Origin of the sequence: Nitrincola tibetensis, from assembly GCF_003284585.1 — a bacterium.
GTDB lineage: Bacteria > Pseudomonadota > Gammaproteobacteria > Pseudomonadales > Balneatricaceae > Nitrincola > Nitrincola tibetensis.
Genome location: NZ_QKRX01000008.1, coordinates 1 through 57,671 on the forward strand (window position 1 = coordinate 1; position 57,671 = coordinate 57,671).

The 57,671-nt window shown below is 43.8% G+C and carries 53 protein-coding genes, 1 tRNA gene and 1 CRISPR repeat array (1 of these 55 running past the window's edge); of the genes, 38 read left to right on the forward strand and 16 right to left on the reverse strand.

Annotated features, from left to right (window positions below):
• Position 1: 1 nt before the first annotated feature.
• A tRNA-Glu gene (locus tag DN062_RS11305) sits at positions 2 to 77 on the forward strand.
• 268 nt (positions 78 to 345) lie between these two features.
• On the opposite strand, the gene DN062_RS11310 is transcribed toward DN062_RS11305, so the two are convergent.
• Both DN062_RS11310 and DN062_RS11315 read right to left on the reverse strand, forming a co-directional pair.
• Positions 346 to 2,025: a methyl-accepting chemotaxis protein gene (locus DN062_RS11310; RefSeq protein ID WP_112159443.1), complete on the reverse strand. Its 1,680-nt coding sequence runs from the start codon at positions 2,023 to 2,025 to the stop codon at positions 346 to 348.
• 152 nt (positions 2,026 to 2,177) lie between these two features.
• Positions 2,178 to 2,876: a dienelactone hydrolase family protein gene (locus DN062_RS11315; protein ID WP_112159444.1), complete on the reverse strand. Its 699-nt coding sequence runs from the start codon at positions 2,874 to 2,876 to the stop codon at positions 2,178 to 2,180.
• Between the two features lie 308 nt (positions 2,877 to 3,184).
• Between DN062_RS11315 and DN062_RS11320 the strand changes: the two genes are divergently transcribed.
• From DN062_RS11320 to DN062_RS11395, 16 genes are all read left to right on the forward strand, one after another.
• Positions 3,185 to 4,003: an alpha/beta fold hydrolase gene (locus DN062_RS11320; protein ID WP_112159445.1), complete on the forward strand. Its 819-nt coding sequence runs from the start codon at positions 3,185 to 3,187 to the stop codon at positions 4,001 to 4,003.
• Between the two features lie 4 nt (positions 4,004 to 4,007).
• Positions 4,008 to 4,292 (forward strand): extradiol ring-cleavage dioxygenase, encoded by a 285-nt coding sequence (locus DN062_RS11325; RefSeq protein ID WP_112159446.1) that lies wholly within the window; start codon positions 4,008 to 4,010, stop codon positions 4,290 to 4,292.
• 4 nt (positions 4,293 to 4,296) lie between these two features.
• Positions 4,297 to 5,139: a DODA-type extradiol aromatic ring-opening family dioxygenase gene (locus DN062_RS11330; RefSeq protein ID WP_112159447.1), complete on the forward strand. Its 843-nt coding sequence runs from the start codon at positions 4,297 to 4,299 to the stop codon at positions 5,137 to 5,139.
• Between the two features lie 8 nt (positions 5,140 to 5,147).
• Positions 5,148 to 5,486, forward strand: coding sequence for a non-heme iron oxygenase ferredoxin subunit (locus DN062_RS11335; RefSeq protein WP_112159448.1), 339 nt, complete (start codon positions 5,148 to 5,150; stop codon positions 5,484 to 5,486).
• 11 nt (positions 5,487 to 5,497) lie between these two features.
• Positions 5,498 to 6,844 carry an aromatic ring-hydroxylating oxygenase subunit alpha gene (locus DN062_RS11340; protein WP_112159449.1) on the forward strand — a complete coding sequence of 449 codons (1,347 nt, stop codon included), beginning with the start codon at positions 5,498 to 5,500 and terminating at the stop codon, positions 6,842 to 6,844.
• A complete protein-coding gene (locus DN062_RS11345) occupies positions 6,844 to 7,383 on the forward strand; it encodes a 3-phenylpropionate/cinnamic acid dioxygenase subunit beta (RefSeq protein ID WP_112159450.1) in 540 nt (179 codons plus the stop codon). Before DN062_RS11340 ends, DN062_RS11345 begins: the two co-directional genes overlap by 1 nt.
• Before the next feature lie 7 nt (positions 7,384 to 7,390).
• Positions 7,391 to 8,173: a 3-(cis-5,6-dihydroxycyclohexa-1,3-dien-1-yl)propanoate dehydrogenase gene (gene hcaB / locus DN062_RS11350; protein ID WP_112159451.1), complete on the forward strand. Its 783-nt coding sequence runs from the start codon at positions 7,391 to 7,393 to the stop codon at positions 8,171 to 8,173.
• A 12-nt stretch (positions 8,174 to 8,185) separates the two neighbouring features.
• Complete coding sequence (locus DN062_RS11355; RefSeq protein ID WP_112159452.1) at positions 8,186 to 9,130, forward strand: NAD(P)H-dependent flavin oxidoreductase; 945 nt, start codon at positions 8,186 to 8,188, stop codon at positions 9,128 to 9,130.
• Positions 9,123 to 9,902 (forward strand): 2-keto-4-pentenoate hydratase, encoded by a 780-nt coding sequence (locus DN062_RS11360; RefSeq protein ID WP_112159453.1) that lies wholly within the window; start codon positions 9,123 to 9,125, stop codon positions 9,900 to 9,902. The genes DN062_RS11355 and DN062_RS11360 overlap by 8 nt, the downstream gene beginning before the upstream one ends.
• A gap of 32 nt (positions 9,903 to 9,934) precedes the next feature.
• Positions 9,935 to 11,764, forward strand: coding sequence for a feruloyl-CoA synthase (locus tag DN062_RS11365; protein ID WP_112159454.1), 1,830 nt, complete (start codon positions 9,935 to 9,937; stop codon positions 11,762 to 11,764).
• Between the two features lie 15 nt (positions 11,765 to 11,779).
• Entirely contained in the window at positions 11,780 to 12,691 is a 912-nt protein-coding gene (locus DN062_RS11370) for an acetaldehyde dehydrogenase (acetylating) (protein ID WP_112159455.1), read from the forward strand.
• A gap of 13 nt (positions 12,692 to 12,704) precedes the next feature.
• Positions 12,705 to 13,730, forward strand: a complete 1,026-nt coding sequence (gene dmpG / locus DN062_RS11375) for a 4-hydroxy-2-oxovalerate aldolase (protein ID WP_112159456.1) — start codon at positions 12,705 to 12,707, stop codon at positions 13,728 to 13,730.
• Between the two features lie 2 nt (positions 13,731 to 13,732).
• Positions 13,733 to 14,725, forward strand: coding sequence for an FAD-binding oxidoreductase (locus DN062_RS11380; RefSeq protein ID WP_112159457.1), 993 nt, complete (start codon positions 13,733 to 13,735; stop codon positions 14,723 to 14,725).
• Between the two features lie 225 nt (positions 14,726 to 14,950).
• Positions 14,951 to 15,988 (forward strand): TRAP transporter substrate-binding protein, encoded by a 1,038-nt coding sequence (locus DN062_RS11385; protein WP_112159594.1) that lies wholly within the window; start codon positions 14,951 to 14,953, stop codon positions 15,986 to 15,988.
• A 54-nt stretch (positions 15,989 to 16,042) separates the two neighbouring features.
• Entirely contained in the window at positions 16,043 to 16,522 is a 480-nt protein-coding gene (locus DN062_RS11390) for a TRAP transporter small permease (protein ID WP_112159458.1), read from the forward strand.
• Positions 16,523 to 16,550: 28 nt separating this feature from the next.
• Positions 16,551 to 17,837, forward strand: a complete 1,287-nt coding sequence (locus DN062_RS11395; RefSeq protein WP_112159459.1) for a TRAP transporter large permease — start codon at positions 16,551 to 16,553, stop codon at positions 17,835 to 17,837.
• A 92-nt stretch (positions 17,838 to 17,929) separates the two neighbouring features.
• Here DN062_RS11395 and DN062_RS11400 read toward each other — a convergent pair whose 3' ends face one another.
• Positions 17,930 to 18,529 (reverse strand): TetR/AcrR family transcriptional regulator, encoded by a 600-nt coding sequence (locus tag DN062_RS11400; protein WP_036506957.1) that lies wholly within the window; start codon positions 18,527 to 18,529, stop codon positions 17,930 to 17,932.
• A gap of 352 nt (positions 18,530 to 18,881) precedes the next feature.
• On the opposite strand from DN062_RS11400, the gene DN062_RS11405 reads away from it, so the two are divergent.
• From DN062_RS11405 to cas6, 7 genes are all read left to right on the forward strand, one after another.
• The gene (locus DN062_RS11405) at positions 18,882 to 19,940 is read left to right on the forward strand and encodes a porin (protein WP_162301291.1); all 1,059 of its coding nucleotides are present in this window, start codon (positions 18,882 to 18,884) and stop codon (positions 19,938 to 19,940) included.
• A 348-nt stretch (positions 19,941 to 20,288) separates the two neighbouring features.
• On the forward strand, positions 20,289 to 22,943 hold the full coding sequence (gene cas10, locus DN062_RS11410) for a type III-A CRISPR-associated protein Cas10/Csm1 (RefSeq protein ID WP_112159461.1): 2,655 nt from the start codon (positions 20,289 to 20,291) through the stop codon (positions 22,941 to 22,943).
• A gap of 15 nt (positions 22,944 to 22,958) precedes the next feature.
• Positions 22,959 to 23,378, forward strand: a complete 420-nt coding sequence (gene csm2 / locus DN062_RS11415; protein WP_112159462.1) for a type III-A CRISPR-associated protein Csm2 — start codon at positions 22,959 to 22,961, stop codon at positions 23,376 to 23,378.
• A 37-nt stretch (positions 23,379 to 23,415) separates the two neighbouring features.
• The gene (gene csm3 / locus DN062_RS11420) at positions 23,416 to 24,129 is read left to right on the forward strand and encodes a type III-A CRISPR-associated RAMP protein Csm3 (protein ID WP_112159463.1); all 714 of its coding nucleotides are present in this window, start codon (positions 23,416 to 23,418) and stop codon (positions 24,127 to 24,129) included.
• A gap of 12 nt (positions 24,130 to 24,141) precedes the next feature.
• Entirely contained in the window at positions 24,142 to 25,134 is a 993-nt protein-coding gene (csm4, locus tag DN062_RS11425; protein ID WP_112159464.1) for a type III-A CRISPR-associated RAMP protein Csm4, read from the forward strand.
• 2 nt (positions 25,135 to 25,136) lie between these two features.
• A complete protein-coding gene (gene csm5 / locus DN062_RS11430; RefSeq protein ID WP_112159465.1) occupies positions 25,137 to 26,816 on the forward strand; it encodes a type III-A CRISPR-associated RAMP protein Csm5 in 1,680 nt (559 codons plus the stop codon).
• A gap of 140 nt (positions 26,817 to 26,956) precedes the next feature.
• Positions 26,957 to 27,760 carry a CRISPR system precrRNA processing endoribonuclease RAMP protein Cas6 gene (gene cas6, locus DN062_RS11435; RefSeq protein WP_205126718.1) on the forward strand — a complete coding sequence of 268 codons (804 nt, stop codon included), beginning with the start codon at positions 26,957 to 26,959 and terminating at the stop codon, positions 27,758 to 27,760.
• A gap of 130 nt (positions 27,761 to 27,890) precedes the next feature.
• Positions 27,891 to 33,789: direct repeats of the CRISPR family, unit length 36 nt; unit sequence GTACTAAATGAGCCCTGATAAATAAGGGATTAAGAC.
• A 207-nt stretch (positions 33,790 to 33,996) separates the two neighbouring features.
• Here cas6 and DN062_RS11440 read toward each other — a convergent pair.
• Positions 33,997 to 36,129: a CRISPR-associated ring nuclease gene (locus tag DN062_RS11440; RefSeq protein WP_112159467.1), complete on the reverse strand. Its 2,133-nt coding sequence runs from the start codon at positions 36,127 to 36,129 to the stop codon at positions 33,997 to 33,999.
• Between the two features lie 121 nt (positions 36,130 to 36,250).
• On the opposite strand from DN062_RS11440, the gene DN062_RS11445 reads away from it, so the two are divergent.
• Positions 36,251 to 37,438 carry a Card1-like endonuclease domain-containing protein gene (locus DN062_RS11445; RefSeq protein ID WP_162301292.1) on the forward strand — a complete coding sequence of 396 codons (1,188 nt, stop codon included), beginning with the start codon at positions 36,251 to 36,253 and terminating at the stop codon, positions 37,436 to 37,438.
• An 8-nt stretch (positions 37,439 to 37,446) separates the two neighbouring features.
• Here DN062_RS11445 and cas2 (DN062_RS11450) read toward each other — a convergent pair whose 3' ends face one another.
• The 4 genes from cas2 (DN062_RS11450) to cas2 (DN062_RS11465) are packed head-to-tail and all read right to left on the reverse strand — an operon-like array spanning position 37,447 to position 39,856.
• Positions 37,447 to 37,737: a CRISPR-associated endonuclease Cas2 gene (gene cas2 / locus DN062_RS11450; RefSeq protein ID WP_162301293.1), complete on the reverse strand. Its 291-nt coding sequence runs from the start codon at positions 37,735 to 37,737 to the stop codon at positions 37,447 to 37,449.
• Positions 37,706 to 38,524 (reverse strand): CRISPR-associated endonuclease Cas1, encoded by an 819-nt coding sequence (locus tag DN062_RS11455; protein WP_112159470.1) that lies wholly within the window; start codon positions 38,522 to 38,524, stop codon positions 37,706 to 37,708. The genes cas2 (DN062_RS11450) and DN062_RS11455 overlap by 32 nt, the downstream gene beginning before the upstream one ends.
• A 13-nt stretch (positions 38,525 to 38,537) precedes the next feature.
• Positions 38,538 to 39,560 (reverse strand): CRISPR-associated endonuclease Cas1, encoded by a 1,023-nt coding sequence (cas1, locus tag DN062_RS11460; RefSeq protein ID WP_112159471.1) that lies wholly within the window; start codon positions 39,558 to 39,560, stop codon positions 38,538 to 38,540.
• A gap of 14 nt (positions 39,561 to 39,574) precedes the next feature.
• Positions 39,575 to 39,856, reverse strand: a complete 282-nt coding sequence (gene cas2 / locus DN062_RS11465) for a CRISPR-associated endonuclease Cas2 (RefSeq protein WP_112159472.1) — start codon at positions 39,854 to 39,856, stop codon at positions 39,575 to 39,577.
• Positions 39,857 to 40,000: 144 nt separating this feature from the next.
• Here cas2 (DN062_RS11465) and csm6 point away from each other — a divergent pair, with 144 nt between their 5' ends.
• Complete coding sequence (gene csm6, locus DN062_RS11470) at positions 40,001 to 41,281, forward strand: CRISPR-associated ring nuclease Csm6 (protein ID WP_112159473.1); 1,281 nt, start codon at positions 40,001 to 40,003, stop codon at positions 41,279 to 41,281.
• 4 nt (positions 41,282 to 41,285) lie between these two features.
• Here csm6 and DN062_RS11475 read toward each other — a convergent pair whose 3' ends face one another.
• Positions 41,286 to 42,242 (reverse strand): LysR family transcriptional regulator, encoded by a 957-nt coding sequence (locus DN062_RS11475; protein ID WP_112159474.1) that lies wholly within the window; start codon positions 42,240 to 42,242, stop codon positions 41,286 to 41,288.
• Between the two features lie 117 nt (positions 42,243 to 42,359).
• On the opposite strand from DN062_RS11475, the gene DN062_RS11480 reads away from it, so the two are divergent.
• From DN062_RS11480 to DN062_RS11505, 6 genes are all read left to right on the forward strand, one after another.
• Positions 42,360 to 43,298 (forward strand): sodium-dependent bicarbonate transport family permease, encoded by a 939-nt coding sequence (locus DN062_RS11480; RefSeq protein ID WP_112159475.1) that lies wholly within the window; start codon positions 42,360 to 42,362, stop codon positions 43,296 to 43,298.
• Positions 43,299 to 43,376: 78 nt separating this feature from the next.
• Positions 43,377 to 44,312, forward strand: a complete 936-nt coding sequence (locus tag DN062_RS11485; RefSeq protein WP_112159476.1) for an ABC transporter ATP-binding protein — start codon at positions 43,377 to 43,379, stop codon at positions 44,310 to 44,312.
• Entirely contained in the window at positions 44,309 to 45,082 is a 774-nt protein-coding gene (locus DN062_RS11490) for an ABC transporter permease (RefSeq protein WP_112159477.1), read from the forward strand. Before DN062_RS11485 ends, DN062_RS11490 begins: the two co-directional genes overlap by 4 nt.
• Positions 45,082 to 45,906: an NADPH-dependent 7-cyano-7-deazaguanine reductase QueF gene (gene queF, locus DN062_RS11495; RefSeq protein WP_112159478.1), complete on the forward strand. Its 825-nt coding sequence runs from the start codon at positions 45,082 to 45,084 to the stop codon at positions 45,904 to 45,906. The genes DN062_RS11490 and queF overlap by 1 nt, the downstream gene beginning before the upstream one ends.
• A 14-nt stretch (positions 45,907 to 45,920) precedes the next feature.
• Positions 45,921 to 46,481: a nitroreductase family protein gene (locus DN062_RS11500; protein ID WP_112159479.1), complete on the forward strand. Its 561-nt coding sequence runs from the start codon at positions 45,921 to 45,923 to the stop codon at positions 46,479 to 46,481.
• A complete protein-coding gene (locus DN062_RS11505) occupies positions 46,478 to 46,933 on the forward strand; it encodes a YiiD C-terminal domain-containing protein (RefSeq protein ID WP_112159480.1) in 456 nt (151 codons plus the stop codon). The genes DN062_RS11500 and DN062_RS11505 overlap by 4 nt, the downstream gene beginning before the upstream one ends.
• 12 nt (positions 46,934 to 46,945) lie before the next feature.
• On the opposite strand, the gene DN062_RS11510 is transcribed toward DN062_RS11505, so the two are convergent.
• Entirely contained in the window at positions 46,946 to 47,506 is a 561-nt protein-coding gene (locus tag DN062_RS11510) for a peptidylprolyl isomerase (protein WP_112159481.1), read from the reverse strand.
• Between the two features lie 19 nt (positions 47,507 to 47,525).
• Positions 47,526 to 47,762, reverse strand: a complete 237-nt coding sequence (locus tag DN062_RS11515; protein WP_112159482.1) for a methyl-accepting chemotaxis protein — start codon at positions 47,760 to 47,762, stop codon at positions 47,526 to 47,528.
• Between the two features lie 90 nt (positions 47,763 to 47,852).
• Between DN062_RS11515 and DN062_RS11520 the strand changes: the two genes are divergently transcribed.
• From DN062_RS11520 to DN062_RS11535, 4 genes are all read left to right on the forward strand, one after another.
• On the forward strand, positions 47,853 to 48,557 hold the full coding sequence (locus DN062_RS11520; protein ID WP_112159483.1) for a DUF6134 family protein: 705 nt from the start codon (positions 47,853 to 47,855) through the stop codon (positions 48,555 to 48,557).
• Complete coding sequence (locus DN062_RS11525) at positions 48,554 to 49,342, forward strand: SDR family NAD(P)-dependent oxidoreductase (RefSeq protein WP_112159484.1); 789 nt, start codon at positions 48,554 to 48,556, stop codon at positions 49,340 to 49,342. The genes DN062_RS11520 and DN062_RS11525 overlap by 4 nt, the downstream gene beginning before the upstream one ends.
• Before the next feature lie 263 nt (positions 49,343 to 49,605).
• Positions 49,606 to 50,877, forward strand: coding sequence for a mechanosensitive ion channel family protein (locus DN062_RS11530; protein ID WP_112159485.1), 1,272 nt, complete (start codon positions 49,606 to 49,608; stop codon positions 50,875 to 50,877).
• A gap of 123 nt (positions 50,878 to 51,000) precedes the next feature.
• Complete coding sequence (locus DN062_RS11535; protein WP_112159486.1) at positions 51,001 to 51,438, forward strand: nuclear transport factor 2 family protein; 438 nt, start codon at positions 51,001 to 51,003, stop codon at positions 51,436 to 51,438.
• Here DN062_RS11535 and DN062_RS11540 read toward each other — a convergent pair.
• From DN062_RS11540 to DN062_RS11560, 5 genes are read right to left on the reverse strand one after another with little or no spacing between them, the layout of a single operon-like run.
• Positions 51,425 to 51,943 (reverse strand): DUF3833 domain-containing protein, encoded by a 519-nt coding sequence (locus DN062_RS11540; RefSeq protein WP_239995777.1) that lies wholly within the window; start codon positions 51,941 to 51,943, stop codon positions 51,425 to 51,427. The two genes, DN062_RS11535 and DN062_RS11540, sit on opposite strands and share 14 nt — an antisense overlap.
• 1 nt (position 51,944) lies before the next feature.
• Positions 51,945 to 53,306: an MFS transporter gene (locus tag DN062_RS11545; protein WP_162301294.1), complete on the reverse strand. Its 1,362-nt coding sequence runs from the start codon at positions 53,304 to 53,306 to the stop codon at positions 51,945 to 51,947.
• Entirely contained in the window at positions 53,303 to 54,541 is a 1,239-nt protein-coding gene (locus DN062_RS11550; RefSeq protein WP_112159489.1) for an SAM-dependent methyltransferase, read from the reverse strand. Before DN062_RS11550 ends, DN062_RS11545 begins: the two co-directional genes overlap by 4 nt.
• Positions 54,538 to 55,332: a DUF1365 domain-containing protein gene (locus DN062_RS11555; protein ID WP_112159490.1), complete on the reverse strand. Its 795-nt coding sequence runs from the start codon at positions 55,330 to 55,332 to the stop codon at positions 54,538 to 54,540. Before DN062_RS11555 ends, DN062_RS11550 begins: the two co-directional genes overlap by 4 nt.
• Positions 55,329 to 56,699, reverse strand: a complete 1,371-nt coding sequence (locus tag DN062_RS11560; RefSeq protein WP_112159491.1) for an NAD(P)/FAD-dependent oxidoreductase — start codon at positions 56,697 to 56,699, stop codon at positions 55,329 to 55,331. Before DN062_RS11560 ends, DN062_RS11555 begins: the two co-directional genes overlap by 4 nt.
• 153 nt (positions 56,700 to 56,852) lie before the next feature.
• Here DN062_RS11560 and DN062_RS11565 point away from each other — a divergent pair, with 153 nt between their 5' ends.
• Together DN062_RS11565 and DN062_RS11570 are read left to right on the forward strand one after the other, a co-directional pair.
• On the forward strand, positions 56,853 to 57,458 hold the full coding sequence (locus DN062_RS11565) for a sigma-70 family RNA polymerase sigma factor (RefSeq protein ID WP_112159492.1): 606 nt from the start codon (positions 56,853 to 56,855) through the stop codon (positions 57,456 to 57,458).
• Positions 57,455 to 57,671: the start of a ChrR family anti-sigma-E factor gene (locus DN062_RS11570; protein ID WP_112159493.1), read on the forward strand. The gene runs 434 nt beyond the window's last position; only the first 217 of its 651 coding nucleotides appear in the window; the start codon lies at positions 57,455 to 57,457; its stop codon lies off the right edge, out of view. Before DN062_RS11565 ends, DN062_RS11570 begins: the two co-directional genes overlap by 4 nt.

A 57,671-nucleotide genomic window follows, 5' to 3' on the forward strand; every position in this document is an offset into this window, starting at 1 on the left:
CGTCCCATTCGTCTAGTGGCCTAGGACACCGCCCTTTCACGGCGGTAACAGGGGTTCGAACCCCCTATGGGACGCCATTTACTTGTCTTTAGTTCTAAATACTCATTTATTGCATTCTATCAAATCAAACTTTCAAATAAGCTTGACTTTCATTTTTAATCCTCTGTATATCTTTTACTCCTTTACTCCTTTACTCCTTTATTTATTCCGTATTGCCTTTGTTTGTGCATCGCTCTAACTGTTAATTCGTTAGTTCTGCTTCATATTTCGTTTGTTTGAATTGCTGTGTCGATTGAGGCGATGACGATCACTCCAATCGATCACTATTTTTCCATATGCACTAGGCTAGTTCAGCTTGAACTGCTGGACGCTTTGTTGAAGCTGGGCAGACAGGCTGGCAAGCTCTTGGCTGGCTGCTGTTACTTGCGAAGCAGCAGAAGCTGTTTCCTCAATTGACTGCGAAACATTGTTGATGTTTTGATTGATTTCTTCGGCGACGGACGATTGTTGTTCGGCTGCTGTTGCAATTTGTGCATTCATGCTGTCTATCGTCATGACGGCTGCTGTAATGGCTTGCAAAGCTTCTCCGGCTTGATTTGCTTGAACAACGGTTTGCTCGCCTTGGTGTTTACTTGCTTGCATAAGCGTCGCTGCAGAGCCTGAGCTGTGTTGAAGTTGGCCAATGCGTTTGTGAATATCTTCGGTGGATGATTGAGTGCGGCTGGCCAATGATCTCACCTCATCGGCAACAACCGCAAACCCACGACCCTGATCACCTGCACGTGCGGCTTCAATCGCAGCATTGAGCGCAAGTAGATTGGTTTGTTCAGCAATGGACTGAATCACCTCAAGTACGCTGCCAATTTGTTCACTGTCTTTAACGAGGCCAGCCATGCTCTGCGAGGCTTGCTCGATATTGCTGGCTAGGGTGTTAATGGCACTTACTACATCCGACACAATTTTCATGCCTTTGTCTGCCTCATTGCGGGAGGCATTGGCTGCACTGGCTGCTGCGGTTGCATTTTTAGCAACATCGGAAACGGTGGCTGCCATTTCGTTCATCGCAGTTGCGACTTGGGTCATTTCAGATTGTTGTAGTTGAACTTGTGCATTGGTTTGAGCACTTGAGCTGGAAAGTTCCTCAGCAGCAGCAGTGACGTGTAACGCAGCCTGAGTTATTTCGCTCATTATGCTGCGCAAAGTGATCACCATTGATGCAAAAGCGGCCAGTAGGCTTGTATTATCACCTGCTTTAAGTTGGATTTTAGCGGTTAAGTCGCCAGCTGCAACTCGGCGCACAATGTCATTAACCTCAGAGGGCTCCCCTCCGATTAGGCGCATCACGTAACGAGTAATGGTCAGGCCTGCTATTAGCGAAATGATAAAGCCAAATGCCACGATAATAGAGGTAAGTAAAATTGCGTTCTTGGCGCTGCTGGTTGCATTCTCGACGGTTGTATTGGCGATGCTTAGATTTTGCTCTGATAGATTGTCTAGTAAATCACCAAGCGCCCTTGATGCTGGTAGCATGGCATTATAGGACTCTCTATATTCCAAGTAGGGCGATAAATAGTCACGTTGTGAGTTGGCTAAAACCATGGACTGCATACGAGCTTCTAAAGTTTCATAATGTTGTCGCCAGACACTAATGAGCAATTGCAGTTGATCGAAGTCTTGCTGTTCTTGCTGTGTGGTTTTTGGAATGCGTTCGTATTGGTTCACCAAATGATTGATCTTGTCCCAAGATTTTTGGCGAACCTCAAGGACTTCTTTAAGCGTGGTCTTAGCTTGATCAGAATACACAGTGTATCTCAGTACATCCAATGTTTGAGTGTGAATACGCAGCCGCTCTACATTCAGTTGATTGAGCAAAGCCACTGATTGAAGGCGAACCTCTCCGATATTGGCAATATCTTTGCTCATGCTGAGCTCGGCTCGTATTCCTAAAAAACCCACGACAAGTAGTACGATCGCAACACCAGAGAAGCTAGCTGCCAGTAAAGTGGTTAAGCGTATTTTTGGCATAATGAAACCTTTGTAATTGTTTTATAAATCGATACTTATGCAACCAGCCGATTGTAGCTGAATGACTGGTTGGATTGATCATAGACCAAATGATAAGGGGTTTGCACCTTTATGTGGATGTTTGATTGATCAGATTCGTTTAGAACTCAAACCTATTTTTGTGTATTTAGAAAGCTCACAAGGTAATACCAGCTTTTTCTATCGGCTGATAAGAGATAGGCAACACCTCTCTCTGGAGAGTTCGCATCGGGTATTGCAAAGGAATGCATCGCGTGACCTAAATCCACGAATGTCCAATCGATGTTCATTGTATTTAGGTAGTCCCGTATGTGTGCAATGTCATCTATGGAGACCATAGGATCGGAAGCGCCATTAAGGATTAGCAGAGATTTATTCTGTAAAGAAATTGCAGGTTTGGGGAAGTTTAATAAACCATGTAAGCTAACACCTTGTATCACTTCCTCTACCCATAAAGTGCTCTGAATAGCGCACAAACCACCAAGGCAATACCCCATAACACTGGCGTAGCCTGAATTCTCATCCTGCTGTAAGGCAAACTTAGCAAATGCACGAAGTCTTTTCTGTAGTTGTTCGTAATCGCTCAGTATTTTGTTCATTGCGCGGCGACGATTGTCTAAATCTGATAAATCCGTATCTTGCCCAAATACATCAATAATCCAAACATTCCATCCTAGGTCGGCCATTTTATGAGCCGTTTTTTGTTCAAACTCCGTAATTCCAGCCCAGGTTGGATAGAGCAAAAGGGTTTTTGGGGTCTTTGTGTTTGTTGCGTGTACGTATTGGTGTGAGAATTTTAGGTTGTCGATGGTCTGTGTGATGATTTTCGTCATGGCTTTCTCCTGAAATTAAAGATACAAAAGTGTATCTATATTTTTCTTTTTAGGTAAGCTTTTGTTCTTTTTGTAATCAATGCTAGACCAAGGTCTAGTCTATATCAAGTTTTAAATATTGAATTTCTTCTCCTTGAAATAATTATTTTAATAGTTAAGTATTTGAATTTAAATAATTATTTTTATTTTATTCTAGAGCATTTAGGCCAATAAATCCTCCTATAAAAACTAAGCCATTTCTATTGACAGATCTTGTTAAACAGACCTAGAATAAAAATACACTACTGTATGTTTTTGAGGTTTAAGCAATGCAAGAGTCAGATCGTAAATTTGTACAGGCAGCAGGACACAATACTGCGTACTTTGAAGTGGGTACCGGTCCTGCATTGCTATTACTGCACGGCTCCGGGCCAGGTGTTTCAGGATGGACAAATTGGGCGGGCGTAATGGGTGAGCTCGCGACACGCTATCGAGTGGTTGTCCCTGATATTGCGGGCTTTGGTTTTACCGAGTTTAAAGAAGAGACGCATTACGACATTAAATTCTGGGTCAACCATCTAGTGGAGTTCATGGATGCAGTCGGCATCGACAAGGCCTCTTTGATTGGTAACTCCTTTGGTGGGGCGATGGGGATTGGTCTTGCTCTCTTTAATCCCGAGCGTTTGGATAAATTGGTTTTATTAGGAACACCTGCTGGAACCTTTACTCAAACAAAAGGACTAGCTGGTGCTTGGTTGTACGAGCCATCAGTTGACAATATGCGCGCCTTGATGGAGCTGTTTCCTTACAACAAAGCGCTGATTACAGATGCATTGGTTCAGTCACGATATGAAGCCAGCGCTCGTCCGGGTGCACAAGATGCGTTACGAAAACTCTTGCCTAAACCGAATGAGGAAGGTGATACCCCTGTTAAGGGCTTCCCAGAAAAAGCACTCAAAAATGTTCAAGCACCAACTTTGATTCTTCACGGTCGTGAGGATGGCGTTGTCCCGATGCAATGCGGATTAACACTTCTAGCGAACATACCCAACAGTGATTTGTTTGTGTTTGGACAGTGTGGTCATTGGGTTCAAACAGAGCAGCGTGCAAAGTTTTTGCAGCAAGTTTTTAACTTTATTGGCGAGTGATGTTATGAAACGTGATGTGTTGGAGCGCATTTTGTGGAGCCTTTCAGTGGACCGCTTTTCTAAGTCCAAGTTTAAAGAGGATCCAGAAAAGTACCTTAGTCGATTTCCACTCGCGCCAGAGGATGTGGAAATGATCCTGAGTTTTGATGTGAAAAAAATGCAAGAAATGGGTGTGAACCCAATGCTCACGATGGGGTACTGGATCGAAATGTCTCCTGATCGTCGCATGTCTTCTTATAACAAAAAGCTGGGTTCAGAAGCCCAGTATTCCGCTTCAATTAAAGGGTGATCCCATGGCAGAAATAGTTGGTGGCTTTCTTGTCCCTCATGATCCGGTGATGTTTGTTGCACCCGATGCACCTCCTGCTGAGCAAGCGAAAGCTGTCTGGGATGCATACGAGACCTGTGCAAAGCGCCTTGCCGAACTGGATGCTTCTACCGTCATTATTATTGGTAATGATCATTATATGTTGTTTGGAACAACCTGTTTGCCTCAATACTGTATTGCAACAGGGCATACCGAAGGTCCTTTGGATCAATTGCCCGGTTTAAAGAAAGAAGAGATACCGAATAATGAAGCCTTGGCTCGGTTCATTTCGAACACAGGTAAGGCATCAGGATTTGATTGGGCAGAGGCACGTTCCTTTACAACAGACCATTCTTTTTCAATTCCCTATCAGTTGATCGTAAAGCGCGCGTCTGAAATTAAAGGCCAGACCATTAAAGCGATTCCTATTTATATTGCCAGTGCGGTCGATCCCTTTATCACAAAAGAGCGATGCATTGAGTTAGGACGTCATTTGAACAGTGCAATCACGCAGTTTCCGGATGCTGAGAAAGTGGCCGTTATCGGCAGTGGTGGCATTAGTCATTGGGTAGGGACTAAAGAGTCTGGCCGCGTCAATGAAGCATTTGATCGGCAAGTGATTGAATACTGCTGTTCGATGCAGGTTGACGCGCTTGCCGCTTTAACCGATGACATGGTTTTAGAAAATGGCGGCAACGGTGCCATGGAAATTCGCAACTTTATCTGCGCGATGACCGCAATAGATGCCAAGCGTGGTCATTTAATTGAATACCAGCCAGTGCCGCAATGGGTGACAGGTTTGGGCTTTATAGAATTAAGCGTGGAGTGAGTGCAAACATGGAAAAGGTATATCTATGCAAGCTCTCGGAGTTGGCCGAGAACCAGGTTAAAAAAATCGAGAATAAAGCCCATGGTGATATTGCTGTTTATAACCTCGGTGGTCAGGTTTACGCCACGGCTGATCTCTGTACACATGCCACCGCTTCTTTAGCGGATGGGGATATTGAAGACGACATGATTGTATGTCCCGTTCATTGGGGGCAATTCCATATTCCAACCGGAAAGGCGCAAGGGTTTCCTTGTGAGATAGATCTGCGCACCTATCCCGTTGAAGTCGAAAATGACGAGATTTATGCGTTGGTCGAAGTCGACGTCAATATGATTGCAAAAGGCTGAGGAGCGATTGAATGAGCAATATTATAAAAACCTTAGATGTCACTGAACGCTTAGACAATTTGAAGCAAGTTTGCGATCTGGACGAAGGACGAATTGCTGGCGAAATTTTTTACAGCCAAGCGATTTATGAGCAAGAGTTGGAGAAGATTTTTGCACGATGCTGGCTGTTTGTTGCCCATGAATCTCAATTGGTTAAGACGGGTGATTACATCACGACAACCATGGGTGAGGATGAAGTCATTGTGGTTCGTCAGAAAGATGGGTCAATTAAAGTCTTTTTAAATGCATGCCCTCACCGAGGCAATAAAGTGTGCTTTTCGGAATCTGGATCGACACGGGGGTTTATTTGCAATTACCACGGTTGGTCGTTTGATACCGCAGGGAATCTGGTCGGACAGCACGAATCTGGTATTTATGAGGCCAGCGATTTCGATAAATCGAAATGGGGGCTGCGCGAGGTTGCAAAAGTAGACACTTATAAGGGTCTGGTCTTTGCAACATTTGACCCAGAAAGTCCGAGTTTACAAGAATACCTAGGTCCTATGACTTGGTACTTAGATGCCTTATTTGATAACCAAGAAGGGGGGACTGAATTTGTCGGCGGCTGCATACGTTCCACTTATGAGTGCAACTGGAAAATCGCAGCTGAAAACTTTGTAGGGGATATTCTGCACGCCGGATGGACTCATGACTCAGCGGCAAGAGCGATGCTTGGTGGTTCGGTTGCGAAGGTGAGTGATTTTGATGAGTCCTACTCTGTGAACTGGAATGGCCATGGCTACGAGTTTGCATTGGATACGGTCGGAAATGTCGCGGTTCTAGGGGAAAGTAAGCTTAATCGCTATATTCACACCATTAAACCGTCTGTCGCTGAACGTTTGGGCGATTTCCGCTCCAATATGATTGCGTCGGTTTCCTCTTGCACGATTTTCCCTAACTTTTCTTTCTTGCCGGGTCAGAATACGGTTCGTGTTTGGCAGCCAAGAGGGCCGAATAAAATAGAGTTGTTCACTTGGGTTGTTGTCAATAAATCAGCACCAGACGAAATCAAAGAAATGTGGCGTAAAGGCGCAATGATGACCTTTTCACCAACCGGCGTCTTTGAAATGGACGATGGTGAAAACTGGGAGTACTGCACGAAAACAGCCAAAGGCCGAGTCACTGCTAAGCAAGATTTGTATGTCGGATTGGGCATGGATACCTTCATGGAAGAGACCCGCTTACCGGGCAATGTCTACCAAGGGCAACTCAACGAAGCCAATTCAAGAGCCTTCTATCAGTATTGGTATGATCTCTTAAGTGCTCACACTTGGTCTGAAGTCCCCAACAGAAACAAAGGCAAAGTGGAGGCGGAATAATGTTTACTAAATCAGCAGCGTTAGAGAGTGTATCGCAGGATGTATTTTTTGAAGTGGCGGCTTTCCTGAATAAAGAAGCGCGTCTTCTAGATGAAGAGCGCTTTGAGGAGTGGTTAGGGCTTATCCATGAAGACATTCATTATTGGATGCCGGGTATTGAAAACCGCCGCCGCGAGAATCCATTGAAGCAAGGTTTCTACGATAAAGATCATATGGCGTATTTTGATGATAGCCTGCGTGACTTACAGCGTCGGGTGGCTCGTTTTCGTCAACCCTCTGCTTGGGCAGAGAACCCCGCGACACGCAATGTGCATCATGTTAGCAATGTCGAAGCCTTTGTTGCACAAGCGCCAAATACCTATGAGGTTTACTCAACCTTTACCAGTATTCGCAGCCGTGGATTGGACGAAGAATATGTGATTTATGGGCGTCGTTATGACACCTTGATCAGAACAGAGTCTGGCTTGAAGCTCTTAAAGCGTCTGATCTTGATTCCAAACGCAACGCTCAGTTGTAAAAACATCAATACTTTCTTGTGAGTGAATTATGAGCGCATTGGAATCCAAAGTTGCATTCATCTCCGGGGGCGCTGATGGGATAGGGCTGGCTGTTGTCGAACGCTTTATCCAAGAGGGGGCCTGTGTTGCGGTTTTAGATATGAATCAAGAGAAGCTTGAGTTGCTTCAGGCTCAATATCCGGATCAAATCTGTACCGTTTGTGGGGATGTGACTTCCTATGAAGACAATCAGAAGGCAGTGGAGTTAGCACTGCAGCGTTTTGGTCAGCTGGATACCTTTATTGGCAATGCCGCTATTTTTGATTACTTTGCTTCCTTAAGCCGTATTCAGCCTGAGCAGTTGGCCAGCAGTTTTGACCGGCTTTTTCGAGTCAACGTACTGGGCTATATGAACGGTGTGAAGGCTTCATTAGATGCTTTAAAAGCCAGTCAGGGGAATATCGTGTTGACGGTGTCTAACTCTGGGTTTTACCCAGGAGGTGGCGGTGTTCTTTATGTTACGTCTAAACATGCCGTGGTTGGGTTGATTAAGCAACTGGCCTACGAATTAGCACCGGAAATTCGTGTCAATGGTGTTTCACCTGGTGCTACTGATACTGCAATGAAGTCGGTTGAAGGCGTTTCGCGCAAGTCGCAGCCCCTTAATCATATCGAAGGCTTCCATGAAAAAGCAGCGCAAGCGGTGCCCTTAAAGCGCATCGCAGCACCTGCTGATCATGCATCGCTTTATGTGCTCCTAGCGTCAAATGAACAATCTCCTATGACAACAGGATGTGTCATTCACAGTGATGGTGGCTGGATCGCCCGCTAGAGGAATGTCGAAATGAACGTGATTAAAACAATAAAACTGCCAATGATCGTTGCACCCATGTTTTTGGTATCGTCACCTGAATTGGTCATTGCAAGTTCAGAAAGCGGTCTGATAGGCAGTTTGCCAGCGCCCAATGCTCGTAACCCAGACATACTTGATGGTTGGTTGGCTCAAATTAGTGAGCGTTTGAATCCGCACCGTTTACCTTGGTTGCTCAATATGATTGTGCATTCAACCTATGATCGATTTGATGCAGAAATCGAATTGGTTCGAAAATACCAACCCTCGGTTGTGTCAACCGCTTTAGGATCTCCAGCACGTGTGATGGATGTTGTGAAAAGCTACGGTGGTGAAGTAATCGCTGATGTGATTTCCCCTGCATTGGCTAAAAAAGCCGTGAAAGCGGGAGTGGATGGCTTGATTCTGGTCGTGAGCGGTGCAGGCGGTCATACAGGTAAATACAACCCCTTAGCCTTTATTCAAGAAGTGCGTGAGTTCTGGGATGGTCCGTTAGGGGTTGCTGGCTGTATTTCTCATGGTCGCGATATTTTAGCGATGCAAGTGGCAGGAGCCGATTTTGTTGTGGCTGGGACGCGTTTCATTGCAGCAAAAGAAAGTTTTGCCAGTGATGAATATAAAGCCATGTTGGTTAGCTCTCATATTGAAGACATTATAGAGACGACATCCGTCAGTGGTGTGCCTGCGAATTGGATGAAAGGCAGTCTCGAAATGGCCAACATTAATCCAGCTTCAGCATCTACGGCCAAGATAGATTTCTCCGGCAATATCTCAACCGCGAATAAAGCTTGGAAAGACGTGTGGTCCGCAGGACAAGGTGCGGGGAGTATTGCACAGGTTGAATCGACGGCAAGTATTGTCGAGTCGCTGTGCCATGAATACCGCGCAGCCATGAAAACACTTAACGACCTTTCCAGCGAGTACTTAAAAAATGTCTGATGCTTTATATCACCAATTAGCCACTGAAATTCTTGACGCTCGCGCTCGTGCCGTCGCCGTTTCTCCATTTTCAGCGCGTTACCCTGAGCTTAATGTTGCGGATGCCTATGCGATTCAATCGCGCGTCAATGCACATCATCTCAACGCAGGAAAGCGCCTTGTTGGTTACAAAATAGGCCTCACGTCTAAAGCCGTACAGCAGCAGTTAGGGGTCAATGAGCCTGATTTTGGCGTTTTGTTCTCGGATATGGAGTTATGCGGACAGGATAGGGTTAAAACTCAGGGGCTTATATCCCCGAAAGCAGAAGGCGAAATAGGCTTTGTGTTTAAGCGTGATCTGCTGGAGGTCGATTTAACCTTTGCTGAGCTATTGGCGTCCATCGATTTTTTTGTGCCTGTGATCGAAATCGTCGACTCGGTGGTGAAAGACTGGAAGATTACACTGGTTGATACTGTTGCCGATAATGCCTCTTCCGCCTTGTATATGTTAGGCGCGAAGACCTTCGATCCCCGAAATACAAACTTTGCGGATTTACGTCTAACGATTCATACCGACAATGGTGAGATCGAGGGAGTGGGAGCGGCCTGTCTTGGTAATCCACTTTACGCTGCCTTGTGGTTGGCACGCAAGATGGCCGAACTGGGGACTCCCATCAAAGCCGGCCAACTTGTGTTGTCCGGGGCAATGGCACCTATGGTGGCGATTCATCCTGGAGATGAAATTCGATTTGACTTTAAAGGGTTGGATGTTTTAACACTGGTTGCTGAATAAAACATAAGACAACAATAATAAAGGTTATTGATATGGGTACAACTGTCTATGCTCAGATGCCTACGCCATCTGCGATTAAGCGTGAGTTAGGCGACGGCTCCTTTGTCGTTGAATCTGCAAATCCTCTTCAGTCCTTCGATCGCTGCGTAGGCGATTGGCTTGAAAAATGGGCAAAAAAGCGCCCAGAACAACTCTATATTGCTGAGCGTGCAGGGGATGACTGGCGCTCGCTAAGCTACAAAGAGTTTCGTAATACAGTGCGTTCAATTGCGCAAGGGTTGATTGATCTCAATCTGCCTGCAGGTCGGCCCTTAATGATCATCTCAGGGAACTCAGTTGATCATGCCTTAATGAAAATGGCAGCGATGTACATAGGTATTCCGGTGACATCTGTCTCTGTGGCCTATTCATTAATGTCTAAATCGCATGAGCGTTTGCTTGGAATCGTTGAGCGTCTGAAGCCTGCGGCGGTATTTGCGGAAGATGGAGCTTTATTCCAAGCGGCACTGAATGCGTGTGACGGTATTGCGGTGAAGATTGTATCGCGTGGGCATGACGCCTTGTCAAACGCGATCCTTTTGGAAAGCTTGCTTAAGTTGTCTCCAAGCGATGAAGTTGACACACGCTTTTCAAATGTCACCCCAGACACTCATGCTAAGTATATGTTGACCTCTGGCTCAACAGGGCATCCGAAAGTGGTGGTGAACACTCAGCGTATGATGTGTTCAAACCAGCAGATGATTGCTCAGTGCTGGCCTTTTGTTGAGACACAGGTACCCAGAGTCCTGGACTGGCTGCCTTGGAGCCATACCTTTGGTACCAATCACAACTTTAATTTGGTTTTGCGCAATGGTGGATCGCTCTATATAGATGCGGGCAAGCCAGTGCCGGGTTTAATTGAAACGACGCTTCGTAATTTCAAAGAGATCAAGCCCAATTTGTTTTTCAATGTCCCTAAAGGCTATGAAGCGATTCTCGAGCATTTGCGTCAGGATGATGAGCTCAAAAATATCTTTTTCTCCAGCTTAACCCTGCTGTTTTACGCAGGCGCTGCGTTATCTAAGCCCGTTTGGGATGAGCTTAAGTCGATGTGTGCAGAGACTGGACATGAGGTGTTCTTCACAACGGAGTGGGGGGCGACTGAAACAGCACCCGCCATTACAAATGTGCATTGGTATCTCGACAAGCCTGGCAATATCGGAATTCCGATGCCGGGTATGTCAATGCGATTTGTGCCAAACGGTTCAAAGTTGGAGCTGAGAATCAAGGGCCCAATCGTCTTTACCGAGTACCTCGACGATCCTGATATTACGAAGCAAGCCTTCGATGAGCTTGGTTACTATCGAATAGGCGATGCGGGGCGCTTGGCAAATCCCGAAAACCCATCAGAAGGGATTATTTTTGATGGACGCGTTTCAGAAGACTTTAAATTAAGTACAGGAACCTGGGTCTGTGTGGCGTCGGTTCGGGACTTGGTTCACAAGCACTTTGGGTCAATGGTGTCGGATGTTGTTGTCACGGGGCATGATCGTGATCATATAGGTCTGCTCGCGTTTCCAGGTGAAGCTTTACGTCGTTTAGCTGATGACGCGCAATCCCGTTTAACAGGGACTGAATTGATGTCCTTACCCTCCGTGCGTTCGGCGTTGAAAGACGCGTTGGAAAGCATGGCCAAGCAAGCAAAAGGTTCATCTCAACGCGCTTGCTTATTAAGCCTTCTGGATGCACCACCTTCTATTGATTTGGGCGAAATCACAGATAAAGGAAATTTGAATCAGCGCAAACTCTTAGAAACCCGCTGTGCGGATGTTCAGCGTCTGTACGATGAAAAAGGCCATGAAAGCCTGATTAGTCTTTTGTAAATAAGTGAGTGAAAAATGAGCAATAAACTTAAAGCGGTGATCATAGGTCCAGGAAACATCGGCACGGATCTTCTTATGAAAATGCAGCGTTCAGAATGGGTCGAGCCTGTCTGGATGGTGGGAATAGATCCAGAGTCCGAAGGTCTGAAGCGTGCGAAAGAAATGGGTATTAAAATCTGTGCAGAAGGAGTGGATGGCATCTTGTCGCATATTGTTGAAGACGATATTCGTGTCGCTTTCGATGCCACATCTGCTTATGTACATGCTGAAAATAGTCGCAAATTGAATGAACTTGGCGTAATTATGATCGATTTAACGCCAGCGGCAATTGGTCCGTTTTGCATTCCACCTGTCAACTTGATGGACCATGCCAAAAACCTAGAAATGAATGTCAACATGGTGACCTGTGGCGGTCAAGCGACGATCCCGATGGTGGCCGCTGTTTCAAAGGTTCAGCCCGTTGCTTATGGCGAAATTATCGCGACGGTGTCCTCACGCTCAGTGGGGCCGGGGACGCGTGTCAATATTGATGAGTTTACCCGAACCACGGCAGGGGCCGTTGAAAAAGTGGGCGGCGCTAAACAAGGTAAAGCCATCATTATTATTAACCCGGCTGAGCCACCCTTAATGATGCGGGATACCGTGCATTGTTTAACTGAATCCGAACCGGATCAAAATGCCATTACTGAGTCTGTGCATGCCATGGTTAAAGAGGTACAGAAATATGTACCGGGGTATCGATTGGTCAACGGGCCGGTGTTTGATGGAAATCGCGTGTCCATGTTCATGGAAGTCGAAGGTCTTGGTGATTTCTTACCTAAATATGCAGGCAACCTAGACATTATGACAGCCGCTGCGCTGCGAACAGCTGAAATGTTCGCACAAGAGGCTGCAGAAGGCAGCATTACACTACCGGCTCGTGGTTAACAGGAGAAATGATATGAATTTAGAAGGTAAGCAAGTCACCTTGCACGATATGAGTTTGCGCGACGGTATGCATGCAAAAAGGCACCAAATCAGCCTTGAACAAATGGTCTCTGTTGCGTCTGCGATGGATGCGGCGGGGATGCCTTTGATCGAAGTCACACATGGCGATGGCCTTGGTGGTGCATCGGTTAACTATGGCTTTCCAGCCCATACAGATGAAGCCTATTTAAAGGCCGTTGTGCCACACATGAAGCAGGCTAAAATTTCGGCCTTGCTCTTACCGGGTATCGGTACCGTTGACCACCTCAAAATGGCGCGAGATTGCGGCGTGCACACTATACGTGTTGCGACCCATTGTACCGAAGCCGATGTTTCTCAGCAGCACATTGGCATGGCGGCAAAAATGGGCATGGATACCGTCGGTTTTTTAATGATGGCACACATGATTACACCCGAAAAAGTGCTTGAGCAAGCTAAGTTAATGGTGAGTTACGGTGCAAATTGTATTTATTGCACAGACTCCGCAGGTTACATGCTCCCAGATGAAGTGAGTGCAAAAATTGGCTTGTTGCGGGCAGAGTTACCCACTGAAATAGAAATAGGCTTTCACGGGCATCACAACATGGGCATGGCCATTGCGAACTCCTTGGCAGCGATAGAGGCAGGTGCCGTCCGTATTGATGGCTCGGTTGCAGGTCTTGGTGCGGGAGCAGGGAATACGCCCTTAGAAATTTTAGTTGCCGTTTTAAATCGCATGGGCGCTGAAACAGGCATTGATCTTTATAAGATAATGGATGTGGCTGAAGATTTAGTCGTACCGATGATGGATCAACCGATACGGGTTGATCGTGACTCCTTAACGCTTGGCTATGCCGGCGTGTATAGCTCCTTCTTACTTTTTGCTCAGCGTGCTGAAAAGAAATATGGCGTGAGTGCACGCGATATTCTGGTGGAGCTTGGCCGACGCGGCACCGTCGGTGGGCAAGAAGACATGATTGAAGATTTAGCACTGACCATGGCAAAAGCAAAGCAGGCCTGACGATGACCTATCATGTTGAGATACAGCCGGTTGGAAAACACTTTGAAGCAGACGCATCCGGAAGTGTTTTAGATGCCGCCTTAAAAGCAGGCATTATGCTCAAGCACGGATGCCGGGATGGTCGATGTGGAGACTGCCGCACACCCTTAATCTCAGGGCAAGTTGTCTATCCAGACGGCCTTGAACTGTCCAGTACTGATCAAAATGGGGAAACACTGCTCACGTGCCAAGCACGCGCAACGACAGATCTAGTGATCGATGCACCAGAAGTCACTGAGTTTGAAGGCATTAGCATTCAAAAAGTGATTGGACGCATAATGGGCAAAGATCAAGTTGCAGACGATGTGGTCATTTTAGAGTGTATGCTGGCGCCGGGTACACAATTTAACTACTTGCCAGGGCAGTATGTGGATTTGACACTTGCCACGGGGGTGACGCGAAGCTATTCGATGGCTAAGCGTTCGGCCGATGACGGTCGCATTGAGCTTCACATCCGACGAGTGAACGACGGACAGGCAACGCCTTACATCTTTGATGAGTTACAGGTTAAAAACAGGGTCACGTTGGAAGGTCCGTTTGGTAGTTTTTATTTGAGGGAATCCGATAGCCCTATGATATTGCTGGCAAGTGGGACAGGCTTTGCACCGATTAAAGCCCTGATGGAGCAATTGATTGAGCGAGAGAATACGCGCCCAGTCCATTTGTATTGGGGAGGGCGGCGTTTGCAGGATCTTTACCACAACGAACTTTGTCAGCAATGGCAAGCGGCACATCCTTGGTTCGATTATACGCCTGTGCTATCGGATGAGGTGTCCAGTGACTGGGTAGGACGAAGAGGGTTTGTGCATAGGGCTGTGATGGACGATTGTCAGGATCTTTCAGACTATCAAGTCTATGCCTGTGGCGCACCGATTGTGATTGAATCGGCCAAGAAGGATTTTGTCGAGTCGTGCGGATTGAAGCAGGACTCCTTTTTCGCGGATGCTTTTGTGTGAAAATTTGCCCTTAGGATACATAACTGTTTGTTATCAGATGTGTATTCAGTATTAAAACTAACTTCTGTGTCTTTTTTCGAAAGAAAGTACCGAGATATTAACCATATTTCAATGCTTTGTTAGACAAAAGACCAGTTAACGATGCCGAATCATTATTGTAAAGTACAGTAGTGTATGTTAATTTTTAAAAACAGTAATAATAATAAACATGTGGAGTTGCAGCATATGAATAAGCCAAAAAATAAACTAATCAAATTGGGTGTGGTTCTGTCAGGCATCCTTTTTGCGACAACAAGCATTGCCTCAGATACCGTGACCTTGCGTTACAATCAGTGGTTTCCATCGCAACACTGGTCTCAAGCGGAGGGGTTGTACAAGTATTTTGAAGAAATCGAGCAGGTAACCGAGGGGCGCGTAAAAGTTCAGGCTTCTGCTAAGCCTTTAGCCCCTCCTGCACGTAACTACCAATCGGTTGTCAGTGGTGTTGCCGATATTGCCTGGGGACCGCATGGCTACAACCCTGGCGCCTTTCCATTGACCGAAATGGTCGAATTTCCGTTCATGAACGAAGATGCAGGTATCAGTTCGGCGGCCTATCAGCGCTTATTTGAACAATACTTGTCAGATGCGGGTATGCACAGTGACGTTCATACCTTGGCTGTTCATGTAACCTCCGGTGGTAATTTGCACATGCGTCGCGATCAAGTCAAAACGCCGGGTGATTTACGTGGTAAAAAAATTCGCGTGCAAACGAATGTCGTCGGTGATGCGCTTCGTACTCTAGGTGCAGTTCCTATCTCAGGCTCCTTGTCAGAATTACGAGAGTTCTTATCTCGCGGCATTATTGATGGTACTACCTTATCTGATGAGCTTTTAACGGGCTTTAAAGTCGATAATTATGTGAGTCATATTACTCAGATTCCAGGCGGGATTTTCACAAATAGTACCTTTATCATCATGAATAAAGATAAGTGGAATGCTATCAGTGAGCGAGATCGCGAAGCGATAACCGCTATCTCTGGTGAAGCATTGGCTGTTCGCATGGGTGGTTTATGGCACGAAAACGACCTGAAAGCTCGAGAGCAGTTAAAAGCGAACCTGGGTGATAATTATATTGTCTCTGGTGATGACCTTAATACAGCGATAGATGCTGCTTTTCAGCCTATTCGTGAAGCTTGGTTAGAAAAAGCCAGTGCTGCAGGCCTTGATGGCAGTGCGCTGATTCAATTCTACGAAGAGCAGATTGAAGCGCTTTCAAACTAAGCCAGCTCCGTGCTCTGCCCTTCGTAGAGCACGTCTTTTCTGTTTGAGGTTACCATGAAAATGTCGTTTTTAAGCTTTTTAGAATACCTGTGCGCAAAAATTTCACTTTTAGCTTTGATTGTCATGGCGGGCGTTACCTTTATTGATGTTTTTGGTCGTGTGGTATTAAACAGCCCACTGGGATTTGCATACGAAGTGGTTGGAATATGCCTTGCCATTTCATTTTATGCAGGACTGTACCACGTGCACAAAAAGCGAAAACATATTCGAATTGATCTATTGGAAAAGATCTTTTATGGAAGAGCAGGGCAGTTTATTTCTTGGTTATCCTATTTAGTTGAAATCGTATTTTTTACAGCCTTGGTCATCATGATTTATCAGCAAACGGTTGAGTCTAAAAACTTCGGAGAAATATTTATGTTTCTCGGAATTGAAAAATGGACAGTTTTAGCGGTTATGTCGGTTTTATCGGCAATTGCACTCACAAGTTTATTGGTCACCTTTCCTGACTCGCCGAGTGATATAAAAGAATAATTGGTTTATTTGAATTGAGGTAAAACAAATGGTGATGTCAATCGCGTTTGCTGTGTTACTGGTCATGTTGTTCTTACGTATTCCCATCGCAATCGCCACAGGAGTGGTTGGTGTTTGTGGGTTAGCCTATTATCAGGGCTGGGGGGCTGCCTTTAGTCAACTGGGAATGATAGGAACCGAAACGGTGCTTTCTTATGAATTTGCTGTGATTCCTTTGTTTATCTTGATGGGGAATATTATTAGCCGTTCAGGGTTGGCTGAAGAATTATACAACGCGACTCATGCACTCGTTGGGCACTTTAAAGGCGGTTTGGCGATCACTACCATTGGGGCGTCTGGTGGTTTTAGTACCTTTTGCGGTTCAAGTTTTGCGACAGCGGCAACGATGACGCGTATTGCTTATCCGTCAATGAAAAAGTATGGCTATAGTGATGGCTTGGCCACTGGCTCAATTGCGGCGGGTGGTACATTGGGAATCCTGATTCCACCGTCTATCGCGCTGGTGTTCTACGGAATCATTACAGAAACCGACATCGGCAAGCTCTTTGTTGCTGGCGTGATTCCGGGCATTCTCGGCGTTTTATTTTATATCGCGGCCGTTTTGTATGTTGTTCATGTTAAGAAAGACAGTGCAGCAGGCTCAGAGGAAGTCCCTTTTCGAGAAAAACTTTTAGCGCTTAGACAGCTCTGGGCCTTTTCGTTATTAATTATCTTGGTCCTTGGTGGTATTTATTTTGGTTTCTTTTCACCGACCGAGGCCGCGGGGGTCGGTTCTGTCGGAGCGATCGCCATTACCATGATTCGTGGTCGCTTTACGTGGAAGAAACTTCGTGATGCCGTTGAAGATTCAGCTGCAACGACAGTCGCGTTGGTGGCAATCCTCATTGGATCATTGATTTTTGCGAACCTTGTGAACGTGTCGAATTTGCCCTTTCACATCGTTAATTGGATTGAGGGGTTAAATTTAAGTCTGTTAGGTGTGATTATGGTCATTATCCTAATTTACTTTATTTTAGGTGCGGTGTTGGAATCGATTTCGATGCTGCTACTGACGGTACCTGTGTTTTATCCAATCGTGTCGGGCATGGGGATGGACCTGATTTGGTTTGGCATTATTGTGGTGGTTGCAACTGAGATTAGTTTAATAACACCGCCCGTTGGTTTAAATGTCTTTGTTTTAAAGTCAGTCGTTCCAGATGTAGATCTTAAGGTGATCTTTAAAGGTGTATTTCCATTTTTAATAGCGGATATATTTCGTTTGGCACTTATCATCCTAGTGCCGGGCTTATCTCTGTTCTTGGTTGAGCTCATGTGATTATGAGCTTGCTTATCTAGGTGTTCTTCTAGCCCTGCCTTTAACCCGCTGATGCGGGTTTTTTTATAAGGAAGCGCTAGGAGTAGCAGAGGTTAGTGTGCATGAGGACGAAAACGGCAATCAAGCAAAGGGCAGTTGTCGCTTAAAAAGTCAGACAGTCGCTTAGCGCGTGCATTCTGATTGCTCAGTGAATCATTTGGGTGAAGCAAGGACGTGGCAATCATATACGAGTAGACCAAGTAGGCAAGATCGTTGGCTTGCTCTGCTGGGTGGGCAAGATCGACAAATAATTGCTCAATGAAGGCTATTCGGTATCGGTCAACTTCGTCAACGGCGGCTCTTGCCATGTCGTCTCGCCTTGCCCAGGCGCGCAAAGAAATCTCGATAGAAGCGGCTTCAAAGGATTTGTCGCCCTTGAGTGGCAACAACATTAGCTCAACAAGTTGCTCCTTGCTTGAGAGTGACTTCTTCTTAAGGCCGGCAATAACTGCCTCTGTGGCTTTAAGGCGCCAACGGTCAAGGATACCCTTGAGTAAGTCCTGTCGACTTTCAAAGTGATAATAAAAGCTGCCGCGCGTAATTTTTAACTCTTTAGCAAGATTGTCAACACGAACCATGTCGATCCCTCCTGTAGAGAGCACATTCATTGCCGCATTGATCCAGTCGTTACGAGAAAGCCGTTGAGATGCCATAGCGATGTTTCTGATACCTGTCCTAGTTGATATTGCATAGCATCATAGCATTGGCTTGCGGTCAAGTTAACTGTCTTGAGTGAAATGCAATAAGTTCTTATCTGTACGTTGCATTTTTATCATTTTAATTTCAATTTTCAATTATAATTCTATTTTAATCATAGAATTGTTCATGTTTTTGAATAATTATTCAATTCAAAACATACATATCTGTTTGTAAAATACAAATCTGTATGTTAGATTTTAGCAACTGTTGATAAGTTCTATTGCTGATCAAATTGATCGACCTGTAAATGCCTTATCCAGTTAAGTTTAAATGCTGATCAATAAATCTAAAAAGATGGTAGTTAACATGAAACCAATACATAAATCCTGTCTCACGGTCGCTTTGGCTGCACTCATTCCCAGTTTAAGTTATGCGGACGCAACGCTTTATGGATCCTTCCGTTTAGGGATGTTCAAAACAGATGATCGTTCCGCAGTGTTAGATGACTATGCAAGCCGCATCGGTATTCGGGGCACGGTTGATTTAGGGTTGGAAAACACCAAAGGGATTTTTAATTGGGAACAAGGTTTAAGCCTTAACACTGGCGCATTGGGGGGAGGGCGTTATGCTCATGTCGGTGCTAAAGGAGATTGGGGCACCTTGATGGGAGGTAAGTTTGATCATCCGACTTACGCTTATGTCGGTAATGTTAACGAGTTTGCTATGTCGGCGTTGCCAACCGGGCTAGATGTTGGCTATGTTGCGAATGGAAGTGATCCCAGAACAGGGTTCCGTGCCGACCGTCGTGTTTCGAATTCGATTGGTTATATCTCTCCTAATCTGAATGGCTTAGAAGCAATGGTCGTCGGTGTGTTTGCGGGAGAAACCTCGGGCAATGTGTTTGCAGGCCCAGCATCCACTCAAAAAGACAATGAAATTGATGGGTATAACCTAGGGGTTAAGTACACACTTCAGAATTTAACACTTGCGACTGCTTACGGTGCGGTTAAGTCTGGCAAAGATGCGCAAGGCGTCTATGGTGTTGACGCCCATTTATGGGGTGTGGCTGCGCGTTACCGTTTAAATAATTTTAGATTTGCTGCTAAATACGAGCAGTCAAAAGATAAGGTTCGCAATTTAACAGACAAAGGCTATGCCTTGAACGCAGGATATGAACTTAACGGCTATGGCGCATCGGTTGGCTTTGCCACAACTAAACAAGACCAAGCTGACCGTGAGCGCTCCACATCTGTAGAACTGCATCGCCGTCTCGGTAATGCTGTGATTGCCATCGGATACGTTAACTACAATGATGCTGCTGTGAGCAATACCAACAGTTACAAGCAATACAACGATGAGCGTGCTCTGTTTCCAATTGTTGGAGGAAATGACACAGCGTATTTGACGTACCGTTTGCAGTTTTAATGATTTGATTTTGGTTGGAAATCAAATGATGAAAACTGATGTTTGAAGCAAAATCAATCATTGCGCTGGCGTGATCTCAGGTATCCCCTTCTGCTTGAGGCGTGCAATTGATTGGCATTTGTTTTGACCCAAAGGCTTCCTGTGTGAAGCCTTTTGTGTGTCAAGAGTAAGGTTTTAAGAAAGCTCAAGCAACATCATCTCTTTTTTCCATCTCTCAAAATTGTTGATACACCGCAAAAAAACATTGTTTCAAAAACTTTTGTGTTTCAAATCAGTTGATAAGTGTGGCATTGTTGTTTTTTTGAAAAACTCACTTCACTCTGACGCATCCTAAGGAAGGAGAAATCCATGTCAGAATTACGATTAGAGGCTTCATCAAGAGTTGCTTTGGCGGCATTTTTACATGATCTCGGTAAGTTTGCCGAAAGGGCACGTATTCCAATCGATGCAGAATCGCTTGAGATCCATAAACAACTTTATTGTGCTCGAAAAGAGCTCAAAAGCGGTCTTTTTCATTACACCCATATTCATGCTGCTTATACAGCTTTAGCATTTAATGAGATAGAGAAAGATCTTCCCGCATTAAAAGGCACGGATTTTTCACCCTTCGGTAGCAGTTTAAAACCCGATGTGGTGGACTCATTGGTGAATGCAGCCGCTTGTCACCATCGCCCAGATACTTTTTTACAATGGATTATTGCCACTGCAGATAGGGTTGCCTCGGGTTTTGAGCGCGAAGCCTTTGAACGCTACAATGATAGCGATGATATTACGGATACGGGTTTGAATCATTATCAAACCCGACAGCTCAGTTTATTTGAGAGCATCCGTTTAACTGCGTCGGCCCCATTGAGTTTAGGGAATTATCAATATCGACTTCCACTTAAGCCTATGTCGCCTGAGGGGCTTTTTCCTGTTGCTAGAAAGCAATGTGAAGGGGCAGATAATAAAGCAGCGCAAGCTGAGTATGCAGATCTTTGGCAAGATTTTCTGCAAGCACTAACGCAAATAGCGCCAAGTCATAGGACTCGCTTATCCCTGTGGCTAGATCACTTTGATAGTGCATGGCAAACCTTTACACATGCTATTCCTTCGGCAACGGTGAAGGCTACAAAGCCGGATGTGTCTCTTTATGATCACTCTCATACCACTGCTGCATTGGCTACGGCGTTGTGGCGATATCATGCTGATCAAAATCATGACCTAACGAAAGCAAGAGATGCGATGCGTTTGCGTAATGATTGGGATGAACACAAGCTGCTACTGATTCAGGGTGATTTTTTCGGTGTTCAATCCTTTATCTTTGCTAACGGAAGCGACACGCGTAAGCGCGCTGCAAAATTGCTGAGAGGTCGCTCGCTCTATGTTTCCTTAATTACTGAGTGTGCGGCACTTAAAATTCTTGAGGCGTTAGATCTTCCATCAACATCACAAGTTACCAATGCTGCGGGTAAGTTTTTAATCGTAGCGCCAAATACGCCGGAAAACTTAGAGAAACTCAGTATTATTCAAACCGAAATTGATGAGTGGTTTTTAAATCAAAGTTTTGGTCAGTCGGGTTTAGGGCTGGCTTGGACATCAGCTTGTTGTAACGACTTTGTTGAAAAACAAGGGCAGTCAGGCTTTAGTGCATTGATGAAAAGGCTATTTGCTGAGCTTGAAACACGAAAGTATCAAGCCTTCAATTTATGTGCAGACAATCCAGCAGCCCCTGTTTTTACAAACTATCTGGATACTATAGCCAATGCAGGTGGAAAGGTATGTGCAATTACAGGTTGGGGACCAGGTAGCGAATCAGGTGATGTGCCGCTAAGCCCACTTGCGGCCGATCAGATACAAATCGGTGAAATGATTGCGGGTAAGCGCGAGCGTTTAGCAATAACCAAAAGTCGTCTGAAAGGGGTAGGCTCCTTGCGTTTAGCGTTGTTTGGCTATCACCTCCATCTTACGAGTCACGAGGACGCCTCCGGTATGTTTGGTGCCGAAGTGGCTTCGGGCAATTTACGTCGATTATTTGATTTTGCTTTACCTAAAGACGGAAAGTCAGCCCTTTGGAATGGTTATGCACGCCGTGCTATCAATGGTTATGTACCTACTTTCAATCAAGCAGACGTTTACGCCGAAGGTCGTTATGGCAAACACGAAGATAAAAGCCCTCCAGAAGTTGGAGAGCTAAAGGAGTTTGGGCATATTGCTTGCGAAGATCGCAAACCACTTGATCGTGAAGGGGAGTGGGTGGGAGTTGAAGGTATCGGCATACTCAAAGGCGATGTTGATGATCTTGGTGCAATATTTCAAAAGGGGTTAGAAAAGCCGACGTTTGCAAAAATGGCGGCTTTGTCTCGCCAAATGAACGCCTTTTTCTCAACGTGGTTGCCTTGGGTATGTCGTAGTCGTTATCCAAATACCTATACCGTTTTTGCAGGGGGCGATGACTTTTTTTTGATCGGTCCGTGGCACAGTATTATGCAACTGTCACGCGAGCTGCGTCAGGATTTTGCGCGTTATGTTGCGAACAACCCTGAAATCAATTTTTCAGCAGGTGTTGTTGTAGCGAAGCCAGGTTCGCCAGTGCCCACACTCGCGCGTATGGGGGAAGAGGCTTTAGAGCAGGCAAAGAGTTATCAAGACAAACAAGGCCAACGTAAAAATGCGATTAGCTGCTTTGGTCAAGCAGTAAGTTGGGCTGATTTTTGGGCATTAGCTGACGCCTCCGATCAACTTGAGAAGTTAATAGAGCGAGCTCAATTATCAACTGGGTTCGTCTACAGTTTGCTGGATTTAACTCGTTTAGCTGGAGATAAGACGAAACCTGAATCTGGAATGTGGCGCTCTAGACTCAATTATCGCGCGTGGCGACATCTAGAAAAATCACGTGATGCAGCTTCGCGTCGAGCATTGTGTGATGACATAGTGACGGTTATAGGCGCGAACGGTATTCAGAAGTTTGATCATGCTTATCTCATCGCTTTGACAACGCAGCTCTATTTGAATAGGGATTAATCTGAGGGAATTACTATGAGTTATCAATCAAATCAAAACCGAACTGCCAGTATAAACTTAACACCTATTATTTTGGTGACTCCATCGGCAGAGCTTTACGACACACTAGCAGAATCTACGGCAAAAACCATTGCTAACCCGGCAAAGCGAGGTGTAAATAAGGCTTCTCAGCTCAGAGGTTTCTACGATGAGTTGGTCATGTGGGAGCAGCGTCTTCGTCAAGCAACGGATATCGAATTTAACCAACAGTTACCCCTAATTCGAATGATAAATGCGAAGGTCGCTTATGCCAAAGGCCGGGATCTCGTTGATGAAAACTACTTTCAGTTAATTCGTCACTGTCTGAACCAAATAAAAGACAAGGAAACATTGCGTAACTGTAAGCTTTTTCTTGAGGCATTCATGGGCTTTTACAAAGTCTATGGCGAAAAGTAACAGTGTGTAGTATTTAACCGACTTAAGGAATAGTGTGATGCAACTAACTAATATCTTAACAATTGAAGCCAAACTTGAGCTTTTAACTGGCCTACATATTGGCGGCAGTACAGGTGAAATGCACATTGGTGGTATTGACAATAGCGTGATCAAACACCCATTCACGCAACAGCCCTATATTCCTGGCAGTAGTTTGAAAGGCAAGATTCGCTCACTGTTGGAATGGAGAGCAGGCGTGGTGGGCGATACAAATGGTAAACCTGTTTCTGTTCAGGTCCTCAAGAAACTGAGTGGTGAAAAACTGCAGCGTGCAGAATTGATTGCACAACTCTTTGGTCTTTCTGGTGATAATGAAGGTGAACTTGCACAACGCATAGGGCCAACACGAGTGTCCTTTTGGGATTGTAATTTAAACAGCGATTGGTTAGATGAACGTCGTGCTCAAAATGATATGCTCACTGAAGCCAAAACAGAAAACATGATTGATCGTATTCGTGGTGTTGCAGAGCACCCGCGTCAAACTGAACGTGTGCCTGCAGGCGCTCTTTTTGACTTTCGGTTGAGTGTTAAAAAACTGAAAGATGATCAAGAGTCCTTAATTGATACGTTGTTGGCGGGGCTAAAGTTGATTGAGTTGGATGGCCTTGGCGGTTCAGGCTCACGAGGTTACGGGAAAATTTGCTTTAAAGAGCTCAGTCTTGACGGTGTTAGCTTACAAGATCGTTTTGTGGCTATAGATCCTTTTGCGTAAAGGAGACTTCGCATGAAGCGAATCATGTACAAAATCCGTATTCAGCCGCAAACAGCGTTCGCAACATCTTTGCGAGGTGACACTTTGTTTGGCCAAGCCTGTTGGCACATAGTGGAGTCGGCAGGTGAAGAAGCATTGACCGACTTACTTGAAGGCTATTTAGATAATCGGCCTTTTATGGTGCTGTCGGATGCCTTTCCGGCAGACTTTTTACCAAGACCGACCTTGCCGTTGGCTCTTTTGGGATTTGACTTGTCAGATCCAACGCAGCGTAAACTCGTTAAATCCAAACGTTGGCTAGACTCTATCGCACTTCATCAACCTCTCCATACCTGGAGTGAGTTTTTAAGTACAGAGTCAGATATTGCTGAACGCTTATTAGGACAGCGTGATGCCGCTCTTTGGAAAGAAGAGATACGCAATCACAATAGTTTAAATCGCTTAACCAATACAACAGGCAAAGGCGAGCATGGATTTGCGCCCTTTGAGCGGGCTTATACTTGGTATCATCCACAGTTAGTTTTGGACCTGTATGCCTGTGTAGATGAGCGATTAAACTTAGATGCCCTGAGAGCAATTATCACCGCGATAGGTCAGAGTGGATATGGTAAGGAAGCCAGTAGTGGTGCAGGGAAGTTTACCTTGCTCGACATTACTGAGTACATACCACCAAAACCCCAAGGTGCAAACGCTTGGATAACTTTAGCACCTTCAGCACCACAAGGCTTAGACTGGATATCGTCGGCGTGCTTTTATAATGTGCATGTTCGATTTGGTCGCCACGGAAGCTCCGCTCTAAGTCAGGGGGCAACGCCTTGGAAAAATCCGTTATTGCTCGCGGATGCCGCCGCTCTGCTAACTCCCCAAGCATTTGATGCAGAGGCGCTTTGGGTTGGGCAGGGATTAACAAACCTATCCCATGTTATTAGACAGAGCGTGCACCAAGGTTACAGCCCAGTAGTGCCAATCGCTGCGCCCGATCTGTCACGCATTAGGGAGAGTTAAGGATGAATAAAATCCGATTGTCAGTATCGCGTCGCCCCGAACCAACAGACGTTCCTAACAAAGAGAACTGTCACTTTTCTCAGGTAAAGTGTCGTTTAAGTACACTAAGTCCCTTACATCTTGGCAGTGGAGAAGACTATTACCCAACAAACTATGTTATTTCCCAAGGGTATTTGCATGCCTTTAGTGATAATCAGTTGGCCGAGGTTTTAGGGCACGCAGGCTTGAGTAAAATATTAGACCTCGCCAATGATGGTAAAGACAATGCCATGGCGGCTATTCAGAAAATAATTTATGAACATGCCGAACAGCTAATGGAAAAAGCTACCCATAGTGTGTGGGCAAGCCCCGGAATGGTTAAACAGTATACATCACGTATTGGCCAAGTTGCGCAAAGAGAAGCGAATCGAACAATCAACAATAAATTGGAAATTCAACGCACAATTTATAATCCTTTTACGCATGTACCTGTTCTGACAGGGAGTTCAGTTAAAGGTGCTATTCGCACTGCTTGGCTCAATAGATGCAATCAAGGGCGAAAGTCTCAGCTCAATGAGCGTAATCGTGAGCTGCAGCAACGCTTGCTTGAAATGGGAAAAAGAGTCGATGAAGACCCGTTTTATTTGCTGAAAGTCAGTGATGCAAGCTATAGGCACGCCCAAGGTTTAATGCCTTCAGAGCTTTGGTTTGCAGTTAGCCGCCGACGTAAGCCTCAACCGGATAGAGCACCTAGTAATCTCAATACACGACTAGAGTGTATAGGTCCTTGGCGTGCTCGTTGCTTCACATTTGATTTGAATTTCTTAAATGCTAGCCATCGAATAACATCACGGAAAGCACCGCAGAGTTGGCATGAATTGGCTCAATCAACCAATGCGTATTATCTGCCCAAGTTCAAGGATGAACTGGTTCAGTTAGGCCAAAATGTAGGTTATTTCAGTCAAGAATGGATTCAATCGATTAATAAGCTGTTGGAGGGGGATTTGGGCGTTGCGTTGCATAACAATCGTGCAATGATTATACATTTAGGCAAACATACTGGGGCTCAAGATAAGACGCTTGATGGTATTCGGCAAATTAAAATCTTAGGAAAAAAAGGCACCTCTCCAACAACTCGTTCGGAAACGACAGAAGTCCGGCTTGCTGCACAAGAAATTGAAGATCAAACAACGCTGTTGCCCTTTGGTTGGGTGGTGATTGAGCTTGAAAGTGATCCTGTAACGAATCTTTTAGAGGTATTTGACGAGGCGTCAAAAAGTTCTAAAGATCGACTTGAAAAAGAGTTGCAATGGGCTGTCTGGCGCCAAGAAAAGCAGAAAGCTCGACAAGCTCAAGAATTTGAGCATCAACGTAAATTAAAAGCCATAGCTGAAAAAGATGCCTTGCAGAAGAGTAAAGAGCAAGAAGAGGAAAAGCGGTTGAGGGCCTTACCTGCTGAACTAAAAACGATTATGGCCTTTGAACAAAAGCTTAGCATGGATCAAGGTAATGCAGGTAAGGGGTTTGGAAGCCCTTTGATTGAAGAGTTTAAGCCTTTGGTCATCTTGGCAGGAAGTTGGGAGCCTGAATACAGGCAAAAATTGCAATCGCTCGCCAGTGATTTGTTTACGTATTTACAAGTTGATCGAAAGAAAAATAAAAAAGCAAAAGAAATTTGGAAAAGTTTAGGGGAAGAAGAATGATCCTGGCAGGAAATTTGTCTTCGTTAGCGACCGTAAGGCTTTATTTCACTGTCAGTACTTGGGAGCCTTTACGGCTTCCCGATTTTGCTGGATCTATGTTAAGGGGGGCTTTTGGGCGTGCGTTAAGAAGGTTGGCTTGCATGACAAGACAGTCTGATTGTAAGAGTTGTCCACTCTTATCTACATGCCCGTATCCGATGATTTTCGAGACGCCTCCTAAACAGGATCATCATTTACAAACTTTTAGTCAGATGCCGAATCCTTATATTATTGAACCTCCTTTAGGTGGAAGTCGCCGCTGTGAGCAGGGTGAGGAGTTTACCTTTTCAATGGTTTTAATTGGTGATGCTGTCAATCAGTTGCCGTTGATTATTTTGGCATGGGAGCAGGCTTTTACTCATGGTTTAGGGGTGGAGCGCAGTCAATGCCAACTAATGAGGGTCTTATCGGAGAATGATGAAATCATTTACTGTTCAGATAATAAAATAATAAACTATAACCAAGTATCCGTTTTGCATGATGTTTCTGAACATGAAACTGGATCTATTACGTCACTGCTGCTTAGTTTTGTAACACCTTTAAGAATGCAAATGAGTGGGAAACGAGTTGGTGTTAAGGAGTTAGATGCACGTTTGCTCTTAATTACGTTGGCCAGACGTTTGCAGTTGTTGTGTGACAACCATCAACCGGAAATTCAACTTGATTTTCAAGAGATTAAAGAGGTTGCAAATCAACTCGAATGTCAGTGTGATATGAAATGGCACGATTGGACACGGTACTCTAGTCGGCAAAATCAAAAAATGACGTTAGGTGGTCTCGTTGGAAAGATACATCTTAGCGGCGATCTAGATAAAATTTATCCCTTATTGCATATAGGGCAATGGATACATCTAGGGAAAAATGCTACCTTTGGATTAGGCTGTTATAAGCTCTTTAACAACTAGAATCATTAGAGGCCATAGGATTAAAGTAAGTATTGAGCTGTTCAATTTTTGTACAGCTTTTTGTTTTTTCTTTAAATCCAGAATGGCCTCTTTAATTTGCTGTTTTTTAAAGAAAAAAATATTATATGCAGTACTAAATGAGCCCTGATAAATAAGGGATTAAGACTGATGCGTGGTATATTGCGTGGGGCAATAAGGTACTAAATGAGCCCTGATAAATAAGGGATTAAGACGTCGTCGTGTGCGCCTAAGCGCACAACCAAAAAGGTACTAAATGAGCCCTGATAAATAAGGGATTAAGACAGTAGTCATTTTGCATCTCCTTACTTCAGCCCTGCGTACTAAATGAGCCCTGATAAATAAGGGATTAAGACCCCCCTCTTGTCATGGTCTATGCTTTGCACAGTACTAAATGAGCCCTGATAAATAAGGGATTAAGACAAGTTTTCTTTTCTAATGGTTCCACTTCGATTAAGTACTAAATGAGCCCTGATAAATAAGGGATTAAGACTGCTTTTAGCTTCAAAGTTTTTCATGATTAAGGTACTAAATGAGCCCTGATAAATAAGGGATTAAGACGTCTCATTATCGTTTATTATCGTTTTATGCTTGTACTAAATGAGCCCTGATAAATAAGGGATTAAGACTTTTGTTAGGCTTGTTGTTCCTCGGTTACTTTGTACTAAATGAGCCCTGATAAATAAGGGATTAAGACAAAACCATCTGTATATATTGTTTTTATAGACACGTACTAAATGAGCCCTGATAAATAAGGGATTAAGACCAAACTAAGCTATCTGATGAATTGGATCGAATGTACTAAATGAGCCCTGATAAATAAGGGATTAAGACAAAACACCATTTGTAATTGTATTTATGTTTGATTGTACTAAATGAGCCCTGATAAATAAGGGATTAAGACCTAGCTCAATATTAAAGTAAAAATCAGGAATGTACTAAATGAGCCCTGATAAATAAGGGATTAAGACAAGTTTTAAACCCCATTCATTCGCGTGACCGAGTACTAAATGAGCCCTGATAAATAAGGGATTAAGACTTAAATAATTGAACAGCTTTTACAATGTCGTTGTACTAAATGAGCCCTGATAAATAAGGGATTAAGACCTGCATAAAACCTCCAATAATTGCAGCTGAATTCGTACTAAATGAGCCCTGATAAATAAGGGATTAAGACGTTTGGTTTGGATGCGAGTTATTAAAGAAGTGACGTACTAAATGAGCCCTGATAAATAAGGGATTAAGACTATGAACTGTGACGGTCATTGTAAATGTCACAGTACTAAATGAGCCCTGATAAATAAGGGATTAAGACTCGTTATAACTCGCCATTGTCATACCTAAGAAAGTACTAAATGAGCCCTGATAAATAAGGGATTAAGACTACTTACGCGCATCCTTGCGGTTTGTTTTTACTGTACTAAATGAGCCCTGATAAATAAGGGATTAAGACCCATAAACTCCTGAAGACTGTAGTAGGTCCACAGTACTAAATGAGCCCTGATAAATAAGGGATTAAGACGTTTTTTCGTCTACTAATCTAAAGGTAGATCTGTACTAAATGAGCCCTGATAAATAAGGGATTAAGACGTTAACCTTTTCTACAATATTCTCAACCCATGTTTGTACTAAATGAGCCCTGATAAATAAGGGATTAAGACGTTAGCAAGCGCGCGCGCCGTCTCTTCAATTTGTACTAAATGAGCCCTGATAAATAAGGGATTAAGACCCTCTTGTTTTGTCCATAGTTTTTTCATTTCACCGTACTAAATGAGCCCTGATAAATAAGGGATTAAGACGTTAAGAATGTAGTTAACCTTTTCGACCATATTTTGTACTAAATGAGCCCTGATAAATAAGGGATTAAGACATTCCTTCGTATCGGCTATTTTTTGCGGTTTATGTACTAAATGAGCCCTGATAAATAAGGGATTAAGACATTAACCTCTTGCGACTATCGTCGCCTAAACAGTACTAAATGAGCCCTGATAAATAAGGGATTAAGACGGCTGAAAAAATTACAGGTATGCAGATAAACCCGTACTAAATGAGCCCTGATAAATAAGGGATTAAGACTTGTATTTATGTTTGATTCTATTTGATTGTTCAGTACTAAATGAGCCCTGATAAATAAGGGATTAAGACGCTTGGCGGGCTTCAATTGCCTTTATTAGCTCCGTACTAAATGAGCCCTGATAAATAAGGGATTAAGACATTTGGATTATTTGGCATATACGCCCCAATACGGTACTAAATGAGCCCTGATAAATAAGGGATTAAGACGCCCCCACGCTGTTTGAAGCATGAAAGATGGCATGTACTAAATGAGCCCTGATAAATAAGGGATTAAGACTGTTTTACGCTTACTATATTTTGAACAACCACGGGTACTAAATGAGCCCTGATAAATAAGGGATTAAGACGAGTAATGCCTGTTTTGGATTTAGTTTTAATGATGTACTAAATGAGCCCTGATAAATAAGGGATTAAGACTTTTTCATTTGAGTAATGCCTGTTTTGGATTTAGGTACTAAATGAGCCCTGATAAATAAGGGATTAAGACGATCTGGATTGGATCCCTTTTCCTTAGTAGTGGTACTAAATGAGCCCTGATAAATAAGGGATTAAGACATACTTCCTTTGACGTTTTGCATCAAGTGTGTGGTACTAAATGAGCCCTGATAAATAAGGGATTAAGACCATATAAGTAGTACTGTCGTTCATCTTTTATCGTACTAAATGAGCCCTGATAAATAAGGGATTAAGACTAAATCTCATCTCAGCTATATTTCAGGAGAATTGTACTAAATGAGCCCTGATAAATAAGGGATTAAGACATCGCACCATTAGCGTTACATCCCCGTATGTATAGTACTAAATGAGCCCTGATAAATAAGGGATTAAGACAAAGACTTGCTAGCAGTGTCATAAGTTACCTTATGGTACTAAATGAGCCCTGATAAATAAGGGATTAAGACCACCACAAGTCTGACTTCTTTGCTTGGATCGGTACTAAATGAGCCCTGATAAATAAGGGATTAAGACCGCTCTGAATGGCGTTATATCTCTGCTGGGATTGTACTAAATGAGCCCTGATAAATAAGGGATTAAGACCACTAATAATAAGTGAAGTTTTTTAGCGTCCGGTACTAAATGAGCCCTGATAAATAAGGGATTAAGACAAGTAATTGAAGCGGGCTTCAATTACTTGGATAAGTACTAAATGAGCCCTGATAAATAAGGGATTAAGACTTTCCACCGCCTTTATTAGCTCCACGTCTTGGTACTAAATGAGCCCTGATAAATAAGGGATTAAGACTCCAGTGCTAAAAGCGCTTCTTGCGCTTCTTGCGTACTAAATGAGCCCTGATAAATAAGGGATTAAGACGACTTCTCTTTTTGTGCTTCCAATTCAGCCATGTACTAAATGAGCCCTGATAAATAAGGGATTAAGACGCTCGTAGGCAATGCGTCAGCAAATGTACGAGGTACTAAATGAGCCCTGATAAATAAGGGATTAAGACCGTTTAAAGTTGTACACGCTATAGGCGTGCGGTGTACTAAATGAGCCCTGATAAATAAGGGATTAAGACGCTTGTTCGCATGTTTACCACGTGGCAAATAAGTACTAAATGAGCCCTGATAAATAAGGGATTAAGACCTATCGACTTGTTATAATCGCTTATAACTACACGTACTAAATGAGCCCTGATAAATAAGGGATTAAGACCCAGACACATCAACACCACTCTCTTTGAGCATAATGTACTAAATGAGCCCTGATAAATAAGGGATTAAGACGGCTGCTAATGCTAAATCATATTCAGCACAAGCGTACTAAATGAGCCCTGATAAATAAGGGATTAAGACAGGTGCCTTCGACCAGTGTGTCAAGGTTAGGTTGTACTAAATGAGCCCTGATAAATAAGGGATTAAGACTTCTCCTAAGGCACGACAATCTACTTAACTCTGTACTAAATGAGCCCTGATAAATAAGGGATTAAGACTCTAAGTCTTTTTCTAACTAACTGAGGTCTCTCGTACTAAATGAGCCCTGATAAATAAGGGATTAAGACAGCTTATTAGCGAACAAGAGCCGTGCATCATCGGTACTAAATGAGCCCTGATAAATAAGGGATTAAGACGAATCCATTCAAGCCGTCGTGTACGCCTAAGCGTACTAAATGAGCCCTGATAAATAAGGGATTAAGACCTGACACAGAAACGGTTAATGTCTTGATATCTGTGTACTAAATGAGCCCTGATAAATAAGGGATTAAGACCGTCCTTGCGGTTTGTTTTTACTGGGTAGCTGTGTACTAAATGAGCCCTGATAAATAAGGGATTAAGACGCCTTGCACTTTCGATTCTGCCAGCGATTCTGTACTAAATGAGCCCTGATAAATAAGGGATTAAGACTTTCATTTCAAACCTCCTTATATTCAGTTGTTGGTACTAAATGAGCCCTGATAAATAAGGGATTAAGACACGGTTCCACCGTGTACCTCTCCACCCCTAATGTACTAAATGAGCCCTGATAAATAAGGGATTAAGACTGCTCATCAATATCCATGATGCGGTTTATTATTGTACTAAATGAGCCCTGATAAATAAGGGATTAAGACAAATTTTTCATGTCTTATTCCTTGATTTTTGGTTGTACTAAATGAGCCCTGATAAATAAGGGATTAAGACGGTATATAAGTCGTTGATCGGTTTGAGGTTAAAAGTACTAAATGAGCCCTGATAAATAAGGGATTAAGACTTGTACAGATTGTGTGGTCTAACAAGCTGTTCATGTACTAAATGAGCCCTGATAAATAAGGGATTAAGACAATTTTGGATGCGAATTGTTAAGGAAGTATCCGTACTAAATGAGCCCTGATAAATAAGGGATTAAGACTGATGCGTCTTTATTAAAGTAATTTTGATTTTCTTCGTACTAAATGAGCCCTGATAAATAAGGGATTAAGACGTAATACAGCACTCTATTTGTCTCTGTTATTTGTACTAAATGAGCCCTGATAAATAAGGGATTAAGACAAATCTTCTTGATTCATGTTACTCTCCAGCCAGGTACTAAATGAGCCCTGATAAATAAGGGATTAAGACTTGTACTTGTACTTGTACTTTCAACAGTGATGGGTACTAAATGAGCCCTGATAAATAAGGGATTAAGACCACTATTGGCAATGGCTTTCTTCACTGCTTTATGGTACTAAATGAGCCCTGATAAATAAGGGATTAAGACCCCCGTAATGGGGCAAAGTTATACAACTGTCACTAGTACTAAATGAGCCCTGATAAATAAGGGATTAAGACTATTCAGGTCAGTAACCCCCTCTGATACAAAAAGTACTAAATGAGCCCTGATAAATAAGGGATTAAGACTGCTTGCATTACCCTAACCCTCGATTATTTAGGTACTAAATGAGCCCTGATAAATAAGGGATTAAGACCGCTAGGAATTTAACTGCATATCGCTTGAACTGGTACTAAATGAGCCCTGATAAATAAGGGATTAAGACAGTTCACCTGCACCAGTAGGTGAGGCTTGTTAGTACTAAATGAGCCCTGATAAATAAGGGATTAAGACAGAGCAGTAATTTCCCCCTTCGGTTGAATTTCAGTACTAAATGAGCCCTGATAAATAAGGGATTAAGACTAAAAACCTCTGTGTTGTTAGTGATAAACTATGTACTAAATGAGCCCTGATAAATAAGGGATTAAGACCGAGGATCACTGATAAACCTTCCTCTTGTTCTAGGTACTAAATGAGCCCTGATAAATAAGGGATTAAGACTCATGGTGATTCCTTTTTGGATTATTTGGTTTGGTACTAAATGAGCCCTGATAAATAAGGGATTAAGACCTTTTTAGCACGTGGTTTGCGCTGACTTGTTAGGTACTAAATGAGCCCTGATAAATAAGGGATTAAGACGATGGAGGCTTTAACACACTTCTTTATTGCGGCCGTACTAAATGAGCCCTGATAAATAAGGGATTAAGACGCGGTGAAGTATCACATCTGCCCAGAACCACCTATACTAAATGAGCCCTGATAATGATTTTATTGAAGCTCATAGCAAGTTTTATTGGTGGCTGGTAGTTTATAGCCAAGTATATTTCACTATACTCGGCTAAAATTTTCACTTAAAAGAGTTTGGAAGTTTTTACTTTTATTAAGCGATAACTTTAGATGTGAGCTTATATGGTTTTTATTCAAATTTTCTCGTGGTTTTATAATTGGAAATTATATCAAATATTTCTTTGTCGTAACGTTTTAATACTACTTCTCTTAAAGCGGTATCAATCATTGAATGAACATAACCTTGTTTTATGATTGCTAATGTATCCCATAAAGAAATACCTCCCGAGAGGCGTGATGCGAGCAAATATTCATCTGATAATCCTGAGTTAGATATTCCAGGGTTGTCAGTGTTGATAGTTAATGAAATACCTTGATCCCACAAGCTTTTAAGTGGATATTTTGAGTATGAGGATGTGTTACTATTTAATGGGTCATAAAATCCAATGACTTCAATGTTACTAGTAGGGCATAGCTCTAAACAAATCCCTTTGTTCCTGAATCTTGTTAATAGTGATGGTTTTTCTGCTAAGGTTAATCCATGTCCTATTCGATCCGCATTTAGATTATAGGCTGCTTGCCAAATGTTCTCTGGTGTTTGTCCTTCTCCTGCATGAATGGTAACTGGGATACACGCTTCAAAAATAGGTAAAAATGCTGAAGCAAGCTCATGAGGTGAGCTCTGGCTTTCATCTCCAGCTAGGTCAAAACCTACAATAAAATTACGGAGTGCTTCATCAGCGAAAGCTGACATGGCTTCATTAATTATCTCTTTTGTATTTGATGCGCGTCTATCAAGTATCCAGATAAACCGAAACATTCGTGTATCAGAGTCTTTTAGTTGATCCCTAAAGGCTTTAAGCCATCCAATAGGTGCGTTGCTGTATTTATGTGGACTGCCACGAAGTTCTAGATAAGCAATATTTTCGTTATCAACGTAGTCATTAATGGCTTGAATATAACAAGGTATTGCTAATGGATGGCCCAGTACAGCCGACCCTGTTAATTCACCCGGGCGTTCATAAGCAGAAAACCCTTTCGTTTGGTGTATTAGCCCCACTCGCGGCTGAGTAACATCGAATAAGTTAAGCTCTAAGTCACTTCGGTCAACGTTCACTAATAGAGCTGCACTAATCTTTGATCGATCAATAGGTGCTAGGTTGCGTGGAATGTAAGTTGAAGGCCAATTCCAATCCCAGATAGATTTTTTTTGCATTAATGGATAGATCGTCTCTAAAGCATAGGATTGCTCTTGTTTTGTCATGCCTTTCCAGATGGCGTGCCCGATTTTAATTTGTGTATCTAAATCTGGAATTCCACCCAGGTGGCAATGTAGTTCAGCTTTTGGGATGGCCTGAATTAAGGGTTTAAATCGCTCATCTAGAGAAGTGGTACGAAGGTCTTCAATTAGACGTGGGGGTAAGCGGTATAGATGTCTCCAGTTCTCATGTCGCTCGCTTTCTGCTAAGAAAGCTAGATAGTTCCCTAAAAGTTTTTGTGCATCGCGCTCTCTTTCAGAAACTTCATCAACCAAACTAATAGAGTCTGTATGAAAATAGTTTAACTCGGTGTTACTTAACGAAAGCGGAAATCGCTTCGAGTGGATAGGCGGTAAATTATTCCAATAAGTATCTAAAATTTCTCTTCGGTTGTAACGACCAATCCAAGCAGGTAAAAGAAGTTTGGCATCTTCGGGTGTAAGGGGGCGATTCCAGAAAATATAATCATTGCATTTAAGGCTGTCAGGTAGGGGTTCTGGCGCAACGATATGTAGTAAACCTTGTGTACCAAATATGCTGGCCGCTCTCTGTAAATCAGCGCTCATTGTTTTTCGGCCGCCAGCTAAAGAACAGATGACATTACCGATTTCAGTCGCTTTCAGTACACTTCTAAAAATGAGTTCACGAATATGATCAAGCTCTTTTGCACTGGTAACTTGGTCAGTCTCAGCTGCGATCAGCACTCTAAGTGAAACAGGCTTTTTCAATCCAGAACACCAGAGTTGAATTTGCTCTATACCCTTTTGAGTGTTTTTGCTTTGAGAGGTTATGATCCAAAGTTCGTCAATTGAGTAGGTATCTGAGAGTTGTTGAATGTTATGAAAACATTCAGGCGTATCATGCTCCTTATATAGGTTGCACTTATCTGGATCCAAAGCTGCAAATATTTCAGGGATCACTTGCCAAGTAGCCCCAAGGGTTGCGACCAAAATACTTGGGCTATTTTTTTTGTCATCAGTGTTTATATTGATATTCTGTTTCATTCAATGTGATCCTTTTAAAACGCTGCTGAAAAATAATGACCTGATTCGCTTGGTAAAGTAAAGTAGGTTGTTAGTTGTCTTAAAAATTCCATCTAATTTTTTTGAAAATGGAAAAAGTCAAGTGAATATTCATTTATGTGTTGTTACAGGGCAGCCTCTTGCTAACCTCATCCCTTTATTGCAAGAACAGCCTGAATGTGTTGCTTTGGCAGTCAGTGAAGATATGGATGAAACAGCTAAAAGGTTTATCAATACACTAATCCATGCGGGATGGTCTGTAGACAAAATTCTTCGTTATGATTCAGTACCCTCTAGAGATTACGATTCTATTTTAATGCGCGCTATGGAAATAGAAGAGTTGCTACGGTCCGCATTTCCTCAAGGCTTGGTAACCTTTAATGCAACTGGAGGCAATAAGCTCATGGCGCTGGCATTTATGAGCGTTTTTTCAGAACAGCCTCATCGTGTTATTTACACGGATACACTCGCGCACCGTATAGAAATTCTTTACCCAAGGAATCAAGGCTATGTTGATTTGGCACCAGTATTGACTATGGAGTTGTATCTTAAAGCGAGTGGTAAAACTTTTCGTAGCCGGCAAGATCAAGATGCTGTTTGGCGTGAGCGAGTGATTAAACGTCGAGCCGCTACCTATCATTTGGCACATCATGCAGACGAGCTGCAAGCCTTGGTGTCTAAATTTAACAAGCATTTTAGTGAGTTTAATAACACACGGACCCTCCCAGAACCTTTTCGACTTGAGTATTTGAGTCATGCAGTTTGGAAGAAGGCAATGGAGCTGATGGTCGAGGGTGATGTCTTGGACCAATTGTCTGGCAAGGAGTGTTGGTATGCTAAATCGTCTGATACTGCTCGATATTTGAGTGGGGCTTGGTTGGAGGAGTATGTTTGGCATGAAGCACTCAGGTGTAAAGCAGACGACGTTGCGGTAAGTTTGGTCTTTACGGATGACAGTGCGCGTAAAGAAAATATTCGTAATGAAATTGATTTGGCTGTGTTGGCACATAACCGTTTGCTACTCCTTGAATGCAAAACTGGCAACATCGCACAAGAAGGCAAAGATGCGGATATTATTTATAAGTTAGACAGTTTGACCGAGCAAGCCGGTGGTCTTATGTCAGAGGGTGCTCTAATCTCTTTTAAGTCTTTAGAATACTCGAATCGAGATGGACAAAAAGTCAACACTCGTGCGCGTGCGGGCAGTGTCCGGTTGCATACGTGTGAAGGAAGCCAACTGAAAACTGTTCATTTGCACATCGAAAGTTGGATTAAGTCTGGTAAATGGTAAAGACCACATTAGCTAAAGTGGACGGTCCAGCGTGCATGAATTCCTTCAGGAATAAGTGGCTCACCTAGTGTCTTGATATGGTTAACAGAGGATATTCGGTAAGCGCGAATGTCATCCTCAAGAGGATTGATTAGTTGACTGATATACAGTAAAAACTCGTCAAGCTTTTCGTCAGTACAATATAGGTAGACAACAGAGTACTGGAAGGCTATGCCTACTTTGCGGCTTGCCTTGAACACACGCTGTAAGCGTCGCGGGTCTGCAATGTCATAACAAACGAGATAGTGTTGTAGGTGCATGATTTTCATACCTTAGTTTATGTCTAGGGGAGTTTTGAAGCATTCCGGAGACCTCAAGTTGCTCTGATAGAGTATATAAAGCTTTTGTGATCCAAAGATCGATGTCTGCTGAAAGGCATTTTTCATAAAATAATGGAATATCGACGCCTTCAAGTGTGGCCTCAGGAGGGAGGCGTAGAAATAGACTGGTTAAACTTAGCATTAAGGCTGGATGGGCAAGATCGTTACAGATTCTCGTGAGATGCCGATTACTGGCAGATAGTCCTAGCCTTGTAAGGCTTGTTTGAATTTGAGCAAATTGCAGGCTTTTAAACCAAATTCGTGCTTGAGAAGGTAGCCGACCTCTTTTTTGCTTTTTAAAAATTTTTGCCAGTTGAGTTTCCGCTTTTAATGCCGCTTGCTCTGGACTGCATGCCATGCATCCTAACATTGCGTAAGTTCGTATTAGTTGATTTTCTAACCATTGGTTATAAACACCCAATAAATCAGGTTCAGTATCAATGGCTTCTATCCAGTGAGTAAAGGGTATGGGTAACGCTCCAGGATGAACGAGTTGAGCGATCAGTTCCCCCCCATCAGTCATAAAGTTAACTGGAATACCTTCTTGCGCTGTTTGACTAAGTCCTTTGAGGCCTAAGCTAGGCAGTCCAATGCAAATAATTCGACTGATTCGCCTTAAGGGAAACCACTGCCTACTTCGATGGGTGGCACGAATTCTAAGTGCAGGTCCATCACGTTCAAGCTCTACAACCTTATCGCTTTCGATCATTAAACAACGTTTATTCATGGTACGTACCTTGTTAAAAGTCGATTATTTCTGTCTCATCTGTATGGTCTTGGGTAATGTGTTCATCATTATTGATAGCATCAAGGGGGGCGTTTATTTTTAGTTTTGATAGGTGTAATCCTAGCTTTACTAGATGACGGCATCGTTTTCTCCATCGGTAACTTTGAGATTGATACAGAGGGTAAAAAATGGCTCGACCTTCTTTGTTGAGTATGCAGCGCTCTTCATCCGGATATTGAAAGTGGCTTTTTTTCAAGTAACCTTCCAAGAGTAACTTCATAACCCAGCTATCTATATCAGCACGCAATACTTCCATGACATCACATGCGAGAGATTCACGGCCGTAGCTTATATCGTGAAGAAAACCAAGTGTGGGGTCAAAACCATAACCAATAATTGCCCTGACGGCTTCACTATGTGCCAGTGTATACGTTAATGATAGCAGGGCATTGATGGGATCTTTTGGTGGTCTACGTTGGCGTTTTTTAAATCCAAACTCAGTTGGCGCTATTTGAGTTAGAGCGTTGAAGTAAGCGGATGCTGCAGCCCCTTCAATACCTCTTATGCTTTCTAAAGAGTAAACAGATTGAAGCGAGCGCTTTCGTTCTCGCAGTTGAGACAGTGCTGTTTTAATAGTGTAGCGGAGATCTTTACGCCGGCGACCATGCCTTAATAGAGCGCGGTATTGAGTTAAAATTTTGTAAGAAACTAACTGTTTAGCCATTTCAACTCTGTGGACTTCATCCAGCTGAGCTTTGTATTGAAGGAGTCGTCGTTCAACGTGTCCGTGGCGGTTTCCATTGCAAATCAACCAAGAACCATTTTGTCGAGGATTAATTAATACGAGGGTTATTCCAGCTTTATCAAAGGCTAGAAGCACTCGAGATGAAAGGTTGATATAACTGCTGACAACAATAAATTTAAGTTGATTTAGTGGGAAGCTAGTTGGGCGTGGTTGGCCTTGTATTCTAATAATTAGCCGACTGGATTGAACATCCATTGTGGTATCTTTTCGGTCAATAAATAGACTTTCCATTGCTCTGCTACCCTTTAGCCTATAAAAAAGAAATCTGGATCCATTGGCATTACCGCTATTCCGAGAACTCTTACAGCATGTTGATTTAATGGAACAATCAGAAACCTATCATCCGATAAATCCATCACGTCAGATATTCTGCTGAGAAGTTCATCTTTCTCTTGATTCGATAAATAGCACTCAAAAACAGATTTTTGCCCCCCACTAGCAAAATCCTTTAGAACAATTAATGCTTTTCGTAAGCGCTTAGGGTGTCTAATATCATAAGCTGCTAAGTAAAGAGAGCGATTAGGCATAATAGCACCATAGAGTTTGTAATAATGGCTATAACAACTTAAAGATGACACAAGTCTAATTAAATATGATGAACAAAAGTTTTTGAGAAGCTTGCGCTATGGTGTTGTGCTAATCTAATCAGTTTAAAGAAGTTGAGGGGCTGTATGGAAAATCTGCTATTGGCTGTCACGGGCATGTCACCACAGGTGATTACGGAAACGCTTTACGCATTGCACAAAAATGGTCAACCTTGGCCTAACAGAATATGTTTAATTACTACTGATAAGGGAATGCAAAAAGCTCTACATACCCTTGTAGAACAGGGAAATTTAGATACTTTATGCGATGAATTAAATCGCCCTAGATTTGCATTGTCGGCTCTTGAAATTCGCGTGGTTCCTGATAGTGAAGGTCTTCGAATGAATGATGCGCGGTCTGCAGCAGATCATGAAGCCTTGGCTGATTTTATAACCAATTCGGTAAGGCAATTAACAGCTGATAAGAACTTAAGCATTCATGCATCCATCGCAGGCGGAAGAAAAACCATGACATTTTATCTTGGGTATGCCATGAGTTTGTTTGGACGTCATCATGATCGGTTATCACATGTTCTAGTAAATGAACCATTTGAAAACAGATCCGACTTCTTCTTTCCAACCAATAAGTCTAAGATTTTATTGAAGAGAGAAGGAGATGAATGTGTTATTGACGCTAAAGATGCAGTGGTAACTCTCGCTGATATTCCTTTTGTAAGGCAGCGTAATCATCTACCGAGGCTGATTATGGATGATCTTGGGGAAAGCCTGTCTTATCGTCATCTTATGAATCTAATTAACTTAGGTGACATCCCCAATCAAATTATTTTAAGGGTTATTGTTAATGAAAAGCGTATTCATATCCTAGACTCGCGTTCACAAGCAACGAGCACTATGCTTGTTTGTGCCGATATTGAATTTCCGAACTTCATGCTTTTTGCTTTTTATCTAATGTTATTAGAAGCAACCTTAGAAAAAGATGATAGCTATAGTCGTCCATCTAATTTTAGTGAAGCGGATTTATTAGGGCGCATGTTGTTACGGAAGGTTTGTGAGCTGCTAGGAGTTGAGGTTGGAGGCATTCTTGATTCTAAGGGTTTGGCGACTCACTTACTAACAAATGACCAATATTTGAGCTTTTTAGATTCGAAAATCATTCCAAGTAAAATGCTTGAAGCCTATACATTGCCGGAGAAGGGTTTGGATAAGCAGACTTTCAGTAATTATTGTAATCGTATCAATGCTTTATTTATGAGATCTTTGCCTGTTAATCTTGTCAAATATGTAGTTCCTTCACCAGGGCATAGTTTTACTGATATGAAAAATTCCACTAGCCGAAAACCCGTTAAAGGTGCTGGTTACTTAGTTCCGCTTCCTGACCCTGAGCATCAAATCCAGATTGTTTATTGAGTTTCTAAAACCCCTCCACCTCATCCAGCAAAGCAGAAATTTCATGACAAGCAAAGTCGGGCTCTAGATAGCGCTCCAAATGCGCATCGACAAAGGTTAAAAAAAGTTTTGCGGTTTTGCTGATTCGGCGATCCCGTCGAACAATAAAGTGCCAGTGACTCTCAATAGGAAGGGATTCAACTGGGAGAATTGCGATGCCTTTTTGACCATCAGGGATAACGTGTTGAGAGATGACAGCGACCCCCATTGAGGCCTCCACGGCAACACGAATCGCATCATTACTGGCTATTTGCATGCTTTTGGTTAATTGAATACCTTGGGTACGTAGCCAGCTGTCGAATAGCATGCGCGTTGCTGATCCGGGTTCTCTTAATAAAAAACGCTCCTGAGTAAGCTCTTTAAGCGAAACCAGACTACGCTTATGAAACGGATGATGGGTGGGGGCAATGAGCACCAGTGGGTTGCGCAAGAAGCGAGCGGCCGCAGCATGCTCCAGTGAGGGTGGGTGGCTAAAAATATAGATATCATCCAGTTGTTGGTTAAAGCGTGTCAGCATTTGCGCGCGATTGCCAATTTCCAGTGTGATGTCGACATCTGGAAAGGATTGACTGAAAGGACCGAGCAGTTTGGGTAATACGTATTGAGCCGTGTTCACCATGGCGATACTCAAACGCCCTTGATGGCCAAGTTGCAACTCACTTAGTGTTTCATCTAGTTCTTGGAAACGTCCGAGCAGTTCTTGGCAGGCATTGTAGAGTGCAAGACCTGCATCGGTCATTTGCAAATGGCCTTTATGGCTCATGAGCAAGGGCTCTCCCACTGTTTCATTAAGACGCTTAAGCTGCAAGGAAACAGTGGGTTGTGTGAGGTGAAGGCGGCGAGCTGCTTCGCTAATGTTGCCTGCCCGTACGACAGCGACATACACCTCAAGCAGCCGAAACGTAAGATGGCGAAGGTTCATGCTAAACTTCCATATATAGATAATTATCTATAATAGGGTATTAGTTTTTTAATTAGTATAAATATTATTAGTCAGCGACAATGCGCCGTCTTTAATCAGAATAAGGAGTGAAATATCGTGCCGGATATTGTCGTGATGTTTTTTGTCTTGGGTTTGGTGGCTGGGCTGATCAAGTCTGACTTAGTCGTCCCAAAAGCCGCCTACGATTTGCTAAGTCTAATGCTGATGCTCACTATTGGCTTGAAAGGGGGATTTGCCCTTTACGGTGAGTTTCGCTTATCGATTTTGCCCGAGTTGCTGTTATTGATGTTGATTGGTGGCCTTATTCCACTTATTTTAGTCCCCATACTCAGGTTCGGTGTTCAACTGTCTAAGGCGAATGCGATCAGCCTATCGGCACATTATGGTTCTGTTAGTGCAGGTACCTTTGCGGTTGCGCTGGCTTATATCCAAACACACCAGTTAGCGGTTGGTGCTGAGGTAACCCTCTATCTCGTGGCGTTGGAGTTGCCAGCTATCGTTGTCGCGGTCTTTTTATACCGTCGACATAACAAAAACAGTCAAAGTGTCGTGTCAAGTAGCGTATGGCATGAGGCCTTCGCAAATCGTGGTGTCGTTTTGCTAGTTGGCGGTTTGTTAATTGGCTATCTCTACGGGCCTGAGCAGGGCGTCGCGGTAACTGGCCTGTTAACTCAGGGCTTCCATGTGGTGTTAGCGCTGTTTTTACTGGACATGGGCCTTACCGCCGCTTTATCCTTAAGACCCTTTCCAAAATCCTCTTGGCGTTTGGCGCTGTTTGCGTTATTAATCCCTTTTGCGTTGGCATTCGTAGGTTTATTGGTTGGCAAAGTGTTACAGCTGCCCGAGGGTTCCACACTTATCATTGCAAGTTTGTTTGCCAGTGCCTCGTATATTGCCGCACCAGCCATAATTCGTAATGTCATACCGGATGCAGATATGGGCTTGGCTATGTTTGCCGCATTAGGAATGACCTTTCCCATGAATGTGATTTTGGGAATACCGCTTTATCATCAATGGCTACAGTGGGTGTATTAGGTAAATATGTTTTAGGTGAGTCCTTGAAAAAACGGTTTTAGAACCCACTATAGATACTTTACTGATCAAGGATATCCTATGGCGAATGCATTAGTACTTGAAGACTTAACTAAAACTTACGCAAATGGATTTGTTGCACTCAAAGGGATATCGCTTGAAGTAAAAGAAGGCGATTTTTTCGCACTGCTGGGGCCGAACGGTGCTGGTAAATCGACGACATTGGGAATCGTCTCATCCTTGGTGAATAAAACCTCAGGGCAGGTCAAGATATTTGGCTTTGATTTAGAGACACAAACCGCCGATGCGAAAAAAATGCTGGGAGTGGTGCCACAAGAGTTTAACTTTAATGCCTTTGAAAAGGTGATCGACATTGTCGTGACCCAGGCCGGTTACTACGGTATTCCAAAGCAAAAAGCCACCGAGCGTGCAGAGTTTTATTTGCGAAAGCTAGGTCTTTGGGAAAAGAAAAACCAGAGTGCTCGTATGCTGTCAGGGGGGATGAAGCGACGTTTAATGATTGCTCGTGCCTTGGTTCATGAGCCTAAGTTGCTGATTCTCGATGAGCCAACAGCGGGTGTTGATATTGAGCTGCGTCGTTCGATGTGGGAGTTCCTGCGCGAAATTAATGCGCAGGGGACCAGTATTATTCTAACCACTCATTATTTGGAAGAAGCAGAGTCCTTGTGTCGTAACATCGCGATTATCGATAAAGGCAAGATTATAGAAAACACCAGCATGCGCAGCTTATTGCTTAAGCTGAACACCGAGACCTTTATTCTGGATCTGAAAGATGAGCTACCGGATTTAGTCGCAATCAATGGCTATGGTTTGCGCCAGATAGATGCACGCTCAATTGAGATCGATGTCGATAAAAACACTGGACTGAATCGAGTCTTTCAGCAGTTGGCAGACCAAGGCGTTCAAGTAATGAGCATGCGCAATAAATCCAATCGTTTGGAGGAGTTATTTGTGTCGTTGGTTGAAAAGAATTTAGAAATGAAGGAGCTTGCATGAGAGGTCAGTTGCTGTTCACCGCTTTCTGGACCATCGTGACGAAAGAAATACGTCGTTTTACACGAATATGGGTGCAAACTCTGCTGCCCCCTGCGATTACAATGACCTTGTATTTTATTATTTTTGGTAATCTGATTGGCTCACGTATTGGCGATATGGGTGGTTTTGCCTATATGGAATATATCGCACCGGGTTTAATTATGATGTCCGTCATTACGAACTCGTATGGCAATGTTGTGTCATCCTTTTTTGGTACAAAATTTCAGCGAAACATTGAAGAGTTGCTAGTGGCTCCCATACCCAACTGGGTGATTCTTGCTGGTTATGTTGCAGGTGGGGCTGCACGAGGACTGGCAGTCGGGGTGATTGTTACTCTTCTATCCTTGTTCTTTACGAGCCTCTCGATTCATCATTTCTTTATTACACTGAGTACAGTCATTTTAACGGCCATTGTCTTCTCTCTAGGCGGTTTCATTAATGCTGTTTATGCGAATACATTTGATGATATCTCGATTGTACCGACATTTATCCTGACCCCCTTAACCTATTTGGGTGGCGTTTTTTATTCCATTTCCTTATTGCCTGGGTTTTGGCAAACCCTTTCCCAATTCAATCCTATACTGTATATGGTGAACAGTTTCCGATATGGTTTATTGGGTGTAAGTGATATTAATATCGGTTTTGCCTTTATGATGATTATTGGCTTTATTATAGTGTTAGCCGCGTTTGCGATGCATTTGTTGAATACGGGTAAGGGGATTCGTAGCTGATGAGCGATCATGAAATCATTAAACAGTCTCCACTAGGGCAGGGCACGGCCTATGTCAATACCTATGACCCTAGTTTACTCTATCCCATTTCTCGTCAAATCAGTTGGGACGAGAAGGGCGTTAATCGCGCCTCTTTGCCATTTAGGGGCGTGGATATTTGGAATGCGTTTGAGGTGTCTTGGCTAAACTACAAGGGTAAACCTTTAGTGAGAATTGCCGAATTTCGGATACCGTCGCATTCGCCCAATATCATTGAATCCAAATCCTTTAAATTGTATCTAAACTCATTCAATTTAACCTGTTTTGCGTCGGAGTCAGATGTTTTGGCGTTGATGCGCAAGGATTTGTCTGCGGCTGCGGGTGCTCCAGTACAAGTGCAGTTTAGTAAACTGGATGCGGCTCTACCCTTTGAGCGCTTTCAAGGAGAGTGTTTGGATGATATTGATATTGAAGTAACGGATTATCAGCCCAATCCTCAGTTGTTAAGTGTTGGATCACGCATTGTTGAAGAAAGTCTGTATAGTCATTTGTTAAAGTCGAATTGCCCCGTCACTGGGCAGCCGGACTGGGCGAGCATACAAATTCGTTATAAGGGACCAGCGCTGGATCGTACCGGACTTTTAGCCTATTTGATTTCCTATCGTGAAAAAGGAGACTTTCACGAGCAGTGTGTTGAAACTATATTTATGGATATATGGCATCAGTGCAAGCCGCAAAAACTGACGGTCTATGCGCGTTATGTGCGACGTGGAGGACTCGATATTAACCCTTACCGTTCTAGCTTAGACAGTTTGCCAAGAAACTGCCGCTTATCGCGCCAATAACAAATGAGGTGAATATGCAAGCGCTCGATCTATTGTTAACTCGTGTTTCTTCGCCGGTATTAGACGAGCCTGCGCCAACACCAGAGCAATTGGATTTGATTTACCGTGCGGCATTTAGAGCGCCGGATCACGGTGGCTTACGTCCTTATCGTTTTTTGCAAATTGAAGGGAAGGGGCGTGAGCGCTTAGGAAGGGTGTTTGTTGAAGCGGCGCGTATCGAGAATCCTGCAATTACCGATGCTGAGTTGGATAAGTTGGCGGGGAATCCCCTGCGAGCGCCCATGATTTTAGTGGCGGTGGCTTGTCTGCAAGACCATCCTAAAGTGCCTATGATAGAACAGCAAATTACCGCAGGCTGTGCGGCGCACAGTATGATTTTGGCCGCGTTTGCTCAAGGGGTCGACTCGATATGGCGCAGTGGAGCAATGGCCTTTAATCGTGACGTGCATCGTCTTTTGGGACTTGAGACAAACGAAGAAATTCTAGGTTTTATTTACATGGGAAAAGCACGGAAACATCGTGTGGTCCCTTGTCCTTCACCAGGAGAGTTTGTTCAACGTTGGGGGCAAGCATGAATAATAAACAAGTAGCCGCTTTTTTTGATGAGATTAAAGCACAGATCCCGTTAATTAATGCCATGGAGTTGCAAGATTTGCTTTATGACGGGCATGGTTTGAGCCTGCGTGCCCCCTTATCACCGAATATTAATGATAAGGGCACAGGTTTTGGTGGTTCTTTAGCCGCACTCGCTACCTTATCAGGCTGGTGTTTAACCAGTCTCTATGCTCGTGATGCTGATCTACAGGCTGGGGTTGTGATTGCCGAAAGCCATATTCGGTATCTTGCACCAGTCACCAGCCACTTTACGGCAAATGTTAATTTGCCCAGTGCGGATGTATGCAAAGCTTTCATTCGTGATCTCAGGGATCAAGGCAAAGCGAAGTGGACATTGGATGTCGATATTTACGATGCGAAGGGACATGCGCTTAGTTTAATTGGAACCTATGTGGCACGCATGCCCTCTTAAAAAGCGCTGAGCTTAAGGGGTTACGCGTGTTACTCGTTCAATCACGATGTTGTCAGACGGGACATTCTGATGCATGCCTTTGCGTTGTGTCGAAACACGCTCAATCTGATCCACAACGTCCATACCTTTTACAACCTCACCAAAGACTGCGTAGCCAAAGCGTCCGGGTGCGCCGTTTAAGTTCGGGTTGTTGGCGGTGTTAATAAAAAACTGAGACGTTGCACTATGGGGTGCATTGGTACGAGCCATGGCAATAGTGCCGCGTTGGTTGGCTATCCCATTTTCGGACTCATTTTGCACGGCTGCGTTTGTTTCTTTTTGCTGCATTTGCTCGTTAAAACCGCCCCCTTGAATCATAAAACCAGGAATCACTCGATGAAAAATAAGACCGTCGTAATAGCCTGCATCGATGTAAGCTAAAAAGTTAGCCACGGTTAAGGGGGAGCGTTCATCATATAACTGTATTTCTATTGTACCTTTGTTGGTTTCCATACGAACCAGTGTGTCCGCCTGAGTAACCGACGCTAAGCCCACGAGACAAAGGGTTGAGAGTGCAAAAAATAGCTTACGCATGTAAAAATACCTTAATTCCTTATACATTAAATCGGTTCATTTCGCTGCGCAGTTGTTCAGCCAGCCGAGACAGAGCATTGGTTGCCTCTGTCGATTGCCCGACATGTGCAGCGGATTGATCCGCAATGTCTTTAATGCCGTGTATGTTTTGGTTGATTTTGTTTGCAACGGTAGATTGTTCTTCTATAGCCGTTGCAATGTGCTGAATCATATCATGAGCTGCGTGGACTAGGGCGAGAATTTCGTCGAAAGCCATTGTCTCCGGCCTAAGGTACTGACCTTATACTCTGCTGCACTTGAACCGTTCACCAGTGACAATGCGTATAGCTTAGTAAAGGAGTTCTAAATGAATCGGTATGCACTCATCAAACCACGTGAAACGTCACTAATCTGTATTTTACTAACTTTGTTTATAGCACTTCCTGTTTATTCGTCAACTGATGAAATCCTCCAGGCACGCTACTCTGGCCAAGCTCTTTATGATGTGTATCGAGATGACCGTCTAATTGGTACCCATACGCTTCGCTTTACTCAAGAAGGTGACCTATTGAGAGTTGATGCAGAAATGAATCTCCACATTCGCTTTCTCGGCATGTTCAATTATCGTTATCTATATCAAGCGACGGAACATTGGTTGAATGGCCAATTACAATCCCTAGTAGTTGCGGTTAACGATGATGGCCAAGAAACTCAGATTCAAATGCAGCGACAGGGGGATACGTTACTGGTTTCAAAGGATGGTAAGACAGATGAAATCATGGGAGAATTTTTAACGACTAATCATTGGAATGTGGATATCCTTTCACAGCAACAAGTGATCAATACGCTCACGGGAACGCTCAGTCAGTTAAAGGTAGAGCGCATAGGCGAGATTGAGGTTCCAAGAGGGGCTGAAGAGCGAGTCCTTATTCCTCACTATCGATTAGGCGGAGACTTGCATGATACGCATACTTGGTACGATGAAGATGGTCGTTGGCTTGGCATGGAATTTTCAGCCCGTGATCGTTCCCGTATTCGTGTGTTAAATCGCCAAATAGGGCCAGAGCTATGAACCCGACTCGATGCACTTGGATCACAGGGGGTGGAAGTGGCATAGGTTTAGCGCTCGCTCAGCAGTTGGCAGGACAAGGGCGTGTAGTTGTGATTACGGGTCGAGACGCGCGGCGATTGAGCCAAGCCTGTCAGACAATTAATGATACTTTGAGCTCTGCTCGGGTTCACTACAAAGTGTTAGATGTTACGAGTACACAAGCCGTTGCCGAGTGCGTCGATGAGATTGAAGAAAACCAAGGATTGATTGAGTTGGCTGTTTTGAATGCAGGCGATCATTTTGCCAATGGTTTGGATGATTTTTCAGTTGTGCCTTTTCGGCAGTTGTTCGATGTAAATGTCTTTGGCGTGTTAAATTGTTTTGAGGCCTTACTCCCTCGATTTAAAGCACGAAACGCAGGCCATATCGCGGTCACTGCATCAGTTGCTGGCTATCAAGGCTTGCCAATGGCATCGGCTTATGGTGCGAGTAAAGCCGCCATTATTCATGCCTGTGAAGCGCTCTACTTTGAGTTGCGTTTAACGCCAATAAAGCTACAGGTCATTAATCCTGGGTTTGTAAAAACCCCCTTAACGGATAAAAATACCTTTGAAATGCCATTCTTAGTAGAGCCAGAGCAAGCGGCAAAGGCCATTATCAAAGGTTTAAAGACGCATCAGTTTGAAATTGCCTTCCCAACCCCTTTTGTGTTGATCTTAAAAACCTTAAAGCATTTACCCTATCGTTGGTACTTTGCTTTGGTGGGGCGTATGACGGGGTTTTCTTCATCGGGATCTAAAAAATGATGAAACTTGGCTTCTTTTTCATCTTCAAATCCTGAGTCTAAACATTGGCTTTTGCGCGATCAAAGATAAATGATTATTTTTTCTGTTTAAAGTACCTTCGTGGTGCCTGAAATAATACCTAGCTCATATCTTGTGAGATAATAACTTGATTAAGGCGCTTGAAGATCAATCGATTGATCTTCAAGCGCCTGCCGTTGTGCGGCCTAACCTTCTGTAGCAAAGGCGATCAGGCATCATTATTTTAGAATGGAAGAGGTGAATAGATGTGGGTTGAAGCAGTCTCTCACTGGCTGGAAAAACTATCAATTGAACCAACAGCACTTACAAAGTTGATTGTTGCATTGGGTTTGATTGTACTGATCGCTATTGTGACACACTTTGTATTGCATCAATTGATCAGAGGGGCGATAGAGCGACTTGCGAACACCCGTAGTACAGAGCGGTTATGGAAGCGAGCTTTATTTGAAAAGCACTTATTCAAACGCTTCTTGTTTATCGTACAAGCGCTGATTATTCAGGTGCAGGCGCAGCATTGGTTAGAGTCTGGTTCAACGGTGCTGTTGTTGATAAGTAGCCTGACGCAATTATGGATTTTGCTGTTCACTGTTTTGTTGCTTTTTGCCTTGCTGGATGTGCTGTTGGAGTTATTTCAGTTCAGCCAAACCACACGAGATCTTCCTTTAAGAGGTATTTTTCAGGGCATTAAACTCACTGCCGTGATTTTAGCAGCTGTGATTGCCGTCTCAGTCTTGATTGGTAAATCCCCGGTCATATTGTTCAGCGGATTAGGCGCAATGACAGCCGTGCTGCTGTTGATCTTTAAAGACCCTTTGATGGGGCTCGTCGCTGGGATTCAGTTATCGGCCAACAAAATGCTGTCGGTTGGTGACTGGTTGGAAATGAGTCGTTATGGAGCCGATGGCGCTGTTGTCGATATAAATTTGACCACTGTAAAAGTTCAGAATTGGGATAAAACCATTACAACCATTCCGACCTATGCGCTTATTTCTGACTCCTTCAAAAACTGGCGAGGTATGCAGGAGTCTGGAGGACGACGCATCATGCGCAGCGTTTCTATTGATGTTAGCAGTGTTGGGTTTCTAACGGAGGAGGACTGTGTACGCTTACGTAAGTCCAAGGTGTTGAGTCACTATATTGAGCAGAAGTTAGCCGATATTACGTATTATAATGAACATCAAGGTGCAGATTTGAGCCTGCCTTTAAACGGACGACGTTTGACGAATATTGGTACATTTAGAGCTTATTTGGAAAACTATTTGAAAACACATCCCCATATCCACCAAAAGATGACCCTTTTGGTGAGACAATTAGAAGTCACACCTGACGGGGTGCCGATTCAGATTTATGCCTTTACCAATACAACGGTTTGGGCTGAGTATGAAGCCATACAGGCCGATATCTTTGATCATCTGCTTGCCATCGTTCCTGTGTTTGGCTTGCGTTTACACCAAGCTCCAACAGGTCATGATATTCGCCAAATTAAATTAGCCGGTATGGAGTCGGTGATAAAGTGATGCTTAACAAGCTCGGTTATCCGTAAAAGCCAGTTAAGGATCGAGAGAGGGCGGGTATTTTAAGTTTACCAGCCGAGTGACGTTAGCGTGCAGTAGACAATACAGGCCATTAGGATCTAAAAAATGACAACTCTATCAAATCAAACTGTTTGTGCGGCCTATGCCTCGGTTTTTAGTCAACTGTCTCTAGACACCATTGAGTCTTTTCGACCGCTGGTGTCATCGGACATACGCTTTAAAGACCCCTTCAATGACCACCGTGGATTTGAGAAAATGGCGAATGTCTTACAAGACATGTTTAAACATACTCAGACCCCAAGTTTTAGTGTGTTTGAGCAAGACGTATGCGGTGATCATGCTTGGTTACGTTGGCGTTTTACGGCCAACATACCCGTAGTGGGCGCATTTGAAAGTGAAGGCATTTCTCGCTTAGCTTTTAACGCTGAGGGTAAGGTTTGTGAGCATATTGATTATTGGGACAGCGCACCCTTGTATATGCAAATCCCTTTGCTCGGTCGCGTGTTAAAAGCCATTCGTAAACGTATGGCTAGCGATCACTAAAATGCTCACTCAGGCTAAAGGGAGCATGATTAAGATGTTCTCCTCGGCTAAAGGATAGAGTGACTGTGCCCAACTCAAACCCCCATTTGCGAATGGTAGCTCGATTAATTAACACACCGCCCGGTTGCAGGTACATCCAGTCATCGAAGTTCACCTTCCAAGTATCATCGCCGACTTTCAAATTCATATCATAGACCCAGTGCAGAGTGTTGCCTTTAATCTGCCCAGTTGCTTGCCCAATAATGTCGTCTGCTGCGCCCGAATATTGACCATTACCCTGAGGTGTTATTGTCCATATTCGTCGGTCGAGCTCACCATCAGAGTAGAGAAAAAGCTCATCCAAAACTAAATTGCCATTTTCCATTTGGCCGTCTATTTCAACGATAAACTCGCGACGTAGTTTGCCAAAGCGATCTTCAAATATTCCCCAGGCATAGACTTTTCCATCGAAAAAGTCTTCAAGAACCAATTTGGGTTCTCGTTTATCAAAGTGTTCGATGTTCATATTACTGCAACCGGTGATTAGTAATAGAAGTAGGGACAGGGTTAGAGACCGAGCCAGCATGATTAAAACTCCCAGAAGCACGTTCGCTTAAGCGACGAATAAGTGCTCGATGATGATGGTTTCGCAAAGGAAACCTCCACAAAATTAAAATAGACACAACTTTAAATACGCAAGGCAGTAGGGCGTAGATCAACGCTAGGCTCAGTGATGGAGTAGTGCTTTGCGCATCAAAGCCGCTTAGATCCAATAAACCAAGTGCTAGTAATGCCGCTAAGGCCAATGCGGCTTTGGTGGCGCCATTCCATAGAGCAAATAGTAGACCCGTGTGTTCTCGCTTGAAGCGAAATCTATCCCAGTCGGCAACTTCCGCTTGAATGGCATGAGGTAATGACAGATCGGCACCAAAGGCAAAGCCAGTGATGATACAGATCAGAATAAACCAATGATTATCACCCGGTGCCAGAAAGGCCGCCGGAATAAATGCACAGACGGCGAGTATCATTGCGATTGACCAGAGTAACACCTTATCAAAGCGTCGGCTCAAGTGCAGCCAAAGTGGAAGGCTGCAACAGGCAGCAATAAAATAGATTAAAATGAACACACCACGGGAGTCGGGTGTGTTGCCAAGAACCGAAGTGATATACAACGGAAAGAGTACGGCAGGAATGCCATTGGCGATGCCATTGAGTAACCATGCAGCAATGAGTTTGACGGCTAGGCGATTGTTTTTGACATCATGCCAACGGCCTTGTGCTATTTTGAGGCGGGTGGGGGCAGGTAAGTATGACAAGAGGCGATAGAGAAAAAAAGCACCTAGTATCACGGTGACCAGCATCATCGACTGAAGTACCGCTTGGGTTGAAAAACCGATCAGTGCCAGTAGAGGCAGGCAGGCGGAAAGAAGCAATCCAATCAACGAAAATCCTTCTCGATAACTGATGGCGCGTGTGCGTTGGAAGCTGTCGGAACTAAGGTGAGTGATCCAAGTAATGTAAGGGATTTGAATCAGAGTCCAGCCAAGGTATAGAAGTGTTGATCCTGCAAACAATGAAATTGCGGCTGTGCTGGGAGCAGGATGGATGAGTAGCCAGAGGCCAGGGACACATAGAAACCCTCCCACCACAAAAGTCAGTTTAAATAGTTTACCTTGCACATGATCTAACCACCGACCAATTAAAGGGTCACTAATGACGTCTAACACTCGTGCCAACACCAACAACAATCCAACCAAGGCCAGTGACATCCCGACTTCTTCGACATAAAAAGTCGGAAGTAAAATGTACACAGCGACAGTGGGAATCGCTAAAGGCAAAGCGGGGAGTGCGTAGTTGAGCACGGCCCGCTGGGATAAACCTGTATTCACTTGGCTTCCAATTGATAAAGGCCAACATCAATGGTTTTGTAGCGAAAGCCTCCTTCACAGTATGCAAGGTAGTAGAGCCACATACGTCGAAAACGATCATCAAATCCTTGTGCCTGAATACGTGGCCATTGCTCAATAAAACGATGACGCCAGCGAGCAAGGGTTGTCGCGTAATCTAAACCAAATAATACCTCATCTGTAATGTCGAATCCCTGTTGAGCTGCGGCAAGGGTCAGACGCTCGGGAGAAGGCAACATCCCGCCCGGAAAGATGTAGCGCTGAATAAAGTCTGGATTGCGGCGATATTCCTCAAAACGCGCTTCATCAATACTGATGATTTGTAAAATAGCCTTGCCACCGGGACGTAAGCAGTTTTTCAGTTGTGTAAAATAGGTATCCCAATGCTCTTCGCCAACGGCTTCAAACATCTCTATTGAAACAATATGATCATATTGGGCATCAACATCGCGGTAATCGGTTAGGCTGAAGGAACACAAATGATCGAGCTTAGCGGTCTCGATTCGTGCGCGAGCAAAAGCAAGCTGTTCTTGCGACAGGGTGATACCGTGGACCTTGACACCAAATTCATGCGCTGCAAACACTGCAAAGCCACCCCAACCACAGCCAACTTCGAGCAACTGCTGTCCAGGCTTAAGATCTAACATCTCTGCAATCCGGCGGTACTTGTTGAGCTGAGCCTCATGTAAGGATTGATTTTCATGGGCGAAGAGTGCCGCTGAATAGGTCATGCTTTCATCTAGCCACAACTGATAAAAATCGTTGCCAAGATCATAGTGATAAGCAATGTTTTTGCGGCTACCTTTTTTGGTGTTAGAACGTTTTAAGTGAATTAACCGATTAAGCACGCGTATCCAAGCTTTGCCATTATTGAGCTCTGGCATTTTAGCCTCATTGCCTAAGGCCCATTGAACTAAAGCGACTAAGTCAGGACAGTCCCATTCTCCCGCCATGTAGCTTTCGGCTACGCCCAGCTGCCCCCCTTGTAAAAATCGGCGCAGTGGCTTCAAGCTGTGTAAGCGAATTTCAGCTCTCGGTTCTCCTTCGTGTTGATGACCAAATGTCAGAGTTTGTCCGCTGGGTAGGGTGAGCAATAAGGTACCAAAATCAAGATGAGGCAGATGTTTCATCACGGTATTGAAACAAAGACGATTAAACCAGCCCTGTTCGGGCAGTAGGGCTTGCGCAGTTAGGGTTTGGTATTGTGAAGGCTTCATAATGAGTTCATCTCCGTCTGCTGGACCAATGAAATTCGATGTTTAGGGGGCGTGGGTCTAGGCTGTAAACGCATACCTTTTCGCCACAATTGCAAAGCTTCCCAGTGAATGCCTGCAATGACTTTCATGGTCATTAGCGGATGACGCCAAAATGTTTGTGTGATTGTTTTTTCAGTTATTTCAATACGCTGACCGGTGAAGGTTGCATTTAGAATTGCGCCTTCTGGGTCGGTTTGGTGAATAAGAACGGCAACACTGTCGTTAGGTGGTGTCATTCTGAATTGGTAGTGCGTTTCCATGGGGATAAAAGGGGAAACATAAAAGTGTTTGCTGCAGGCTTGTTGTATGACATTGCCTGGTGCTTTCTCAACAGGGATTAAATACGAATGGCGTTGATTAAAGGTATTGCTGACTTCGTAAAGAATCGCTGCTAGTTCTTTATCCTCGTTGTAGCAATAGAAAACACTTAAAGGGTTGAATACATAGCCCAGTATGCGTGGATAGCACAAAATTCGAATGGCGCCAGCGCCTAGGTCGATGTTGTTGTCTCTTAAGAGTGCTTTAACCTGTTCTTTCAAAGGCGTTGTGCTGCCATCACCATGGTCCTTAGTATGGAATGAAAAGAGATTGAAGCGATTGACCGAGAAAAATCGTAATGTATCTAATGTCTCTAGTTCGTCAAGGTCCAATAACCAAGAGCTCACTTTATAAACAAACTTGTGCTTGGCAGGCTTCAGGCGTTGATGCATCACCTCGCCGCAATAAATAGCGGAGTGAAGGGAGCCACTCATGCGACAGCTTCCTGTTTAAGTCCTTTTTCAGGACGTTTTGGTGGGTGAACATGAATGCGGCTATTTGGATTCTCTAAGCTCCAAGGGCGTTTGATGCCTCCAAGGCTTTCGGCAACTGCAAGCCCAGACTGTAAACCGTCTTCATGGAAGCCGTAACCAAACCAAGCACCGCAGAACCAGGTGTTTTTCACGCCTTGTAAGTTCCATAGTGATTCTTGAGCTTTGATCGACTCAAGCGTGAAGGCAGGGTGATCATATAAATAGCTGCGGCAAATACTGCCTTCTTTCGGCTCATTTAAAGGGTTGAGCGTAACAAATAAAGGTTTTTCTTCGGGTAGATGCTGCAAACGATTCATCCAATAGGTCACACTGAGGGTGTCAGTGCTGTGATTTTTTCCTTCAGCAAGATAGTTCCAACTTGCCCATGCTGCCTTGCGCTTAGGCATTAAGGCAGGATCATTATGAAGAATGGCACGATTGCGCTGATACGGAAAGTGCTTCAGCAACTGTTGTTCTTCTAATGTCGGCTCCGAGAGCATTTCTAAGGATTGATCGGCATGGCAAGCCAACACGACGTGGTCGAAAGTTTCGCGTTTACCATGCAGGTCTTCTAGAATGACTTTACCATTGTGACGATGGATTTTGTGAATATGTTGATTCAAGCGTAGATTATCACCTAACGCCTCGACAATTTTCTGCACATAGACTCGACTGCCACCTTTGACAGTGCGCCATTGAGGGCGATCTTTGAGCTGGACTAGACCGTGGTTCTGGCAAAAGCGTAAGAAGGTTTGAGCCGGATATTCAAGCATTTGTTTTGCGGGGGTTGACCAGATGGCAGCTCCCATGGGAACAAGGTGTTGTTGAATAAACGCATCGCCATAGCCATGGTGTTTTAGCAACTCACCCAATGACATCGTTGCCGTTGCTGGGTTCGTTGCCATACTATCGGACTCTTTATAAAAGCGAAGCAGGTCTTTGATCAACAGCCAAAAGCTCGGTTTGAAAATATTGCGGCGCTGGGCGAAGAGGCCATTTAAATCGGTACCACTGTACTCAACCTCCCCATGATTTAAGCTAACGGCAAAGGACATTTCCGTTTCAAGGCTTTCAACCTCGAGATGCTCAAAAAAATTAACAAGGTTAGGATAGTTTACAGGGTTGAAAACAATAAACCCTGTATCAACATTGATCTGTGTACCATCTGCGTAATCGACTGCAACAGTGTTGGAATGCCCGCCGGGACGGTCATCTTTTTCAAAAAGCGTAACATTATGATGTTGATTTAGAAGCCAAGCACAAGAAAGGCCGGAGATACCCGATCCTATTACAGCTATCTTTAAGGGTCTAATTACTTTAACGTTCATTGGGAGGCCTCATGCCTTTCAGAATTTGCTTTATTTAGCCATACGTTCATGTTTGCTTACTTAGATCATTAAGACTAAACACATATTGTGAACTGAACGATTTGAGGTTAAAAGAGATGATCCATTTCAGATGACAGCCCGTAGGATGATGCAATGAACAACGACGAGCCTTTAGGAGGCGATGTGAACGCAGTCTTAAGCATTGCGGAGGAGAAGAAAAAAGAAATGCGTGACAATTGGTCTGCGCGTTTGACTTCTCTGGCCGAAACACGGGATAAAGCTGTATTTGCCAGTTTATTTGATTACTTCGCACCACGTGTGAAGGCCTACATTACTCGTCTAGGTATGCCGCCAGCGACGGCGGAAGAAGTGACGCAAGAAGCTATGCTATCGGTATGGCGAAAAGCGCATATGTTTAATTCTGAAAAGGCCAGTGCAAGTACTTGGATCTTCACTCTTGCTCGTAATCTATGCATTGATAGAATGCGTCGTGAAAAGGCCGTTGAATACGAATTGCCTGAAGAAGAGCCGGATCCTGATCAGCGTGATCAAGGTGAGCACTTAATACTTGAGGAGCGTATGCGAGATGCTATTGCTACACTGCCAGAGAACCAAGCTCAAGTGTTGCATCTATCCTATTACGAAGGAAAGTCGCATTCTGAAATTGCCGATCAATTAGGGATTCCATTAGGCAGTGTTAAATCAAGATTACGTTTAGCGTTTAGTAAGTTAAAAGCGCACTGGGGAGAAGAAGAGTGAATATTAGTCATCATTTTGACGATGCTACCTTAATGGCCTATGCATCGGGAAGCCTCCCCCAAGGAATGGCCTTGTTGGTTGCTTGCCATTTGCACTGGTGCCCACATTGCCGTCAACGCCTCTCACAGGCTGAAGCAATTGGCGGTGCACTTCTGGACAAAATTGAGCCTATGAGCCTGCAAGCCAATGCACTAAAATCTGTGATGGATCGTC

Excerpts from the sequence above, each read along its gene's own strand:
- dmpG (WP_112159456.1), top strand. The coding sequence starts at position 12,705 with ATGAATTTAGAAGGTAAGCAAGTCACCTTGCACGATATGAGTTTGCGC.
- csm4 (WP_112159464.1), top strand. The coding sequence starts at position 24,142 with ATGAAGCGAATCATGTACAAAATCCGTATTCAGCCGCAAACAGCGTTC.
- cas6 (WP_205126718.1), top strand. The coding sequence starts at position 26,957 with ATGACAAGACAGTCTGATTGTAAGAGTTGTCCACTCTTATCTACATGC.
- cas10 (WP_112159461.1), top strand. The coding sequence starts at position 20,289 with ATGTCAGAATTACGATTAGAGGCTTCATCAAGAGTTGCTTTGGCGGCA.
- DN062_RS11485 (WP_112159476.1), top strand. The coding sequence starts at position 43,377 with ATGGCGAATGCATTAGTACTTGAAGACTTAACTAAAACTTACGCAAAT.
- DN062_RS11455 (WP_112159470.1), bottom strand. The coding sequence starts at position 38,524 with ATGAATAAACGTTGTTTAATGATCGAAAGCGATAAGGTTGTAGAGCTT.
- DN062_RS11530 (WP_112159485.1), top strand. The coding sequence starts at position 49,606 with ATGTGGGTTGAAGCAGTCTCTCACTGGCTGGAAAAACTATCAATTGAA.
- DN062_RS11475 (WP_112159474.1), bottom strand. The coding sequence starts at position 42,242 with ATGAACCTTCGCCATCTTACGTTTCGGCTGCTTGAGGTGTATGTCGCT.
- DN062_RS11400 (WP_036506957.1), bottom strand. The coding sequence starts at position 18,529 with ATGGCATCTCAACGGCTTTCTCGTAACGACTGGATCAATGCGGCAATG.
- cas2 (WP_112159472.1), bottom strand. The coding sequence starts at position 39,856 with ATGCCTAATCGCTCTCTTTACTTAGCAGCTTATGATATTAGACACCCT.
- DN062_RS11310 (WP_112159443.1), bottom strand. The coding sequence starts at position 2,025 with ATGCCAAAAATACGCTTAACCACTTTACTGGCAGCTAGCTTCTCTGGT.
- DN062_RS11555 (WP_112159490.1), bottom strand. The coding sequence starts at position 55,332 with ATGAGTGGCTCCCTTCACTCCGCTATTTATTGCGGCGAGGTGATGCAT.
- DN062_RS11520 (WP_112159483.1), top strand. The coding sequence starts at position 47,853 with ATGAATCGGTATGCACTCATCAAACCACGTGAAACGTCACTAATCTGT.
- DN062_RS11345 (WP_112159450.1), top strand. The coding sequence starts at position 6,844 with ATGTTTACTAAATCAGCAGCGTTAGAGAGTGTATCGCAGGATGTATTT.
- DN062_RS11355 (WP_112159452.1), top strand. The coding sequence starts at position 8,186 with ATGAACGTGATTAAAACAATAAAACTGCCAATGATCGTTGCACCCATG.
- DN062_RS11560 (WP_112159491.1), bottom strand. The coding sequence starts at position 56,699 with ATGAACGTTAAAGTAATTAGACCCTTAAAGATAGCTGTAATAGGATCG.
- DN062_RS11365 (WP_112159454.1), top strand. The coding sequence starts at position 9,935 with ATGGGTACAACTGTCTATGCTCAGATGCCTACGCCATCTGCGATTAAG.
- DN062_RS11330 (WP_112159447.1), top strand. The coding sequence starts at position 4,297 with ATGGCAGAAATAGTTGGTGGCTTTCTTGTCCCTCATGATCCGGTGATG.
- DN062_RS11505 (WP_112159480.1), top strand. The coding sequence starts at position 46,478 with ATGAATAATAAACAAGTAGCCGCTTTTTTTGATGAGATTAAAGCACAG.
- DN062_RS11335 (WP_112159448.1), top strand. The coding sequence starts at position 5,148 with ATGGAAAAGGTATATCTATGCAAGCTCTCGGAGTTGGCCGAGAACCAG.
- DN062_RS11380 (WP_112159457.1), top strand. The coding sequence starts at position 13,733 with ATGACCTATCATGTTGAGATACAGCCGGTTGGAAAACACTTTGAAGCA.
- cas2 (WP_162301293.1), bottom strand. The coding sequence starts at position 37,737 with ATGCACCTACAACACTATCTCGTTTGTTATGACATTGCAGACCCGCGA.
- cas1 (WP_112159471.1), bottom strand. The coding sequence starts at position 39,560 with ATGGAAAGTCTATTTATTGACCGAAAAGATACCACAATGGATGTTCAA.
- DN062_RS11540 (WP_239995777.1), bottom strand. The coding sequence starts at position 51,943 with ATGAACATCGAACACTTTGATAAACGAGAACCCAAATTGGTTCTTGAA.
- DN062_RS11385 (WP_112159594.1), top strand. The coding sequence starts at position 14,951 with ATGAATAAGCCAAAAAATAAACTAATCAAATTGGGTGTGGTTCTGTCA.
- DN062_RS11325 (WP_112159446.1), top strand. The coding sequence starts at position 4,008 with ATGAAACGTGATGTGTTGGAGCGCATTTTGTGGAGCCTTTCAGTGGAC.
- DN062_RS11510 (WP_112159481.1), bottom strand. The coding sequence starts at position 47,506 with ATGCGTAAGCTATTTTTTGCACTCTCAACCCTTTGTCTCGTGGGCTTA.
- queF (WP_112159478.1), top strand. The coding sequence starts at position 45,082 with ATGAGCGATCATGAAATCATTAAACAGTCTCCACTAGGGCAGGGCACG.
- DN062_RS11515 (WP_112159482.1), bottom strand. The coding sequence starts at position 47,762 with ATGGCTTTCGACGAAATTCTCGCCCTAGTCCACGCAGCTCATGATATG.
- csm3 (WP_112159463.1), top strand. The coding sequence starts at position 23,416 with ATGCAACTAACTAATATCTTAACAATTGAAGCCAAACTTGAGCTTTTA.
- DN062_RS11565 (WP_112159492.1), top strand. The coding sequence starts at position 56,853 with ATGAACAACGACGAGCCTTTAGGAGGCGATGTGAACGCAGTCTTAAGC.
- DN062_RS11370 (WP_112159455.1), top strand. The coding sequence starts at position 11,780 with ATGAGCAATAAACTTAAAGCGGTGATCATAGGTCCAGGAAACATCGGC.
- DN062_RS11440 (WP_112159467.1), bottom strand. The coding sequence starts at position 36,129 with ATGAAACAGAATATCAATATAAACACTGATGACAAAAAAAATAGCCCA.
- csm5 (WP_112159465.1), top strand. The coding sequence starts at position 25,137 with ATGAATAAAATCCGATTGTCAGTATCGCGTCGCCCCGAACCAACAGAC.
- DN062_RS11320 (WP_112159445.1), top strand. The coding sequence starts at position 3,185 with ATGCAAGAGTCAGATCGTAAATTTGTACAGGCAGCAGGACACAATACT.
- DN062_RS11390 (WP_112159458.1), top strand. The coding sequence starts at position 16,043 with ATGAAAATGTCGTTTTTAAGCTTTTTAGAATACCTGTGCGCAAAAATT.
- csm6 (WP_112159473.1), top strand. The coding sequence starts at position 40,001 with ATGGAAAATCTGCTATTGGCTGTCACGGGCATGTCACCACAGGTGATT.
- hcaB (WP_112159451.1), top strand. The coding sequence starts at position 7,391 with ATGAGCGCATTGGAATCCAAAGTTGCATTCATCTCCGGGGGCGCTGAT.
- DN062_RS11360 (WP_112159453.1), top strand. The coding sequence starts at position 9,123 with ATGTCTGATGCTTTATATCACCAATTAGCCACTGAAATTCTTGACGCT.
- DN062_RS11535 (WP_112159486.1), top strand. The coding sequence starts at position 51,001 with ATGACAACTCTATCAAATCAAACTGTTTGTGCGGCCTATGCCTCGGTT.
- DN062_RS11405 (WP_162301291.1), top strand. The coding sequence starts at position 18,882 with ATGAAACCAATACATAAATCCTGTCTCACGGTCGCTTTGGCTGCACTC.
- DN062_RS11395 (WP_112159459.1), top strand. The coding sequence starts at position 16,551 with ATGGTGATGTCAATCGCGTTTGCTGTGTTACTGGTCATGTTGTTCTTA.
- DN062_RS11500 (WP_112159479.1), top strand. The coding sequence starts at position 45,921 with ATGCAAGCGCTCGATCTATTGTTAACTCGTGTTTCTTCGCCGGTATTA.
- DN062_RS11340 (WP_112159449.1), top strand. The coding sequence starts at position 5,498 with ATGAGCAATATTATAAAAACCTTAGATGTCACTGAACGCTTAGACAAT.
- DN062_RS11525 (WP_112159484.1), top strand. The coding sequence starts at position 48,554 with ATGAACCCGACTCGATGCACTTGGATCACAGGGGGTGGAAGTGGCATA.
- DN062_RS11550 (WP_112159489.1), bottom strand. The coding sequence starts at position 54,541 with ATGAAGCCTTCACAATACCAAACCCTAACTGCGCAAGCCCTACTGCCC.
- csm2 (WP_112159462.1), top strand. The coding sequence starts at position 22,959 with ATGAGTTATCAATCAAATCAAAACCGAACTGCCAGTATAAACTTAACA.
- DN062_RS11490 (WP_112159477.1), top strand. The coding sequence starts at position 44,309 with ATGAGAGGTCAGTTGCTGTTCACCGCTTTCTGGACCATCGTGACGAAA.
- DN062_RS11315 (WP_112159444.1), bottom strand. The coding sequence starts at position 2,876 with ATGACGAAAATCATCACACAGACCATCGACAACCTAAAATTCTCACAC.